Raw genomic sequence first — 57,671 nt, 5'->3', positions numbered from 1 at the left:
GTTCTTAAAATGCGTGATGATGATGCTCGGCCGCACCTTGCGAATCACGTCGCATACGCGCCAGCGGATCGCCGCGTCGTCCGGCAGCTCGCCGTCGGGGATGTCATCGAACACGATCGCTTCGCCTCCGAGCAGGTCCGCGAACGCATGCGCCTCCCGGATCTTCTGCGCCCGGTAGTCCGCCATGTCCTGGCCGGCCGGCACGCCGCGTTCGCCGGGCGTGAGCGCCAACGTCACGATGCGGTCGCCCTTCAGCGAGTGGCTCGCGAGCACGCCGCCCGCCGTCAATTCCATATCCCCTACATGGCCCCCGATGGCCAATATCGTCTGCTTGTCGCTCATTTTGTGAACTCCTTTCGCATAATCGCAAATTGACGTACCGTCGTAAAGCCGGCCTTCTCGTAGATTCGCAGCGCGGGGTTGCTGCTCCCCGTGAACAGCGACATATATTCGGCGCCGACGTCGCGCAGCGCCTCGCACAGCTTGAAGAACAGGATGCTCCCGAGCCCCCGGCCCTCATGGTCCGGATGAACGCCGATACCGGCAAAGTAGCCCCGACCGTTGTCCTGGCGCACGACCGGTCCGGCAAAGCCCGCTGCCCGGCCGTCCTGCGCCGCGGCGATCACGACGGGCACGCCGTCCGCCGCGCAGGCTGCAATCTCACGCTCCCATGCCGGGTTGCCGAGGCCGGCCAGCATCTCCGTCAGCACCGTATGCCGGGACGGATCGAACAGCTCGACCGTATAGCCGCTCTCCGCGGCCTTGACTTCCTTCGCCCTGATATCTTCAGGAATCGCGAAGTCGGTCAGCGGCATGTACATCGCGCACTGTCTCGCCCGGTCAACGTAGCCCTGATCGAGCAGAAAGGCATACAACGCGCCGTCCGCCCTTACGCCGGGCGCATTGTTGTGCTCGTGGCCCGGCGTATCCGGTATGTACCAGGGCAGGCGCATCGGGTTGAAGAACAGCACATCGGACTGCCGCTTGCCGAGCGCGCGGAAGCGCGCTTCCAGCGCCTCGAGCAGGACCGCGCGGTTCGCGTCCGAGTCGCAGTCTTCCGCCAGCACGATGCAGGTCACATACCCCGCGACCTCGCCGAGCGGCAGGTCGTCGCCCGCGCAGCCGCAGGCGAAGCCGCGAATCTCGCCGCCGTCCAGCAGCACGAACGCGCAGGCCGGATCAAAGTACCGATTCGACGTGAAGACCTCCGCGAAGCTCTCCTGCGTCATCTCCTTGTAGCCGTCGCGGACGGCCGCGTCGTTCCAGAGCGCGATGACCGCGTCTGCGTATCGTTCCTCCCATGTTCCCACCGTCAGATGCTCCATCCACCGCACCTTCTTTCCACTAAGTAGCCACTTTCAAAGCCATCCTCGGACGGAGGTTACGGGAGTCGCAGGACTCCATGTGTACACGTAGATTCACGCTTCATCTCCAGAAGTCCCGCGCCGCGCCATGTATGGATATACGTTCACACTTCATCTGCAAACGTCCCGCGGTCGCTCCATGCGCGTACGTACGTTCACAATTCACTTGCGACGGTCCTGCCGTCGCTCCATGTGTGCATGTACGTCCACACTTCACTTGAGACAGTCCCCCGGTTGCTCCATGTGTGCACGTATGCTCACACTTCATCTGCGACCGTCCCGCCACTATTCCATGCCCGCGACCAATTGTCCGTTTCGCGCTCTTTCTTGTATCGCGAACTTCATATCGTATATCCGCCGCACGTTACAGTCGCTTCGAACAAATGCACATTTGCAGTTATTTTTACGCCTCTCGATGCTCGAACTAAAATAAATGCAAAAATGCAGTTATTTTCCTCGTCGTTGCATGAATCGGATCATTTCATCGGAAATAACTGCACATTTGCAGTTAATCGCCTAATTGGAAGCCGTATCCGGAAAAATAACTGCACATTTGCTGTTATTGCCCACCGCCCCATAATCGGCACATGGCTGCAGTCGGCAAATGTCCTAATTGTCGGCGCGCGCTCAATACGAGATCTTGCCCAGCACGACCGGCCTCGAGGCGCCGGTCGCCGCCGGCAGGTTGGCCGGCTGCCGGGCCATCGCATAGTCCGCGAGCAGCGCGAACGCGACCGCCTCCTTGGCGTCGCTGCTGCCGCCGACGGCCTCCTGCGTCGCAACCTCCACGCCGCGCGACGCCATCTCGCCCGCGAGATACCGCATCAGCACGGGGTTATAGCTGCCGCCCCCGCCGACGATCATCCGGTCCGCGCAATGCCGCCCCGCGATGAACCGGTCGTACGCGTCGCCGATCGACCACGCGGTCAGCATCGTGACCGTGGCCGCCAGATCCGCGTCCGACAGGCCGAGCTCCCGGCCGCGGCGCGCGATCATGGCGACGTAGTCCGCGCCGAACCGCTCGCGGCCCGTCGACTTGGGCACCGGCATCGCGTAGTACGCGTCCTGCCGGAGCTCGTCCAGCAGCGCCTCGCACACGCTGCCCTGGCCAGCCAGCGCGCCGCCCGCATCCATCGCGAGCGCGCCTTCCGTCAAGAGACCGACAACCCCGTCGATGAGCATGTTGCCCGGGCCGGTGTCGAAGGCGTACACCGACTCCGGGCCGCAGCCCGCGGGGATGACCGTGACGTTCCCGATGCCCCCGATATTCTGCAGCAGCAGCGTCCGGTCCGGCTCCCTGTAGAGCAAATATTCAGTAAACGGGACCAGCGGCGCCCCCTGCCCGCCGACCGCGAGATCCGCGGGACGGAAGTCGGAGACGCAAGGAATGCCCGTGCGCGCGGCGATGACAGCGCCTTCGCCGATCTGCACGGTATAGCCCGCGTCGGGCGCATGATAGATCGTCTGCCCGTGCGAGCCGACGACCGATACGTCCGCCGGCGACAGACCGGCCTCGCGGATGACGGACAACGCCGCGTCCGCGTACAGCCGCCCGAGGCGGACGTTCATCGCGCCGACCCGGTCGACGGTCGCCCGCGCGGGGTCGAACAGCTCGAAGATCTCGCGGCGCACGTCCACCGGGTACGGCTTGTTCTCGAAGGCGAGCAGCCGCACGGCGACGCGGTCGTCGCCCGGCGTGCCCGCGATCTCGACGGCCGCCGCGTCGATGCCGTCCACCGACGTGCCCGACATCAGGCCGACCGCGTAGCGCTTTTCCCCGGCCATATCAGCCCTTGACCGCGCCGACGGTGACGCCCTCGAGGAAGTACCGCTGCAGGCTGAAGAACAGGATGAACATCGGCACCGCCGAGATCGTCGCGCCCGCCATCATCGGGGAGAAATACGTCGTGTTGGCGAAGCGGAAATTTTTCAGGCCGACCTGGATCGTCTGCATGTCCATCGTGTTGGTGACTAGGAACGGCCAGAAGAAGGTGTTCCAGCTGTCCATGAACGTCAGGATCGCGATGACGGCCATGACCGTCTTGGACAGCGGCATGATGATCCGGAAGAAAATCTGGAGCTGGCTGCAGCCCTCCACCTTCGCGGACTCCATGATCTCGGTCGGGATGCTGCTCATGAACTGTTTGGCGAGGAAGATGTTGTACACGGTCACGAGTCCCGGGAGGATCAGCGCGCTGTACGAATTCTCGATCTGGAAGGTGTTGACGATGAGAATGTACAGCGGGACTTGCGTCACCTGATAAGGAATCATCATCGCGGCGAGCAGGATGGAGAACAGCAGGCCTCTGCCCTTGAAGCGAAGCTTGGAGAACGCATAACCGGCCATCGTCGCGAAGAAGACATTGGTGATCGTGACCGCGCCAGCGACGATCGTCGAGTTCAGGATCCAGCGGTACGAATATTCGCTATAGTCGAAGAAAAACTTGTAAGAGTCCAGCGTGAAGCTGCTCGGCCAGAGCGAATAGCTGACGGCGCCGGCTTCGACGGGATCGCCGAACGAGGACATGACCATGAAGTAGATCGGGAACAGCGTCGCCAGCGCGAAGAGCAGGAGAAGGACGACGATCACGGCGTTGCGCGCCGTCTTGCCCGCCCGGCTGCCCGTGTGGTTGTTATATAGTGACATCTGCGGTTGCCTCCTTCCCCTAGTAATCCACGTCTTTGCCGAGGAACTTGAACTGGAACAGCGAGACCAAGGCTATGATAAGCGCCAATATCAACGATTGGGCCGCGGCTTTGCCGAATTCAAAGTACTTGAAGGCATTGTCGAAAATAAGCAGGCCGACCATCGTCGTCGCGTGGTCCGGACCGCCGCCCGTCATGAGATAGGCGTTCTGGAACACCTGGAACGATCCGATCACGGCCGTCACCAGCAGGAACAGCGTCGTCGGCTTGAGGCTGGGAATGACGATATGCCACAGCTTCTGCAGGAAGGATGCGCCGTCCAGGTCCGCCGCCTCGTAATAGCTGTCGTCAATGCCGAGCAGCGCGGCCAGATAGATGATGATGCTGGCGCCGTGACTGGACAGCCAGGCCATGATGACCAGCGAGAACATCGCCGTGGCGCTAGCGCCGAGCCAGTTCTGATTGTGCGCGCCGAACCATCCGATAAATTGGTTGAAGATACCGCCCGGCATCGGATCGAAGATCCACAGCCATACGAGCGACAGCGCGACGCCCGAGGCCACTACGGGCAGGTAATAGACGGCCTTGAATACGGCCTGCAGCTTCTTGCGCAGCGGGAGAATCATGATCGCCACGAGGAAGGACAGCAGCAGGGCGACCGGGACGGTCAGCACCGTGTACACGAGCGTATTCTTGATCGACTTCCAGAACAGATCGTCCTTGAGCGTCGCCGTATAATTGTCGAAGCCGATGTAAGTGGAGCCCAGCGGCTTATATTCCTGGAAGCTGATGATGAAGGCGCTCAAGACCGGATACGCCGTAAACATGGCATAGACGATGAGCGCGACCGCGATGAACGCGTAACCCCAGACGCCGTCTCCTTTGATCTTGCGCTTCTTGGCCGATTGTGCGGGCTGGGCCATGTGCAGGACTCCTCTCTTGCGTCCGCCTATGAAGAAGGATAGCCGCATGCGGGAATCACGCGGCTATCCGTACGCCATAGCGTATTAATCTTGGACGATGCCGTCCTCGCCGAAGGCGGCGATGGCGGCCTTCTTCACCGCGTCGTACATCTCCTGCGGCTTGATCTCGTTCGCGAGCAAGGCCTGCATTTTCGGAATGATGACCTCGTTCTCGATCTTGATCGCCTTGGCGCCCAGTTCGGCCGGGATGTCGGGACGCGCCGGCGCTGCGTGCGAGAGCATCGTTTGGACCGCGGCCTGGTTGTTCGGATCGCGCTCCATCGGCATGCTGGCCGCAGCGTCTCTGGCGCTCTTGGTGATGTGCGCGGCGAACAGGTCGTTGTTCGTCGTCGCCGCGACCTTGCCGCTGGACAGGAAGTACGCCGCCTTGGCGATGTTGGCCTTGTGCTCGGCGGTCGGCTCCTTCTTGCCGCGGAATGCGACGTAGCCGTCGACTACGGTGTAGGAGATCGGCAGCGCGCCTGCGAATGTCGGCACAGGCAGGACGATGTAATCTACCTTGATGCTGTCCTTGACCGCGCTGCCGTCCTTCGCGTCGATCTTCTCGTTGTTCTTCTTGGCGGAGTTCTCGAACGTCGCGAGGCCCTTGCCGGTGATCATCGTCTGGCCGGTCAGGAACATGTTCCAGCGCTTACCCGCGTCGACGGAGCTAAGCTCCTTCGGCATCGAGCCGTCGTCGATCAGCTGGCGGAGGTCGGTCAGCAGCTCGAGATAATTTTTGCTCGTATAAGCATACTTCATATCTTCGTTGAATGCCGCCGGCATGCCCGCGCTTTTCGCCATAATGCCCAGGTAATCCTTGGATGCGACGCCTGCCGTCGCGAAGACGAAGCCGTAACGGGAGGTCGCGTCGCCGTTCTTCACGACGCCCTTCTTGATCGCCTCGCGGAATTCCTCGTACGTCCAGCCGTCCTTCTGCACCTTTTTCCAGTCGATGCCCGCTTCCTCGAGGAACTGCTTGTTGCCGCCGAGGGCGTGGACTTCCATGTATGCCGGGAAGCCGTACAGGCCGGAGCCGTTCTTCATGTACTCGAGCGGCGTGGCGTCGTAGTCTCCGGTCATCTCGGACGTCGCGACGTCCGTCAGGTCGAGGGCCATGCCCTGCTGCACGTACTTGGCGATGCCGTCGGAGCCGATGAACGCGATGTCCGGCGGGCTGCCCGCGTTGACTTGGGTATCCAGCTTCTGGGTCATGTCCTCCCAGCTGGCCGGTTCGATCTTCAGCGTCAGGTTCGGGTACTGCGCGTTGAAGTCCTTTTCCATCTGGTCGAAATTGTCCTGGTACGTCGGCGATACGGGCGGCAGCAGCGCCGTGATCGTATCCTTGGCGCCGGCGTCGGCGGAGCCGGATGCGGCTGCCGAGGAGCCGGACGCGGCGGGGCTGGCCGCGCCGTTGTTGTTATTGTTGCCGCCGCAAGCGGTCAGCGCGGATACGGACAGCGTTGCTGCGAGCATGAGCGAGAGTGCTTTGCCTTTGTTCATCATTCGAATGCTTCCTCCTTGGGATGGCCCCTCTATCGGGCGAATGATTCCGTTGTGCTGCCGGTCATACGACTTGCTTGTGGGCGCGGATGGCCGCCTTGAGATTGCCTTCGGAACGCTCCAGGGACGCCGCCGCCTCCGAGGCCGCAAGCCCCGTCTCGATCATCATGATCGCGAGCTTGCAGCTCTGCGACGCCAGCGTCAAGTAGTCGGACGCCTTGTCGGCATCGATGCCGGTGGCGGCCTGGATGATGCGGATCGACCGGTCGCGCAGCTTGTTGTTGCTCGCCTTGAGGTCGACCATGAGATTATTGTAGGTTTTCCCCAGCTTGACCATCGTCGCCGTCGTCAGCATGTTGAGCACCAGCTTCTGCGCCGTGCCCGCCTTCAGCCGCGTGGACCCCATGATGACCTCCGGTCCGACGACCGGCGCGATGCAGATATCGCATACCTCGCCGAGCTTGGAGTTCTTGTTGTTGACGACGCCGATCGTGGCGGCGCCGAGCTGCGAGGCCTGCCGGATCGCCGCGATGACGAAGGCCGCGCTGCCGCTGGCGGAGATGCCGACGACCGCATCCTTGTCCGTGACGCCGATGCGCCCGATTAGAGCCGTTCCCTCCTCCGCGCTGTCCTCGAATCCTTCCACCGCAGTCCGCAGCGCCGTATCTCCGCCTGCAATATGCCCCTGAACGAGTTCAGGGTCGACCCCAAACGTCGGCGGACACTCGGAAGCGTCCAGTACGCCGATTCTGCCTGACGACCCGGCGCCAATGTAGAACATTCTGCCGCCGCTCTTCAGCCGCGCATGCAGAACGTCCACCGCCTTGGTGATGTTCGGAATCTCTCCCGCCACCGCGGCCGGAACGGCGGCATCCTCCCCGTTGAGGAGATGCAGCATCTGCTCTGTTGTGCACTCGTCGATCGCCCGGGTTGCCGGGTTGATCTTCTCGGTGGTTAGACCCGCAAGATATTCGTTCATGGCCATTCTCCTACCCTATTGTTTGTGAGGATCGTCCCTTTCATGGATCTGTGTATAGCCCCCTCTTGCGATTTATATTAGCGTTTACATATCAGCATCGTCAATACTTTTTGAAATAAAATTTCATTTTGAAAGTTTTAGTTGTATTTTTATTTTCAGAAAAGCAACAAAAAAGACACCACCCAGGGTGTCCGGCAGTGTCTGAAAACGGTTATCTGCGGTGCTTGCCAGCCAAAATATTGTGAGTCTTCAACAAATACTTCTTAATATTCGGATATTCCGCGCTGGCTACGCCGGCGAACAGGATGTCGATGACGGTCAGCATCGCGATGCGCGACCCCATCGCGCCGCTGCGGATGGTGACCTCGGGCGTGGAGATGCTCAGCACGATGTCGGCCTTGTCCGCCAGCTCGCTCTTGTTGAACTTGGTCAGGGCGATCGTGGTCGCGCCCGCGCGCTTGGTGATCTCCAGCGCCTCGAGGATCTCGACCGTGTCGCCGGAGTTCGACACGAAGAAGGCGACGTCTCCCTTGCCGAGCAGCGTAGCGGCCGTCAGTTGACTGTGCCCGTCCGTATAGGCGTGGCACATCTTGTTGATGCGCGAGAACTTCTGCTCGCCGTCCATGCAGACAAGCCCCGAGGCGCCGATGCCGAAGAATACGATCCGGTTCGTATCGCGCAGCGCCTGGACCGCCTTCGCGACGGCGCCGCGGTCGATGATGCTGAGGGTGTCCTCGATCGACTTCATGTTATTGTACGAGATGTTGGCGATGACGACATTGAGGTCGTCTCCCGGCTGGATATCGGTATACTCGTCCTTCTGTTCCTCGTCCATCGAGCCGAGCGAGGCGGAGATGCTCACGATGAAGCTGCGGTAGCCGCTGTAGCCCAGCGTCTTGCAGAACCGCAGCACCGACGCGTCGCTCGTCCGGCTGAACTGCGCCAGGCTCTTGATCGAGAGATGCGGGATCTCCTCCGTATTGGCGAGGATGTACTCGGCCACCATCCGCTCGACGGGCGTCAGGCTGTCCTTCATGTCGCGGATCTTGAGCAATATATTGTTCTGAATCGCCATGGTAGATACCTGCGCATTCTGTCGTATTTTAGTAAATATTACGGCCATTTTTTACAAAAAACAAGGGTGTTGCGGTTAACCGGCGATCGGCGGCTCGGTTGATGATCCGGTTGGCGGCTAGAACGGTGGCCAGGTCCATTGTTAGAAATATTATTTTGAAACAAATATATCACATTGAAATATTATTTCTATATTTTATTGTTGGAAGGTAACCCCCATGCTATAATAGCCGCAAATGAAGGGCCGAGGCTATACGCGCACTCTTAACCGAATAGGGCCCGCAGGAGGAACGTCATGAGCAAGCTGAAAATCGCGATTATCGGGTCCGGCAGCACCTACACCCCGGAGCTGATCGAAGGCATCATCAAGCGCAAAGGCGTACTGCCCGTCAGCGAGCTCGTGCTGATGGACATCGACGAGCGAAAGCTGGACGTCGTCGGCAGTCTGTGCCGGCGCATGATCGAGGCCGAGAACCTGTCCTGCCGCGTCACGCTGACGCAGGATCTCGACGAGGCGCTGCGGGACGCCGACTTCGTGCTGGCGCAGATTCGCGTCGGCAAGCTGTCCGCCCGCGTGCTGGACGAGAAGATCCCGCTCAAGTACGGCCTGATCGGCCAGGAGACCTGCGGCATCGGCGGCTTCTTCAAGGCCATGCGCACGATCCCGGTCATGCTGCAGATCGCGGAGCGGATGCAGGCGCTGTGCCCGGACGCGTGGCTGATCAACTTCTCCAATCCGGCCGGCATCATCACCGAGGCGCTGCTGAAGCATACGAATATCAAGATGCTCGGCCTGTGCAACGTTCCCTACAATATGTACAAGAGCATCCGCGAGACGCTCGCGCTGCCGGACGCCAAGATGACTTATGTCGGCCTGAACCATCTCAGCTGGATCACCGCGATCGAGCAAGACGGCAAGGACTATCTGAAGACGGCGCTCGAGCTCGGGCTCAACAGCGAGGCGATGAAGAACATCCCGTCGAGCGGCTTCAGCCGCGAGCTGGTGAACATGGTCGGCGCGATCCCTTCCTCCTACCTGGAATACTACTACTTCAAGGAAAAGAAGCTGAAGCTGCTCAAGGAGAGCGAGTTGACGCGCGGCGAAAAGTGCATCGGCATCGAGGCGGAGCTGCTGGGCATCTACGCCGACGCCGAGCTGCACGTGAAGCCGGAGCTGCTCTCCTCGCGCGGCGGCGCCAACTACTCGGAGGTGGCGATCAGCCTCGTGGACGCGATCTGGAACGATAAGCGCGAGGTGCACGTGGTGAACCTGCTCAACAAGGGCGCGCTCGGGTTCATGGAGGACGACGACGCCGTCGAGACGTCCGCGGTCATCGGCAAGGACGGCGCCGTGCCGATACCGGTGCCGGGCTTCGCGAATCGTCATATCATCGACTACATGCGGATGGTGAAGGCCTACGAGCGTGAGACGGTGGCGGCGGCGGTGAGCGGCAGCGAGGACGCGGCGATGCGCGCGCTGCTGATGAATCCGCTGGTGGGCGACTACAACACCGCGTTGGCCTGCTTCGGCGAGCTGAGGGAAGCGCACAAGGCGTATTTGCCGCAGTTTGCCTGAGGCTGCGCTGGCGGAGGATTGAGGCGGCGGAGTGGCGCGGAGCCTGGGCCGGCGGAGGTTGGGCGGCGGAGTGGTGCGCGGAGCCTGGGTTGGGTGCAATAGCGGAACTGCTATTGCGCCGCGGCGGGCCGGGTTGGGTGCGATAGCGGAACTTTTTTCCGCTATTGCGCCGCGGCGGGCCGATGGGCTGCGATAGCGGAACTTTTTTCCGCTATTGCGCCGCAGCGGGCCGGTTGGGCTGCGATAGCGGAACTTTTTTCCGCTATTGCGCCGCAGCGGGCCGGTTGGGCTGCGATAGCGGAACTTTTTTCCGCTATTGCGCCGCGGCGGGCCGGGTTGGGCTGCGATAGCGGAACTTTTTTCCGCTATATCGCTCCTGCCAAATAGAAGGTTAGTTGAATGACTGAACGAGAAGCGAGCGTGATACCCATGTACGGTGCGGAACCGGGGACCGGCTACGTGATCGGCGTCGATGGCGGCAATAGCAAGACGGACTACTTTCTGTTCGACGGCCGCGGCGGGTTCGTTAATCATATTAATGCCGGCACGTGCAGCCATGAGCGGTTCGCGAATGGTTATGCGGGCGCCTACCTCGAGATGGAGGCGCGCATCGGCGAGCTGCTCGAGCCGTGCGGCGTGACGGTGCAGGAGGTCGAGGCCGCGGCCTTCGGGCTGGCCGGCTGCGATCTGCCTTCGCAGAAGGAGGAGCTCAGCCGAATCGTCGACCGGATCGGGCTGAAGCGTTTCGCCGTAGACAACGATTCGTTCCTCGGCATCAAGGCGGGCACGGACCGCGGCTACGGCATCTGCTCCGTGAACGGCTCGGGCGCGGTCACGGGCGGCATCTCGCCCAGCGGCATGCGGCTGCAGGTCGGCGGCATCGGCAGCGAGCTGGCCGGCGATGAGGGCGGCGGCTATTACCTCGGTCGCAAGATCGTGCGTGCGGTCTACGACGCCTTCTACCGGATGGGCCCGCCGACCGCGATGGCGGATCCGGTCATGGAGCTGCTCGGCGCGCCTTCGCGCGAGCGCTTCATGGCGTACGCGGCCGAGGGCGCGTACAAGCGCACGCTCCCCAATACGGAGCTGATGCGCGTCCTGTTCGCTGCTGCCGATGCAGGAGACGCGGCGGCCCGCTCCATTCTGGAGCACTCGGCCAGGCAAATGGCGCTCTCGACGGCCGGATGTATCGATAATCTCGACTTCCCCGCGGACGAAGAGATCGAGATCGTGATGTCCGGCTCCGTCTGGATCAAGGCGGAGAGTCCGCTCATGATGCAGCGATACATGCAACATGTCGGTGAGCTGACCCGCCGTCGCTGCCGATTCATCCCGCTAACGGTTCCGCCCGCAACGGGCGCCCTACTCTGGGCGCTGGAGCTGGCGCATGGCAGGCCGGTGGACGGGGTTACGCGCAGAAAGGTACTGCAAGGCGTGGATAAAAGACTCCAATCATGATGGACGTCGGTTACGAGACCCCATAGTCGGCCCCACACAAAAAGGATGAAGCGGATCAACCCCGCTTCATCCTTTTTTCAACGCAATAAACCTTCTCAACCCTTCATCGTGCTGAGCCAATTGACGAGCGTGTTGATCTGATCGTCCGACAGCGTGCCCTTGAACGCGGGCATGCCGCCGCCGCCGTTGTGAATGCGCGACGAGATCTCGTCCGTAGACAGGCGCGCGCCGACATTCGTCAGGTTAGGACCGACGCCGCCGCTCAGATCCGCGGCATGGCAGGTGATGCATTGCGCCTTGTAGATCGTCTCCGCCCCTTCGCCGGACGTCGTCGTCGTGCCTCCCGGCGAGGCCGGGGCTTCGCTCGACGGAGGCGTAGAGGACGCATTGTTATTGTCGTTGCCGCCGCATGCGACCGTGAGGATCGCCAGCAGTGCAGCCGTCGCCGCTAGTGCCATCCATTTTTTCATGATGCATGACCTCCTTGTCTGTTTCTACCTTATCTTCTCCCTTTATACGGAAGGCATGCATGGACTTCACCTTATGGAGCCGCGACATGGAGCCGCGACACGGAGCCGCGACACGGAGCCGCGACACGGAGCCGCGACGCCTTTGCGTTCAAGCGCGCGGAATAGCCTCGGACGGATTGGACACGATAAGGACGAAGCTATGCAATTTCTGGCAAACGGCGGTGAAGGCGATTGAGTGCGAATCAAGAATGGATCGGCCATCTGACCGAGCTGCGCAAGCGGCTCATCGTCACGGGCATCTGGTTCGTCGCATCGATGGGCGCGGGGCTGTACCTCTCCCCCTCCGTCCTCCTGCTGCTCAAGTCCCGGGCGGCGGCGGGCGCGCCCATCGACTGGCACGTGTTCTCGTTCACGGACGGATTGTTCGTCTACCTGCGGTGCGCCTTCCTGCTGGCGGCGCTGCTGACGCTCCCGCTCGCGATGTACCACGCCTGGGCTTTCGTGCGGCCGGGACTTACCTCGCGGGAAGCGCGGGGCACGTTCGGCTTCGTGCCGGCTTCGTTCCTGCTATTCCTCGGCGGCCTCTCGTTCGGGTATTTTCTCGTGTTTCCCATGATGTTGCGGTTCATGCAATCGATGAACGAGAGCGTGGGGGCCGTTGAAATGTACGGGATCGAGCGTTATTTCGCGTTTCTGTTCGGCGTGTTGCTCCCGCTCGGGATCGCGTTCGAGATGCCGCTGGTCATGCTCTTCCTCACGAAGCTCGGCCTGCTGGACCCCGCGCGCATCAAGTTCGTCCGCAAGTACGCCTATGTCGGACTAGCGGTCGTCGGCTCGTGCATCTCGCCGCCGGACCTGTTCTCCCATCTGTCCGTCACCGTGCCGCTCCTGCTCCTGTTCGAGTGCAGCGCGCTCGTGGCCAACCGGCAGTTCCGCCTGCGCGCCTCGGCAGAACCCGCGCCGGGTTAACGGCGTTAACCCTAAGGCGGATTGACGGTTAACCCGCTTAAAAGGAGGTGAATCAACGATGTTCCACAATATCGGCATCTCCGGGCTGCTGATCATCTTCGCCATCGCGCTGATCGTCTTCGGTCCGGCCAAGCTCCCCCAGCTCGGCAAAGCCTTCGGGGAGACGCTCCGGGAATTCCGCAGCTCGACACGCGGCATCATCGAGGACGACAAGCACGAGCCCGCGGCCGAGCTGATCAAGGAGCGCAACCCGTCCTAACAGCCCTACGGTCAGGTCCGAGCGGGCAAGACAAAAATCCCTTTCCCACACGGCGCCTAGCCGCAGGGGAAGGGATTTTGCTTTGGAGGTTGCCGAGACCCGTTACGTCTTTACGTCTCCCGCCTCAGCTTCTTTACGATCGGCCCATAGTCGTATAAATTAGGCGTTTTGAACGCGAGCTTGCGCGTGCCCCGATCGAACGTAAAAACAAAATATTCACCCTCCTCCGCATAGTCGCGGGATATGGAATCGAGCGGAATCGTCGCGACGCTCTCCGCGTCCGCATCCCGCTGGAACATCGATTGACGCACGATCTGAAGCGTATCGGCCCCCATGCGAAACGCGCCTTTCACTTTCAGATCGTCCAGCAAGATCGTCAGCCCCTTGAACTGCTCCGCGGGCTTAGGGAAGGCGGCTTCATCCGCGCCGCCAGCTGCCCCGATCCCCCGTTCTCCCTGGGCGATCGCCCGGCTCACGCCGGCCCGCTCAGCCTCCAAAGGCGCGGCTGCGGATCGGTCCAGCAGTCTCTGCAGCAGGTGGATCACTTCCGACAGGCCGATGAACAAGACCCCTGTCGCTACCGCCGGGAGCCACCAATACAGCGCGATCTCGATCGAGAAATTGTCGTACACGTCGATTGCCAGCGAGATTCCCGTGATGAAGCCGACTGCGATAATGATAATGCCCATGACCATAACGCCCGTCGATATCGTATTTCTCACAACGCCGCCCCCAGCCTAAGCTTTTATTTCCACAATATAACATCGGACTAGAATCGGTAAAGGATTTCAATCCATCGAATCATCCGCGCCGAGAAAACCAACGCAGCAAAAAGCCCCTGCTTCCCGAGCAGGGACTTCCGCGTTCCCGGATGAGGCTTGCCATAGACCGTCTAAACCAGCATGCCGCCCTTTTGCCGGTACTTGATGATCCCTTCGGCCGTCCTGTAAGCCAACGCGCCGACGGTGCCGGTCGGGTTGTAGCCCGAGTTGTGCGGGAAGGCGCTGGCGCCGACGACGAACACGTTCTCCGCGTCCCACATCTGCGCGTACGTATTGACCGCGGACGTGTCCGGCGAAGCGCCCATGACGACGCCGCCGGTATTATGCGTCGACTGGTACATGGTGATCTCATACGGCCCGAGGCTCTTGAGCTGGTCGATATGGTTCGCGCCCATCTCCTTCATGATATCCGCGCACCGGTTCGACACGTACATCGCGAGCTGGCGGTCCTGCTCCTCGAAGTCGAACGTCAGCCGCACGAGCGGATCGCCATATGCATCCTTGTATGTAGGATCCAGGTCGAGGAAGTGATGCTGGAAGGGCATCGACGAGCCCTGCCCGCCCACGGACAGGAATCGGTTCGCGTACTTGACCGAGTTGGCCTTGAACTCCGCCCCCCAGCTCGCGGTACCGCCGGGCACCGGATTGTTCGCGATCGGGCGCATGCCGGTCTGGCTGAGGCTGATCGCAGCGCCGTGAATGAACTTCAGGTCCGAGTGGTCGAAGTTGTCCCCGTTGTAATCGTCGAGCGTCACGCCAAGCGCGCCCGCCCCCGCGAACATGTTGAACTCCTTATCCTCGAAAAAGCCTGCCGCGTTGCCCTTGGTCACCTGATACGCGTAGTTGCGGCCGATCACGCCGGTCCCGCTCGCGGGGTCGTACGGCTTGCCGAGCCCGGACATTAGAAGCAGCTTGACGTTGTTGAATACGTAGCTGGTCACGACGACGATGTCCGCCGGCTGGATGAGCTCCTCGCCCGTCGTCGAGTCCGTGTACATGACGCCGGTCGCCTTGCCGCCCTTGTGCAGGATGCGCCGCACGTTGGAGTGCGTGCGGATCTCGAACTTGCCGGTCTTGAGGGCGACGGGCAGGACGGTCACGACGGGATCGGCCTTGGCGCCGTATTCGCAGCCGAATCGCTCGCAGTAGGCGCAGTACTGGCAGGCGCCGCGGGAGATGCCGTCGGGATTCGTATAGTTCTGGGACAGGTTGGCCGACGGCATCATGTACGGATGAAGCTTGAGCTTGGACGCCGCTTCGTTGAACAGGCTCAGCGCCGGCGACTTCTTCATCGGAGGCGTCGGGTAATCCGCCGAGCGCTGGCCGCCGAGCGGGTTCGGCTCGCCGGAGATGCCGGTCAGCTTCTCGAACTTGTCGTAATAAGGCTCGAGCTCCTCGTAGGTGATGCCCCAGTCCTGAATCGTCATGCCCTCGGGAATCTTGCCTTTGCCGTAGCGCTCGATCGTCTTGGTGCGGATCTGGAAGTCGTACGGGAGAAAACGGTAGGTCTGCCCGTTCCAGTGGACGCCCGCTCCCCCGAGTCCCTCGCCCAGCAGGAACGAGCCGTACTGCCGCATCGGCAGCGCGCGGACCTTTTCCTGGCTGCGGAACGTCACCGTATCCTTGGACAGATCCTGCATCAGCTCGTAGCGAAGGGCATACCGCAGCTCGTCGTGGACCATGAAGTAATCTTCCGTCTTGCGCTCCTTGCCCCTCTCGAGGCCGACGACGTTCAAGCCGCTCTTCGTGAGCTCGGCGGCGATGATGCCGCCCGCCCAACCGACGCCGACGACGACGACGTCGGTCTTGGGCAGCGTTTTAGCCATAGGTGCTCTTGTCCTCCCCGCCCTAGTGGGCGCTTAGATGGTCTTGCAGGCTGCTCGGCGCGATGACCGCGAAGTCCTTGTCGATGACGTCGGTGTAGCTCATCTGGTTGCCCGGGTATGCGCGCATCCGCCAGCCGTTCATATCCGCGTTGCCCCCGTACAGCGGGTCGCTGTAGGCGCCTTCGAGCGTGCTGCTTCGCAGCATTTTGAAAAAGCCGCTCGCCGAGATCGTCGTCAGCTTCACTTCGTCCGACTCGAACGCCCTCAGCACCTCGTCCTGCTGCTCGGGCGCGAGCTCCGTGAAGCCCTTGGTATACTTCGTCTGGCTGTGATTCTCCATCTCGCGCAGTCCGATCTCGAACATCTCCCGCCGCTTGAGCCGGCCTTGATAGCCCTGTTCCTTCTCACCCGCGAAGAATGGAGGAGACATATACTCCCGCGAATTGAAGCCCCACTCGCCCGCCAGCTGATGGTCGATAAAAAACGGGACGCCCAGCGCGAGCGCGCCGGGACCCGCATCGTCCGCCGGGAAAATGCGCTCCGTGGCCGCCGACACGATGTTAAGCTGTTCCTGATTGAAAAACATGAGCGCGCGGTTGTAGTTTCTGGCCTCCGCAGCGCCTTCCCCGGGCGAAGCGCCGGGCGCGGTTTCCGTTTTCTTATCCCGCCGAATCAGGCTGCCGAGCGCTCCGCCCACGATCACGCCGCCGACGGCGTAGCCTGCCTGCACGAGGAACTTCCGCCGCGAAGGCTGCTCGACCTTCTGATTGTCCGATCCGCCCGTTTGATTCGGGTCAGCCATTCCATCACCTCCGTATTTAACGCTTCCGGATTTTCCAGCTTAGTTTTTTCCAAAATTAAGTCCTTATGCATTCCCGCCGATTGGCTATGCTAACTTCGACCAATCCAATATAAGGTGGAGATTCGCCATGGCAACCGCAAACGCAAAAAAGCGCCGGGCGCTCGCGATCGCCTGCGCGGCCAGCGTGCTGGCGCTGACTGCCTGCCAGAGCCATAATCTGCGCGAGCAATCGGCCAGACAGGCGGCCGACGCGCAGCAAGGCGCCGACGATATGCTGAAGCTGAGATCCGTGCAGCCGCCGCAGGTGGCCGGGCAGCCGGATCCGGCCGTCATTCCGAGCGTCGGCTGGGACAAGACCAGGACGACCAACCAGCACGGCGCGACCGGATACGGCATGGGCAGCGGCGTGCTGAGCCGGATCGGCAGCTCGGGCCTGCGCGGCCAGGGCGTATCCTCGGACCTCGAGGCCGAGCTCACCGGCGCGGGGATCGTCGGCGTGCGCGTCTTCGTCGCTGACGATACGATCATTCTCGCGGCAAACGAACGCGGCCCTACGGACGGCACATCGGATCCCCTGCAGCGCAAGCTGCTGAGCAACACGGCGGGCTCGTCCGGCAAAGGGCCCGAACCGGGCCCGCATGGCGGCTTCGGAATCAGCACCATCGACACGGAAGCGCTGGACACGCTGACTACTGCCGAGCAATGGCTGAAGAAAAGCGGGTTCGGCGAGCGTATCGTTACCGTGGCGAGCCCGGAGGCCGTCGCGACGATCGACCGCCTGCGGGCGCAGGAGGCGAACGGCGCCTCCGGCAGCCGCGATGAGGACATCGCGAAGCTGATGCGGATGGCTGCCGCGTCGAAGGACGGGAAGTAGTAAGTTGGTTGATCATGAACAGAACAGAAAAAGCGGCATCTCCGAGTTCAGGGAGTGCCGCTTTTTTATTCCTTGCATTCCGTCATAGCTTACTGGATGAGATTCCTCAGCGCTGATCGCATGTATTGGAGGAGAAATCATGGTACAACAAACATAAACGAATGATATAGCCCTAGGAGAATGTAAACATGTCCGCCAACAAACCCATCTTGATCGAAAATTACAACATTAAATGGCCGGTCCTTTTTGAGGAGCTTGCCTTCATACTAAGAAATGGCTTAGGGAACTTAATTATGGATATCGAGCATGTCAGAAGCACGTCCGTTCCAGGCCTTGCAGCAAAACCAATCATAGATTTAGACATCGTGGTGGATTCCATGACCTCGCTCCCCGAAATTACAGCTAGGCTAAGAGATCTGGGCTATTACGCCGAGGGGAATTTAGGAGTCGAAGGTAGAGAGGCTTTCGGTAGAATGGACGAGCGCGTCCCTTACAACCAAGAAAATAAACCGATGGCGGAACACCATCTGTACGTTTGCGATCGGAAGAGTGAAGCATATAGAAACCATATCGCTTTTCGAAATGCGTTAAGACAGGATCGCCATCTCGCCGATCAATATTCCCTGCTTAAAAGAGAGCTGGCAGTGGTTCATATGGACAATCGACAAGCCTATACCGAGGGGAAAACGCAGTTTGTAAACAAGGTGATTAATGGCTGATGCTAAGTTTTTAGTGCGGCAATACGCGACGAAATGGTGCAGGCATGCGTGCTGATGCGGCTTCCGTCAGCGTTTCTTTGCGTTGATAAGAGCTTTTGCGAAGAAGTGACATCCGTCCGCGTTACTTTGTGGTGATATGAGGCTATTGCGAAGAAGTGACACCCGTCAGCGTTACTTTACGTTGATATCGAGGCAATCGCGTTGATGTGGCTTCCGCCAGCGTTACTTTTCGTTGATATCGAGGCCATCACGTTGATGTGGCTACCGTCAGCGTTACTTTGCGTTGATACGAGGCTTTTGCGAAGAAGTGACACCCGTCAGCGTTACTTTGCCGTGAAATAAGGCTATTGCGAAGAAGTGACATCCGTCAGCGCTACTTTGCGCGCTTTACTTTGCGGCGTCGCATTGTTAACAAGGCTAATCATTCCCGACTTCCTTCTGCGCGGCGCTGTCCGTCAACACCTCGGCGCCCCAGAGGATGAGCAGCGGTAGGATGGCGAACGCTCGGAGCCACGTGTCGGCCACGCCTATGAGGGATAGGGATATCGGCAGGCAAGCAGCCGCCGAGGCGAGGATGAACGCGTGCGCCGCCGCATGCCGGCGCCGATGCAGCGTGTCCGCGAAGACGGCCGCGGCCCCCGCCGCCGCGCAAGCGTACATGAGGACAAGGCCGGGCCACCAGTCGGGCACCGCGAAGCAGCCATAGCAAGCCGACAATAGGAGCAGATATAATCCGCGCCTCCGTACAGTACCCGCCAAGCGGGAGAGCATGCTGCCCGGGACGTACGCCCCGGCGGCCAGCAGGAGCATGGCGATCAGCGCCGCGGTGACGCCGCCGTCGTCTGCGAGACTCTCCGTCGGCGCGCCAAGGGGAAGCAGCGTCAGCAGTGCGCCCAGGCAGAGGCCGCTTGCGGCTATGACGGCCGCAGCATCCGCCGCAATGCGCGTCTCGCGCGCCTTGAAGTGCATCGCGTTCCCTCCCCTTTTTCTTGAGACGGTCCTATAACTGCTTACCGCATGCGTCTACTTGCTCGCGAGCAACGCCTCGTACTGCCCGGCGTCCATCAGTCCGCCTACCGCCTCCGCGGGGTCGCCTTCCACCTCGACTTCGATGATCCAGCCCTCGCCGTACGGATCGGCGTTGACCTTCTCGGGCGCCGTCAGGAGTTCGTCGTTCACGCGGACGACCTTGCCGTCGACCGGGCTGAACAGGTCCGACACCGTCTTGACCGATTCGATCGTCCCCATAGGCTGGTTCGCCGCCAGCGCGTCGCCGACGCCCGGCAGCTCGACGAAGACGATGTCGCCCAGCAGGCTTTGCGCATAATCTGTAATGCCGACCCGGATGACGCCCCCTGTCGCTTGCGCCCATTCGTGCTCTTCGGTATAGCCCAGTCCCGCCTTAATCTCGCTCATCTTCGCCATCCCTCTCGTCTATGGTCGCGCCGCTGCCCGCCGATCGGCAAAAAAGGACAGAGCAACGGCATGCTGCCGTATACTCTGTCCCGGGTACCTGAGAGATTAGACGGAATTGCCGTTCCGCCCTTACCCCTTTGGTGGCTGTTCGCACTCTCCAGAGGCGCGTCGGATGGCGGTACTTTTACCTGAGAGTTTGATCCGTCGGCCGGCCGGCCCAGGACTTGCTCCTTCGGTGCCGCGCCAGCGAGGCGTCGGTCTCTCCCTACCATCTTCATCCGCAATTATAAGATTTGACACGGATAGCTTAATTCAAGCAAGCCTTTTATGTCAATATACCTTACGCACTGTTACAAATTTCGACATAATGTGATGTTTTAGAATCTATAGTTGACATGGCTTGCGGGGCTGGGTTATTAATAAAGTATTCACGGCTCAAATTGAATATGCGGATGATGGCAACGGGAGAGATCGCCCCGCAATCCGGGCGGCGCCGAAGGAGTAACCCCCTAGCAGGGAGAATCTCTCAGGCAAAAGGACCTTTGCCGGACGCGACTCTGGAGAGAACGCGGAGGGAACGGAAGACAGCAAGGACGCATCCCTCGCGTCACCCACGGGGCAATCCGACGGCCGAAGCGCCGGCGGTTCAACTCTCAGGTACAAGGGACAGAGGCAGACAAGAGACGCGCCAGCCTACCGGCTGCGGACGACGGATCTATTTGCCTTTGTCCCTTTTTTTGCCGTCCGGCGAGGCGCGCGGAAGACGGCGACACCGCCATATCGGAGGAGCGTGCCAAAATGAGCGATGAATTAAAAAGAACGCCGCTGTATCCGCTCTACGAAAGTCTGCCCGGCGTCCGCCTCGTCGACTTCGGGGGATGGGAGCTCCCCGTGCAATTCGCGGGCATCCAACGCGAGCACGAGGCGGTCCGGACGCGCGCAGGCCTGTTCGACGTCTCGCACATGGGCGAGTTCATGGTTTCCGGGCCGTTCGCCGAGGCGTTCCTGCAGCGGATCACGACGAACGATGTCTCGAAGCTGGCCGACGGACAGGCGCAGTATACGCTGATGTGCGACGCATCTGGCGGCGTCGTGGACGATCTGCTCGTCTACCGCCTGACCGCCGGCATGTACATGACCGTCGTCAACGCATCCAATATCGCCAAAGACTACGATTGGATGCGCGAGCACCTGCTCGACGACACGGTCGTCGCCGATGTCTCGGGCGAGACCGCGCTGCTCGCGCTACAAGGGCCGAGCGTGGCCGCCATCCTCGACGCGGCCGCGGGAACCGCGCTTGCCGGGCGGCTGGCGCCCTTTCACTTCCTGGCCGACGTCCCGCTGGGCGGCGCGTCCTGTCTCGTCTCCCGTACCGGGTACACCGGGGAGGACGGCTTCGAGCTCTACGCCCCGGCCGCCCAAGCGCCTGCTTTATGGCGGCTGCTGCTCGAAGCCGGCGCGCCGTTCGGCCTCGAGCCCGCGGGTCTCGGCGCCCGCGACACGCTTCGCTTCGAGGCGCGGCTGCCGCTGTACGGCCAGGAGCTGTCGGCCGGCATCACGCCGCTCGAAGCCGGCCTCGGCTACTTCGTCAAGCTGGACAAAGGCGACTTCATCGGCCGCGACGCGCTGCTCGCGCAGAAGTCGGCCGGCGTGCCGCGCAAGCTGGTCGGCATCGAGACGCTCGATCGCGGCATCCCGCGTCACGGCTACGCGGTCTACGACGGCGATAGGCAGATCGGCAAGGTGACGTCCGGCACCCAGTCGCCCACGCTGAAGCGCAGTCTCGGCCTTGCGCTTGTCGAGGCCGACTATGCGAAGCCGGACACGGCGTTCGACTTGGACATCCGCGGCAAGCGCGTGCGCGCCAAGGTCGTGCCGACCCCCTTTTACAAGAGACGCCCCCCGGATCGGACATAATCCATCCCTATCCCAACCCGCAGAGGAGTGAACAAGATGACTTATACGCATCGCTATCTGCCGCTGACGGAGCAGGACCGCGAGGAGATGCTGGAGACGATCGGCGTCGCGTCCGTCGAGGATCTGTTCTCGGACATTCCGCAGCAGGTGCGCTATCAGGGCACGCTGCCCCTGTCCGGACCGCTGGACGAGATGTCGCTGCTGACCCATATGAGGGAGCTGGCCGACCGCAACGCGGACACGGATCGCTATGTCAGCTTCCTCGGCGCCGGCATCTACGACCACCACGTACCCGTCGTCATCAACCACATGATCTCCAGATCCGAGTTTTACACGGCCTATACGCCCTACCAGCCCGAGATCAGCCAGGGCGAGCTGCAGGCGATCTTCGAGTTCCAATCCTACATCTGCGAGCTCACCGGCATGGCCGTCGCCAACGCCAGCATGTACGACGGCGCGACCGCGCTCGCCGAAGCAGGATCGCTGGCTGCCGGCGCGACGAAGCGCAGGCAGCTCGTCGTCTCGCGCGCCGTACATCCGGAGTCGCGCGAGATGCTGCGCACGATGGCGCGCGGCGCCGATCTGGAGATCGTCGAGATCGGCTATGCGGACGGCGCGACGGACCTGGATCGGCTCCGCGATGCCGTCTCGCCGGGGACGGCGGCGGTGCTCTTGCAGTCGCCGAACTTTTTCGGCTGCGTCGAGGACCTGGCGCAGGCGGCGCACATCGCGCACGGCGCCGGCGCCCTGCTGGTCGCCAGCGCGAACCCGCTGTCGCTGGGCCTGCTCGAGGCGCCCGGCAAGCTCGGCGCCGACATCGTCGTCGGCGACGCGCAGCCGCTCGGCATATCCGCTTCGCTGGGCGGGCCGACATGCGGCTTCTTCGCGGTCGCCGAGCCGCTCATGCGGCGCATGCCCGGACGGATCGTCGGGCAGACCAAGGACATCGACGGCAAGCGCGGCTTCGTGCTGACGCTGCAGGCGCGGGAGCAGCATATCCGGCGCGAGAAGGCGACCTCCAACATCTGCTCCAACCAGGCGCTGCTCGCGCTCAGCGCGTCGATCTACCTGTCCGTTATGGGCAAGACGGGCTTCCGGGAGACCGCCGACCTCAATCTCCAGAAGGCGCATTACGCCGCGGGCCGGTTGACCGAAGCCGAAGGTTGGGAGCTCGCTTTCTCCGCGCCCTTTTTCAACGAATTCGTCCTCAGACTGCCGGATGGCACGACGGCCCAGGAACTGAACGGCAAGCTGCTCGCGGAGGGCTTCCTCGGCGGCTACGATCTCGGCGGCGCCTATCCCGAGCTCGCGGGGCATATGCTCGTCGCCGTCACCGAGAAGCGAACGAAGGAACAGATCGACCGGTTCGCCCAACGATTGGAGGCATGCACCCGATGACGACGATCAAGGAAAAAGCGCTGATCTTCGAGCTAAGCAAGCCCGGACGGGTCGCCTGTTCGCTGCCCGCCTGCGACGTCCCCCGGCGCGATCCCGCGGACCTGGTCCCCTCCGCCATGCTGCGCGAGGCGCCCGCCGCGCTGCCCGAGGTCTACGAGGTGGACGTCGTCCGCCACTATACCGAGCTGTCCCGGCGCAACTTCGGCGTGGACAACGGCTTTTACCCGCTCGGCTCCTGCACGATGAAGTACAATCCCAAGATCAACGAGGACACCGCCCGCTTCGCAGGCTTCGCCAAGATCCATCCCTATCAGCCGGAGGACAGCATCCAAGGCGCGCTGGCGCTCATGCACACGCTGCAAAGCGATCTGGCCGCGCTGACCGGCATGGACCAGGTGACGCTGCAGCCGGCAGCCGGCGCCCACGGCGAATGGACCGGACTCATGATGATCCGGGCCTATCACGAGGCGCGCGGCGAGAAGCGAACCAAGGTCATCGTGCCGGACTCCTCGCACGGCACCAATCCGGCCAGCGCGACGCTCGCCGGGCTCGAGACGGTGACGATCGCATCGAACGCGGAGGGCATGGTCGATCTGGACGCGCTGCGCGCCGCCGTCGGCGCCGATACCGCCGCGCTCATGCTGACCAATCCGAGCACGCTCGGCCTGTTCGAGCGGCAGATCGTCGAGATCGCCGCCATCGTGCACGAGGCGGGCGGCCTCCTCTACTACGACGGGGCCAACTCCAACGCGATCATGGGCATCGCGCGGCCCGGCGACATGGGCTTCGACGTCGTGCATCTCAATCTGCACAAGACGATGAGCACGCCGCATGGCGGCGGCGGTCCCGGCGCCGGCCCCGTCGGCGTGAAGCGCCTGCTGATTCCTTACCTGCCGAAGCCTGTCGTCGGCCGCCGGGAGGACGGCACTTACTTCTTCGACTACGACCGCCCGTCGTCCATCGGCAGGGTCAAAGCCTTTTACGGCAACTTCGGCATCCTCGTCCGCGCCTACACGTACATCCGCAGCTACGGGCCCGAGGGGCTCCGCGCGGTCTCGGAGAATGCCGTGCTGAACGCCAACTATATGATGCACCGTCTGGCGCCGCACTTCGAGCTCCCTTATCCAGGCGTCTGCAAGCACGAGTTCGTCATGTCCGGCCGCGGCCTGAAGGCGTACGGCGTACGGACGCTCGACGTGGCGAAGCGGCTGCTGGACTTCGGCTACCACCCGCCGACCATCTACTTCCCGCTTAACGTGGAGGAGTGCATCATGATCGAGCCGACGGAGACGGAGAGCAAGGAGACGATGGACGGCTTCATCGACACGATGATCCGGATCGCCGAGGAGGCCCGGACGAATCCGGAACTGGTCCTGAACGCCCCGTACGACACCGTCGTGCGGCGCATGGACGAGACGCAGGCGGCGCGCAAGCCCGTGCTGAACTGCGCCTGCAGCTGAGAGACCGCGCCGGGCATCGATTGTTTCCGGTTGAGACTGTTTTGACAAGGAGAGTAGCGTCGAAGCACGATTTGTTTCTCGTTGAGACTTCTTCGGCAAGGGGAGCCGCGTCGAAGCACGATTTGTCTCTCGTTGAGACTTCTTTGGCAAGGGGAGCCGCGTCGAAGCACGATTTGTTTCCTGTTGAGACTTCTTCGGCAAGGGGAGCCGCGTGGAAGCTTCGGTTTATTTCCGGTTGAGACTTCTTTCGCCCGGAGAGCTGCGATCAATGAAAAAGCCGCCAGGGCAAATGCACCCTGACGGCTTTTCGATTAAGATACGCCCGGAAAACTGCCGTCGCCGCCCGCGCCGGCGGAGGCGCCCGCCGCCGATGCTTCGGCGCCCGTCTCCATATAGATCTGCCGCAGCACGTCGATGCCGTCGAAGAGGAACCACTCTTCCATAATCTTGCCGGCCTTCACCTTGTAGTGATTCACGCCGAAGATCTCGATCGGCTTGCCGCTTGGCTTGCCGAAGTAGCCCATGCCCTCGTGCGTGCCCTGAATGCGCCAGCGCACCGCGACGTCCCAGTCCAGATCCGAGCCGCGCCGGTTGCAGGTGATCCGGTCGATATGCGTCTTGCCGTTCGGGATCGAGGCGAAGAAGCTGATGAACATGCCCTTGATCTCCTGCGAGCCCACGAGATCGCGATTGCAGACGTAGTGGATGACGGCGCTAGGATCATAAAATTCCTTTACATAGTTAAACGATCTGCGCTCCCAGACCCGGTTGATCATCTCCAGCATGAAGTCGCCGATCTCGAATTCGTCGAACTGCCGCTGGTAAGGCGCCGGAGGCAAGCCGATCTCCGCGGTCTCCGGGAACCCGAAGTGCAGCGGCGCGGTCAGCGTCTTCGTGCCCTTCGCCAGCCCCTTGGCGATCTCGACCGGATCGAGGCCCAGCTGCTGTACCATATGGAACGTATCCATCACGAGCCATTCCTCGTAAATTTTGTTGTTCAGGACCATACAGTCGGCCGTCGTGCGGAATACGACCTTCTTGTTCGTAGCCGGTCCGTACAGACTGTCTCCGATATTCGTGCCCATCGACTTGCCTCGGTGCGAGGTGAAGAACCCTTCCTTGTCGTCTCCGGACCAGATCACGCTCCACCCCAGCCCTTTGCGATCGGGAAATGCGTGCAGCGTCTGCAGCGTGCCCGACACGACCTCGTTCACCCCGTGGCTGTTGAGCAGCCCCTTGTGCACGGATACGTTGTGGCTGTAAGTTTCGTAGATGAGGCCGATATCTTTTTCCTTCCAAATTTGACGCGTGATCTTGACGATGTAATCGACGATGTTGTTGTAGGCAGGATCGAAGCCGGCCATGCTCTGCTTGCGCTGCTTGTCTTCGGGAATATGGATGTAATCGTAATCGTCGTTCGCGTCGATCATGTTCACGTCTTCGGCATCGGCATAGAACACGTTACTCTGCTTAATCCGACGAGGCGGCGCGGCAGGCGCGGCCCGGGACGCGGAGGCGATCCGTCCGGCTCCGTTCTTCGGCTGCTCGACGGATGCGGATTCGGCCGATTTAACTTCGCTGCTGTTCGTTTCCATGAGAATTGCCACCTTTTCGTTTGTATGCATTCATCGTAGAGGAGATCAAATTCGCTTAAGCCGGCTCTCCCGCTCGGCATAAAATCCGGGAAGCGCCGCCTGTTCGTAGGCATAAGCCACGTGCAGCGCCGTCTCTTCGCAGTGGCGCGCGGCGGCGATCTGCAGCCCGGCCGGCAGCCCCTCCGGCGTCAGCCCGCACGGGACCGACAACGCGGGATGTCCGGTCACGTTGTACAGGCAGGTGAAGCGGATCATGCATTCGTGGACCGATTCCGACACCCCGTCCGGGAACAATACCTCCTCCTGTCCGAGCAGCGTCGGCGCCGCCGGCATGGTGGGCGTGACGATCGCGTCGACGTCGCCGAACAGCGCGTCCAGGCCGCTTGTCATCTCGGCGCGCAGGCGCATGGCGTCCATATACTCATGCGCCAGCGCGGCGCGGCTGCGGGCGAACGTGTCCGCCGCGCCGTCGCCATACAGCGCCAGCGAGGCGGCGATGCGCTCGCGATGCACGTAGCCGACCTCCGGCGTGGCGATGCCTACGGCCACGTCGATCGCCCGATCGGCCAGCGGCAGCTCGACGTCGACCAGCACCGCGCCGAGCTCGGCGAGCGCCGCCAACGCCTCGTCGAACAGCGCCCGTACGGCAGGCTCGATTCGCCGGTACACGAGTCCGCGCGGCACGCCGATCCGCATGCCGCGGATGTCCGCACGGCACGCGCGCGCATAGGACCGCCCGGCTGCCGCCTCGAGCAGCAGCGCGACATCCGCGACGCTGCCGGCGATCGGCCCGACGTGGTCGAGCGTCCACGACAGCGTCTCGACGCCGTCCGCCGGGATCAGGCCATGCGTCGGCTTCAGGCCGACGACGCCGCAGCAGGACGACGGCACGCGGATCGAGCCCGCCGTATCCGTGCCGATCGAGCCAAGGCAGAAGCCCGCGGCGACCGAGGCCGCCGAGCCGCTGCTCGAGCCGCCGGCCATATAGCGCACGTCCCACGGGTTGCGCACGGCGCCGTAGAACGGATTGTCCGACGTAATGCCGAACGCGTACTCGTACAGGTTGGCCTTGCCTACCGCTACCGCCCCGGCCGCCTCCAACCGATCCACGACGGCCGCGTTGCGCGACGGGACACGTTCCCGGTCGATATGCGAGCCATTGGTGGTCCGGATGCCGGCCGTGTCGACGTTATCCTTGTAGGTGACGGGCACGCCGAGCAGCGCGCCGCCCCCGTCGCCGGACGCCAGCCGCGCCCCCGCCGCTTGCGCCTGCCGCCGGGCCGATTGGCCGGTTACGGTAATGACGGAGCGGTAAGCGCCGTCCGCCGTCTCGATCCGCGTCAAGCAATCTTCTGCAATCTCCTCCGGCGAGACCCACCCCTGCCGATAGGCTTCCTGCAGTTCTTTAATGGTCCTGTACGGCCCCACGGTATCCCTCTCCTTCCGAGCCGCCGGAGCGGCTCGCATCTCCGGGATGCGATTCGCTCCGGCGGCGATACAACAGCCATCCGGTCATGAGCGCGCCGAGCACGGACAGAACGCCCCACGCCGCGAATCCCGCAGCCTCCGAGACGCCGTCGACCAGCAGGCCAAGCAGCAGCGGGCCGGCGAACACGCCGACCGAATACATGCTCTGAAAAAAGCCCATGCGCATCGTCTTCTCCTGCGGGCGGGCGGACTCCAGCACGATCGACATCAAAACCGTGAATGCCATCCCGTACGCGATGCCCGCGACGGCCTGCAGCGCGAACAGCATGGGCAGCCCCTTGGCTGCAGCCATCGCTACGATGGCCGCGCCCTGGAGCGCAAAGCCCAGCACGCCCGTCCGGCCCAGACCCAGGCGGCGGTACAGCCACGGACAGAGCGCCGTGGACAGCCCGAACAGAATCAGATGCGTGTTGGCCAGCCAGCTGATCGCGATCGGATCCGCGCCGAGCCGGGCCGCCATCAGCGGCGTGAACGTATCCCGCGTCCCGTACATCGTCATCTGGACGACGATGCCGAGAAGCGAGATCGCCCACAGCCGCGCATCGGCGAATTGCGCCGACAGCGCGCGTCTATCCAGGCTCGCCCGCGCGCGTCCCGGCGTCCCGTCGTCCTTGAGGAACGCGGTCAGTGCAAGGGCAAGCAGGGCGGCGAACACCGCGACCAGAAATCCGGCCGAGTAGCCGAACGCGTGAATGACGAGTCCGCCGATCGTCGAGCCGGCAAGGGAGCCGAGCGGCGAGGCGACCGAGATGACCGCCATCGCCCTCGCGCCGTCCCGGGCCGCGAAGTAGGAAGCGAACATCACGGTATAGATCACCCAGACCGAGCCGGCCAGGCCGTTGCTCAGCTTGCCGGCGAACAGCGTCGCGGCGCCCGGCGCCAGATAGGCGATCGTCCAGCTGACGGCCGTCAGCGCGAAGCCCGCCTGAATGAACTGCCGTCGCCGCGACAGGAATCCCGAGACGATGCCGACCGGCAGCCTCGCGACCATCGAGGCGAGCCCCGTGATCCCCACCATGCTGCCGATCAGCACGGCCGGTATGCCGAGATCCGCCGCATACGAGGATACAAAAGGATCAAAAGAAGTAATGCTGATAAAAAACAGCACGCTTATCGCGAAAAACAACGCCGCCTCCGCGGTCCAACGCCTGTCTGCCATGATTGCCGTTCCTTCCCGCCGCCGGGCGATTAGCCAGGCCGCCCGCCCCGCCTGATCTCCGCGCGCGCGCGTACGTACTCGCTCGGCGTGACGCCCTCCGCCCGCTTGAACACCTTAATGAAGTATTTATCGTTCTGATAGCCGACGAAATCCGCGATCTCGTACACCTTCAGATGCGGATTCTCGAGCAGCTCCTTCGCCTTCTCGATGCGCACTTGGGTCACATAATCGGTGATGGTCAGCCCGAATTCCTGCCTGAACTTGCGCGAGATATATTCCCGGCTCAGGTAAAATCGTTCGGCGATCTCCTGGAGCGTGACCTCGCGCTTGTAATTCTGCCGCAGATAGGACTCGATCTCCCGGATGCTGTTTTTCTCCTTCTTGTACTTCACGTCGTGCAGCAGCCGGATCAGCTCGTGGAACTGCCTCCGCTTCTCGTCGCGGAACCGGCGCATGGAGAAGCTGCCGTCCTCGTCCCAGTACCCGTCGCCGCCGCCCAGCGCGCGGGTGTCGCGAATATCGTATTCCTGCAGCCAGCGCGCCTGCAGCAGCCGGTACTGGCTCTCCCAGTTGTGCAGCTGCTCGAAGGTCATGCCGCCCGACGCCCTGACGGTCTCCAGCATGCGATCGAGCAGCCGGTCCGCGCCCTCCGCGCTGCCGCTCTGCAGCGCCAGCGTCAGATCCTGCGCATAATCGACCAGGTGCAGCACCGGGCGCGACTCGACAACGTCGTGGCGGACCACGGCTCTCGCCTTGAACGCGCTCTGCAGGTCGCACCGCATCAGGGCCTCCAGCGCCGATTCATAGGCGTCCGCCGTCTGGCGCGCCTCCTTGCCTATGGCGACCAGCAGCTTCATCCGCGTCGCCTGCCAGATCCCGGCATGCAGCCGCTTGGCCAGCGCATCCGCGTCCTTGAGGTTCCAGGCCAGGACCGCCAGCTCGTCCGGCTTGGCCGTATGGCGGAAGGCGACGCCTTCGCCGCGCTGCAGGACTTCGCCGCACACGGGCAGCAGCGCCGCGAACGCGCGCTCCGTATCGCCCTCGGCCTTCATGGTCGCATAAGCGCGCACGGAGATCAGGAAGACCGTGAACAGGTCGCGCCCCGGCACCGCGCCGAACTCGCGCGCGAGCCTCTCGGCCGCCTCGGGCGCAGGCGACCTGCCGAGCAAACCGGACAGCACCCGGTCCCAGTACAGCGGCTTCGCGGCATTCGCGATTCTGTCGTTTTCGAACGCCGACCTGCGGCTGACCGCCTCCCGATGCCAAGCCTCCACCGCCCTGCCGAGCGTCTCGTTCAGGACGTCGGCTTCCATCGGCTTGAGAATATAGTCGAAGCTCCCGTAGAAGATGGCATTGCGCATGTAGTGAAAGTCGTCGTACGCGCTGATGACGATGGTCTTGCTGCCCTCGGCATGCTCGCGCAGCCACTCCAGCAGCCCGATGCCGTCCAGATTCGGCATATTCATATCCGTGAATATAATCTCCGGCCCGTGCGCCTCGATCAGCTTCTTCGCTTCCTCGCCGTCTCTCGCCTCCAGCACCTCGCCGATACCGAAGCGCTCCCAGTCCGCCAGCAAGCGCAGGACGCCTCTTACATGCTTTTCGTCGTCGATTATGATGGCTTTCATTGCCCTTCACCCTCCGCCGCATTCTCGATAGGAAGCCGGATCGTCACCCGCAATCCGCCCGTCTCGCCCTCCGCAAGCCGCAGGCTGGCGCGGGAGCCGTAATACAGCCGCAGCCGGAAGTACACGCTGCGAAGACCGATATTCGCCTCTTCCCCGTGCCGGCCCCGCCGATCCTCATGGAGCTGCGCGTACAGCTCCCGCAGCCGGTCGGGTTCGATCCCGCGCCCGTTGTCGGCGACGACGAGCACGAGTTCTCCCCCTTCCCGCCGGCCGTCGACGCGAAGCATGCCGACCTTGCCTCCGCTTAGATCCATGCCGTGCTTGAAGTAGTTCTCGATGATCGGCTGCAGCAGCATCTTGGGCACAGGGAGGTTCAGGACCGCGGCGTCGACGTCGATGGCGTATTCGAATTCGTCGTCGAACCGCTCTTTATGAAGCAGGAGGAACGCCTCGGCGTTGTTGATCTCCCGGATAAGCGCCACCTTGTCCTCGTCCGTGTTCATGCTGTAGCGCATGATCTTGGACAGGTTGGTCACGAGCGCGTACACCTGCGCCCCGTGATTTTTCAGCGCGAGCGCCCCGATCGACTGCAGCGCGTTGTGCAGGAAGTGCGGATTGATCTGGGACTGCAGCACCTTCAGCTGGTTCGCCTTGTTCTCGATCTCCAGCTTGTATTCCCGGTCGATCAGATGATTGAGCCGGCCGACCATCTGCCGGAAGCTCTCGCCGAGCACGCCGATCTCGTCGTGGCCCAGCGATTCGAAGCCGACCTGCATCTTGCCCTTCTCGATGCGGCGGATGTTGTCCAGCAGAATGCGCAGCGGAGAGGTCAGACGAAAAGAGAAAAACAGCGCGGCCAGCATCGCCAACGCGATGCCGACGAAGCCTATGGCGATGTTGATCTGCGTGATGCGGAAGCCCTGCCTGTACAGATTCTCATAAGGAATGCTCTTCATCAGAATCCATCCGCCGTCCGTCTTGGCGATCCGCTCGTAGAGGACGATCCCGCGGAAGCCGCCTCCGTCCCACTCGAGCGTGCCGCTGTCCCCCGGCAGCCCGCGAATCCGCTCGACCAGCTCCGGGTCCTCGTAGCCGGCATCCGAGCTGAATACCGGCTCCCCTTCTGAAGTCAGAATGGAGAAATACTCCTGCCCGGGCGTGTACAGCTTCTCGCTGATGCTCCTCACCATGGCAGGCCCGACCTCGATCGAGAAATAGGCGAGCAGATTGGTCGAAGGCGCGTCGGTCAAGGAACGGAGGATCGTAAAAGCCGTACCGGAGACGCCGCCTTCCTGAACCGCGCCGGGCACGGTCTCGATATATACGTGATTGGGACTCTCGTCCACCTTCGCGTACTCCGCCAGCTGCGCATCGGTGATCGCGGAGAAGCCGACCCGGCTTTTCGACACGAGGATGTTGCGCTTGTCCTTCAGTAGAGCGATCCGGACCAGCCGGATATTCTCGTTGGCGTACAGCACCTGCGTCAGCTCGTCCCGCACCGTCCAGAACGTCTCGTAGTCGTTCTCGCGGTCGGCCGTCCGCAGATAGTTGATAAAGGCAGGGTCGCTGTAAAACGACAGCGTGATATCCATCAGTTCGTTCATATAGCTCTCCAGATGCACGCTGCCGAGACTCATCAGGTTCACGTTCTCCTGCAGGAATTGATCCTTCAACGAGTCGCGCGTATACAAGTAAGTGAAGAGTACGGAAGAAGCGAACGGCAGAACGCTGATAAGGAGCAGGAGGATGATGAATTTGTTCCGCAGGCTTGTCCGGATCAACGGGATTCTCCTATCTTCGTCTCGTCGTAGTTGAATTCCAGTATATAAGAGTTCCCCTTCGCCCGACAGGCCCGCCGAGGCCGAAGAAGGAATGCCCGGGGCATCCCTTCTCGCGCTCGCGCTCGTATGATTACTTCAGGATGTTCCAGGACTCCTGCATCTTGTTTAGCACTTCGTCCCACTTGATCTTGCCCGCGGCATATTCCTGCAGCGCGGCGGCGAACTCCTTGTTCGCGCCGTCCGGCCAGCTCGTCCAGATCATCGGGATCGCCTTGCCCGCCTTGGAGAAGGCGACGATGTCCTGGCTGAGCGGGGACAGCTTATCCGTCGGAATGTTGTCGAACGCCGGGATGAAGCCGAACTGCTCGGTCATGTACCGCTGGCCGGCCTCCGAGGATACCATCCAGTCAAGAAACGACTTGGCGGCATCGACATGCGCCGAATCCTTGTTGACCGCCCAGTTGTTCGGCACGCCCGCCACGATGCGGTCGGAGCCGGCTTCGTCGTTTACAGGCATCGGCAGAATGCCGACGTTCAGGTTCGGATCGATGTCGCCGATCATGCTCTCGACCCAGTTGCCTTGCTGCAGCATCGCGGCCTTGCCGGAGGCGAAGAGCGTCACTTGCGTGTTGTAGTCGGTCGTGAGCGGGTTGTCGTTGCTGTACTTGATCGTCGTATCCATCAGGTTCTGGAACTGCTTGAAGATCTCGTTGGACGGGATCGTCGCCGCGCCGTCGTTCAGCTGCTGGATGAAGCCGGCCGGGTCGGCTTGCTGACCGAAGGCGACGTTCGTGAAGTGGCTGCCGATGATCCACCATTCGGAGAAACCGTTCGCGAACGGCGTGATGCCCGCGTCCTTCAGCTTCTGCGCGGCCGCCTGCAGTCCCGTCAGCGTCGTCGGCAGCTCGGTGATGCCCGCTTTGGCGAACAGGTCCTTGTTATAGAGGTAGCCGTAGCCCTCCATGTTCATCGGCATGCCGTACAGCTTGCCGTCGGCGTCCTTCATGCCGTCTCCGGTGCCGGGCAGCAGGTGGCTGACCCAAGGCTGGTCGGACAGGTCGGCCAGATGCTCCTTCCACAGCTGCATCTCTTTGGCGCCGCCATTATTGAAGATGTCGGGGCCCTCGCCGGCCGCGAACTTCGCCTTGAGCGCGTCCATATATCCGGTGCCCCCGCCGACCGTCTCGGCTTCGACCTTGATATTCGGATTCGCAGCCTCGAATTCTTTGACCATAGCTTCGAACTTGTCCGCGATCTCGACCTTCAGCTGGAACACCTTGATCGTAACGGGCTCGCCGCCGGCAGCCGGGCTAGCGCTGGCACTCGTGCTGGCGCTCGCGCTGCCCGAAGCTGCGGGCGAAGCATGGTTCGCATTGTCGTCGGAACTTCCGCAAGCCGATACCGCCATCGCCAGTCCTACCATCGATACGCCCAACATTCCAATCCGCTTCATCTCTCTACCGACCTCCTGATAGTGGGTTGCTCAAGCTATATATGATTCTTTCGGTCGCAGGCGGCCGCCAGAATAATACCACGATTGCGCGGGGACTTACTGCCGGTCCTTATTTGCCCGAGCCGGCCGCGATGCCTTTGACGATATGCTTTTGCAGCAGAAGCGAGAAGACGACGATGGGCAGCGTGCCGATGACCAGACCCGCCAGGCCGAGATCCCACTGCTTGTTGTACTGGGCGAACAGGGCGCTCATCGCGACCGGAATCGTATGCAGGTCGGCGTCTTGCAGCATCAGGCGCGGCAGCAGATAGTCGTTCCAGATCCATAGCGTATTGAGGATCACGACCGTCACGACGATCGGCTTAAGCAGCGGGAACACGATCCGCCAGAATACGCCGAACGGCGAGCAGCCGTCTACGCCTGCGGACTCCTCTACCTCCCTCGGCACTGACTTGATGAAGCCGTGGAAGAGGAACATCGTCATCGACACCCCGAAGCCGAAGTAGATGAACACGAGCCCCGGGATGCTGTTCACGAGATTCAGCGACGCGCTCAGCTTGACTAGCGGGATCATGATCGTCTGGAACGGGATGACCATGGCCGCGACGAACAAGACGAACAATACGCGGCTGACCTTGCCCGGCGTCCGGGCGAGCATCCAGCCGGCCATCGAGCTGATGACGATCAGCCCGACGTTGGCCAGGACGGTGACGAGAAGCGAATTCATGAACGCCCGCGGGAAGTGGAGCAGCTTCCAGACACGCTGGAAGTTGTCCCAGATCACGTCCTTGGGGAACGAGGCGGCATCGAGCAGGATGTTCGCGTTGCTCTTCACCGCGTTAATCAACACGAAGTAAAAGGGCACCATGAACAGCAGCGCGATGACGACGGCGACGATCTCCAGGGCGAACGTGCGGGAGGTGTATTTGTTGTCCAATTACGTTTCCACCTCCCGCCGCTTGGAGACCAGAACCTGCGCGAGCGTCACGAGCGCCACGACCACGAAGAAGATCAGGGCCTTGGCCGAGCCGATACCGTAGTGATTGTTGGTGAATGCTTCGGAATAGATGTTCATCGCCACCGACAGCGTCGAGTTGAACGGACCGCCGCCCGTGAGCGAGTAGTTCAGATCGTAAATCTTGAACGCATGCGACATCGAGAGGAACAGACAGATCGTGAACGCCGGCGCGATCAGCGGCAGGACGATCTTGCGCATCGTCGTCCAGCGGCTCGCGCCGTCGATCCGGGACGCCTCGAGGAGCGAGTTGTCCACGCCCTGCAGCGCAGCGACGTAGATGATCATCAGGTAACCGCTCTGCTGCCAGGCGAAGACGATGACGATGGCCCAGAAGGCCGTATTGGCGTCGCCGAGCCAGGGAAGCTCGAAGAACGGGATATGCGTCGCGCTGCCGACGGCCGCGAACCCTTTGACGAAGATGAACTGCCAGATGAAGCCGAGCAGCAGGCCGCCGATGACGTTGGGCATGAAGAAGACCGTGCGGAGCGCGTTCTTCGACTTGAGCGCCCCGTTGATCATCAGCGCCAGCCCGAGACCGATGACGTTGCTCGCCAGGACGGCGACGACCGTGAACTTGGCGGTGAACAGGAAGGAATCCGCGAACTTGCTGTCGTTCGTAAGGATTCGCTTGAAGTTATCGAGTCCTACCCAGTCGACGGCGGAGCTGACGCCGTTCCAGGAGGTAAAGGAATAGTAGATCCCCACTGCGAACGGGATCAACTGGATCAGCAGGAAACAGAGTACCGCGGGTCCGACGAAGGCCGTAAATACAAGCCATTTGCTCAGCTTCGCTTTGCGGACTTTGGAGGCGCGAGGCTGGCCGTCGGCTTGGGCGCGCGCCGCGGGCCCGTCGTTTGTCTTTTTTCGATTGGTTTCCGCAAAAGCGTCTATGGCGCCACACCTCCGATCTGTGTTGTGATGATTGCTTCTGCTTCCAATTATATAAGGGGCCACTTGCACTGAATATCAACGCTATTGACGGAATTGGTGCACGTAATTGACTTTATGTGTTATTAAAATTAACATCACATCGACTTTGGCGCTACGACCTTATATTGACAGCGGTTACGACAATGACCTGCATGTCACCTAAGCTCGCGCTCTCTTCAGGAACGCCCCGGGGAATACCGCCCCGCCGCACATCGATGAGAACGATGTCGGCAGGACGGCAGGACGGCCGGGACCGCTTAGAACTGCGCGACCTCGAGGACCGCTTCGGGCTTGGCGTCAAGCTCGCCGGTCAGACGGATATTGGCCGAGCGGAGATGGCCGATCAAGCCCTCGCGATACGACTGCCTTACGCAATGCGGTGCCAGACGTTCTACGCCTTCCTGAGCGACGCGCTGGTAGGTCACGACCTTGAGGAAGGTGCCGACCCATACGCCGCCGGTATACTTGGCCGCGCGGCTCGTCGGCAGGATGTGGTTGGTGCCGCACACCTTGTCCGCGAAAACGACCGTGGCTTCTTCGCCGAGGAACAGCGAGCCGTAGTTCGTGAACTTGTCGCGGTGCAGATAGGCGTCCTTGATCTGGATGTGCAGATGCTCCGATGCCAGATCGTTGGCCTCTGCGATGGCTTCCTCGAGCGTGTCGGTCACGATGACGCGGCCGCGCTTCTCCCAGGACGCGCGGGCCGTCGCGGCCGTCGGCAGCGTCTCGAGCTGGCGCTCGATCTCGGCCATGACGGCCTCGGCCAGCGGGCGGCTCGTGGATACGAGGATCGCCTGCGTGTGCACGTCATGCTCCGACTGCGCGAGCAGATCGGCAGCGACGTACGCCGGCTTCGCCGTCTCGTCGGCGACGACGAGCACCTCGCTCGGCCCCGCCAGCAGGTCGATGCCGACCGTGCCGTGCACCTGGCGCTTCGCCTCGGTGACGAAGCGGTTGCCCGGGCCGGTGATCTTGTTCACCGGCTTGATGCTCTCGGTGCCGTAGGCCAGCGCCGCGATCGCCTGCGCGCCGCCGACGGCGAAGATCTCGTCCGCGCCGGACTGGTGCGCCGCGAGCAGAACGGCCGGGTGGATGCGGCCGTCCTTCATCGGCGGCGTGCAGACGCGGATCTGCGACACACCGGCGATCTTGGCCGGGATGATCGCCATCTGCGCGGAGGAGAGGAGCGGGTACCGGCCGCCGGGGACGTAGGCGCCGACGGCTTCGATCGGGATGACGCGCTGGCCGAGGAATACGCCCGGGATCATCTCCTGCTCGAACTCGGTCAGCGTGCGGCGCTGCGCCTCGGCGAACGCCTTGATGCGCTCGATGGAGAACGCCATATCCTCCAGCAGCGTGAGGGGCAGCTGCTTGCGCGCCGCCTCGATGTCCGCTTCCGTCGCCTTGAGCGTATCGAGCTCGACGTTGTCGAACTGCTTCAGGAACGCCTTCAGCGCGGCGTCCCCTTCTCGTTGCACCCGGTCGATGATAGAGGCGACCGTACCTTCCAGCTGTCCCTTTTCCATCGGCGTCATCGGTTCCTGCTCTTTTACGATCTCGATCATTGCTGCTCCTTCTTTCCATGAGAGGTTGGGCTGCGTGTATCCTAATTATAGAGAGACCCCTCGCATGAAAACAGAAACGGGATTGACGAAAACGGTATACTCCGTTGATTCGTGTTAATTTTGATGACATATCCGCTGGACACCGCGACGCCCCCTGGTGTATCGTCGAAGCTGCTTGAGACTCGGCCGGACAGGAACGGCGGTCCTCCCCCCGCTCTTTCTTCCGGCCGAGCCCTATCCTATTAAAACGTCTGGCAGGTGGCGCATCGTGTCCTTTAACAGTATGGTCATTCGTCTGGAACTCGCCCACGACCGGGTTCACTTCGGCGCGGTCGCTTCGGTCATCGGCAACGCGGGCGGCGACATCACGTCGATCGACGTCATCCGGTCGGGCGACGGCCATTCCGTGCGCGATATCACCGTCGCGGCCGCGGACCACTCTCACGAAGCGATCGCGGAGGCGCTCCGCGGCCTCGACGGCATCCGCATCGTCAATCTGTCGGACCGTACCTTCCTCGCGCATCTCGGCGGCAAGATCTCGATCCAGCCGAGCATGCCGATCAAGAACAGGGACGATCTGTCCCGCGTCTACACCCCCGGCGTCGCACGGGTATGCTCGGCCATTCACGAAGATATCGGAAAAGCGTATACGCTCACCATCAAACGCAACACGGTCGCCGTCGTGACGGACGGGTCCGCCGTGCTGGGGCTGGGCAATATCGGCCCGCACGCGGCGGCGCCCGTCATGGAGGGCAAGGCGATGCTGTTCAAGCAGCTCGCCGGCGTCGACGCCTTCCCCATCTGTCTGGACACGCAGGACACGGAGGAGATCGTCCGCGCCGTTCGTCAGATCAGCCCGATCTTCGGCGGCATCAATCTCGAGGATATCAGCTCGCCCCGCTGCTTCGAGATCGAGCGGCGGCTGGCCGAGGAGTTGGATATCCCGGTGTTCCACGACGACCAGCACGGGACGGCGATCGTCGTGACCGCGGGACTGCTCAATGCCCTCAAGGTCGTCGGGAAGCCGATCGGCGGCATCCGCGTCGTCGTGAACGGCATCGGGGCTGCCGGCGTATCGATCTGCAAAATGCTGCTCGCGGCCGGCGTGTCGGCGCTCGTTCCGGTGGACCGGGGCGGCGCGATCGTGCGCGGCCGGCGCTACGATCATCCGGAGTGGGACTGGCTCGCCCGGCAGCCTCAAGTCCAGGCGCAGGAGGGCGGACTGAAGGAAGTCATCCGCGGCGCGGACGTATTTATCGGCGTATCCAGGGGGCGCATCCTCGGCGAGGAAGAGGTCAAGAGCATGGCGAACGACCGGATCGTATTCGCCATGGCCAACCCGGTGCCGGAGATCGATCCCGAGCTGGCCCATCCGCATGTCCGCGTATTCGCGACGGGCAGAAGCGACTACCCGAACCAGATCAACAACGTGCTGGTATTCCCGGGCATGTTCCGGGGCGCGCTGGATTGCCGCGCCTCCGCCGTCAACGAGGAGATGAAGATGGCCGCCGCGCGCGCCATCTCCGAAGTCGTGACGGACGGCGAGCTAAGCGAGACCTACATCATCCCGAGCATCTTCAACGAGCAGGTCGTCGCGAACGTCCGCAAGGCCGTGATCGCCGCCGCCATCCGTACGGGCGTCGCGAGGCGCGTTCCCGCGGACTTCGGCGCCTAGTCGCTTAGATGCTAAGACGTACGCAAAAAGACCGTTCCGGGCCCATCGAGAGTGATCCTCTCCATCGGTGCCTAGAACGGCTTTTTCGTCGTGATCCGGTTTATTCGGTCTCTGAATTCCGCAGCTCGCGCCCTTCCTGACCTGCGCCCTCCTGCCGGTACTCCGAGGGCGTGCAGCCGGCCTTCTTGCGGAACACCTGCGAGAAGTGGCGCACGTCGGGATAGCCGACCCGCTCGGCGATGTCGCCGATCTTGAGCTCGGAGTCGCGGAGCAGCTCCATCGCGCGCGAGAGACGCAGATGGGTGACGTATTCCTTGAAGCCGGTGCCGGTCTTCTGCTTGAACAGTTGGCTGAAGTAGACCGGGTTCAGGTAAACGATCGACGCCACCTTCTCCAGGCTGATCTCCGCGCCGAAGTGCGAATGGATATATTGCACCGCGACCTCGATCGCCTTTTCCCCGCCGCTCGCATAGTGGTCGTACACCTGCGCGGCCGGCGAGTTCCGCATGCGGCGGACCTCCTCCGGCACCGCCGTCAGATGCTCGATCCGTCCAGAAGACAGCACCTGGAACGGGGTCTTGAGATACCGCTTGAGGTGAGTGCGCAGCTTGTCGACGAGCAGGCCGAGGCCCGCCTCCTCCCGCAGCGTCACGAGTCCCAGCAGGCTGCGCACGTCGATGCTGGCGACGAAGCCCTTGCCGGCCGTCTCCATCAGCTCGGTCAGCACGTTCTCGACGATGAAGTGCTCGAGCCGCGTGTCCGCGTCGCTCTCGAGCCGCACCATGACGAGATTAAAGTACGGATGGTTCTCGGTGAACGGCGCGAGGTCGATGCCGCCGAGATCGAGACCGGACGCCCAGCGCGCGAATACGCCTTCCCGGAGGAAGCGAAGGTTGCGCTTCGTCAGGTCGGCTTCTTTGTTGCGTTCGCTCTCCTCCGCGACCTCCCGCTCCAGCTCCTCGATCAGCCGGATCAGCGAGTCCTTGCCGATCGGCTTGAGCAGATAGTCGCGCGCGCCGAGCCGCACGGCCTCCTGGGCGTAGGAGAACTCCGAGTAGGCGGAGATGACGACCCACTTGACCTGCGGCTGCCTGCGCCGGGAGAACGCCATCAGCTCGAGGCCGGTCATGCCCGGCATGAGAACGTCGGTCAGCACCAGATCCACGGCCTTGGCCCGCAGCAGCTCCACGGCCTCCTCCGGGTTCGCCGCGAGCAAGACGCGATGCGCGGGGAACTGCCGGGAGATCGTCCGCTCGATGCCGCTGCGGATCACCTCTTCGTCGTCGACGACGAGTATATTCATGGGGCAGCCCCCTCTCCACCGGGTTTGGGAAATGAAGCGACGATCCGCGTGCCCTGACCGCGTTCGCTATGAATCCGCAGGCCGTAGCCGTCTCCGTACATCAGGACGATGCGGCGATGGACGTTGGCGAGACCGATGCCCCTGCGTCCGACCGCGTCCTCCTGCCGCGCCGCCGTCTCCGGCGCATCGGCCAGCGCCAGGCGCAGACGCGCGAGCGTCTCCTCGTCCATGCCGACGCCGTTGTCCTGCACGACGACGTCGAGCCCGCACGCCGTCTCCTCCGAGTAGATCCGGAGCATGCCGGGCCTGTTCAACGGCTCGAGGCCGTACTTTACTGCATTTTCGACGATCGGCTGCAGGATCATCTTGGGCACCTGGGCGCCGAGCCAGCGCTCCTCCACCTCGATCTCCGTATGCACGCGGCCGCCTAGCCGCGTCTCGATGATCGTCAGATAATGGCGCAGCTGCTCCAGCTCCAGGCGCAGCGGCGCTCGCGAAGCCTCTTCCCAGTCGCTGCTGTACCGGAAGATCCGGGACAATGCCAGGATAATCCGGCCGAGCCGGTCGTTCTCCCGCTCGTCGAGCATCCAGTAGATCATGTCGAGCGTGTTAAACAGGAAGTGCGGGTTGACCTGGGATTGCAGCGCTTGAAGCTGCGCGTTTTTCTCGCTGATCGAGGACAGCTTCTCCCGCTCGATCAAGTCGTCCATCTGATGAACCATGCGGTTAAAGGAGCCGACGAGCACGTTCAGCTCCTGATACGAATGGACGCGCACCCGCCCCTGGAAGTTCCCGAGCTCGACCTGCTTCATCTGCTGGATCAGCCGCTTGAACGGCGACGAGAACGAGCGCGACACGAGCGTCGCAAGCGCCGTGGCGGCCACGACGAGCAGGATGATGACGGTAAGCAGGAATCGCTGCGTCTGCTTCAGCTCGAGCTTGAGATCGCGCTTCGGCGTCACGCCGATGACGGTCCAGTCGGCCGTGCCTATCCGGGCGGCCGTGAGCAGCGCGTCCTGGCGGTCGCGGACGGCGACCTCCCCTTTCTTCAGGTTGCCCGGCCAATCGGCGGGCAATGCCTCCGTCTCGGCCGATTCATCCTCCGGCTTGGTGCGGACGATGACATGCCCGGCGGCGTCGCGGATCACGACGCTGCTGCCCGGCCCGATGCTGGCGTTGGACAGCGCGGCGAGGATCGGATCCTCCTCGGTCTCGATCAGCACGTAGCCGACCGACTTCATCGTGCTGAGCTCGAACAGCTGGCGGCCGAACGCGAATACCGGGCTGTCGATCCCGCCGCTCATCGGCGCCTGCGGATAGACGCCCAGCCAGCGCATGTCTCCCTTGGACTTCTGCAGCTCGGCGAACCATTCCGTCCGCGCGAAGCCGCGGGTCGAGGTGCCTACGGACCGGTCGAAGCTGTATACCTTGCCTTGGCTGGCGATGACGTGGATGCCGACGATGTCGCTGCGCGAATAGAAGATCGCGCCCAGGATATCGGTGATCTGCCGTTCCCGGTTGACGGAGGTCACCGCAGGCGAGCCTGCGGGCGTCTTCTGCTGCAGCAGCTGCATGAGTTCGTTGTTGCTGTTGAGCGACTTGGTGACGCTGTCGTATCCCTTCAGCATCAGTTCGAACAGGCCGACCGTCTGCGATATGTTTTTTTCCGCGATCACGCCGACCTTGTCCCTGATCTGCTCGGTCGCCCGCTGGTAATAGACCAGACTGACGACGAGCAAGAGCCCGAGCATGCTGAACAGGAAGATCAGGAACAGGCGGCCGTGGATGGATTGGAATCGTCTCATCCCATCATCTTAACCTTTAACGGCGCCCGCTACCATGCCCTTCGTGATCTTCTCGGCCAGCAGGAAGTACACGAGGATGACGGGCAGCGCCCCGAGCACGAGGAACGCGCCGATCGCCCCGTAGTTGACCGAGTACTGGCTGACGAAGCTGTACACCCCGAACGGCAGCGTCTTGAGCGCCTCCTTGGAGATGAACGTGGCGGCCAGGATATACTCGTTCCACACGTTGATGAAGGTCAGGATGCACACCGTCATGATCGGCGGAATCGATACCGGCAGGATGATGCTGCGGAAGATGCGGAATACGCCCGCCCCGTCGATGATCGCCGATTCTTCGATCTCGTGCGGAATGGTGCGCAGGAACCCGCTCATGATGAAGACCGCGATCGGAATCTGGAACGCGATGTAGGGCAGGATCATCGCCCAGCGCGTGTTCAGGACGTGGATGTTCTTGAAGATCAGCATCAGCGGCAGCAGCGTGCTCTGCAGCGGGATCATGAGGCCCATCAGGAAGATCAGCATCACGATCTGGCCGTACTTCCAACGGAACCGCGTGATCGCGAACGCCGCGAGCGAGGCGAGCAGGATAACGAAGACCATCGTAACGGAGGTCACGATCACGCTGTTGAGCAGGTAGTGCCAGTAACGGCCGCCCGCGAGCGCGTTCGAATAGTTGCTCCACTGGACCGAAGCCGGCAGGGCGAAGAAGCTGCCCGACAGAATCTCCTCGTTGGTCTTGAGCGAATAGATAAGCAGCCACAGCAGCGGATAGAGCTGCGTGACGAGCAGGATGCCGAAGAAACCGAACACGATCGTCTTCTTGAGGGAGAACGCGCGCCGCTTGGTCTGGACGGCGGGCTCCCGGACGGCGATGCTGGCGGATTGGCTCATGGGGTGTGCGCCCCCTTTCTTATAATTGCGGGCACGAATGAATCGCGGCATGAATGATTAACGGCATAACGTTAATGAGTGACGACATGAATCAGTTGTAGCGCTTCTCGATGCGGTTGAAGGCAAGGTTGATGACGACCGTGGCCGCCAAGCAGACGACGACGAGGAAGCAAGCGATGGCGCTGCCGTAGCCGTACTTCTGGGACAGGATCGAGATGTTGTACATATGGCTGGCCAGGACGTCCGTCGCATGCGCCGGTCCGCCGGCCGTCGTGACCATGATCAGGTCGAACGATTGCAGCGATCCGATGAATGAGAGCACGACTGAGATCTTGAAGATCGGCACGATCATCGGCAGGGTAATATATCGGTCGGCCTTGAAGCCCTCGGCCCCGTCGATCTTGGCGGCCTCGTAGATATCGGCCGGAATGTTCTGTATCCCGGTGAACTGAATGAGAATGTGGTAACCCAGATACTGCCACAGTCCGATGACGATGATGGCGTAGATCGCCACCTTCGGCTCCGACAGCCAGGCGTGGGTCCAGGAATCGAGTCCGAGCTTGATGAGAATCTGATTGATCATGCCGCCCTGCGAAGCCGGGTTGTAGATCGTCTTCCACAGCTGCCCGATGACGGCGACGGAGAGGATGACAGGCATAAAGTAACTCGATACGAGAAAATTAGGCTTGCGCACATAGCGGCTGATGAGGATTGCGACGAACAGGGCGATCGGCAGCTGCACCAGCATGGAGAAGCCGGCCAGCATGAACGTCCGCCTGACGGACGGCCAGAATACCGAGTCGTTCGTGAACATGCGATGGAAGTTGTCGAATCCGACGTGCTTGGCGACGCCGATTCCGTTCCAATTCAAGGTCGCGTTGTAAAAGGATACGACGATCGGCGCGAATACGAGGCCGACGTACAGCAGCAGACAGGGCAGCACGAACGCCGCGATCGTCCAGCGGGATACCTTCAGTACATTCAAGGCTGACGCCTCCTTAAGCGGTCCGAACGATACGTAAGACAGAGGGAGGCGCCAGGCGTCCCCCTCCGTACCGTACGTTCAAGGCCGATTATTCTTTGTTGTCTTCGTAAGCTTGCTGGTGTTCCTTGCCGACCGCGGCTGCGTCCTTCTTGGAGACGAACAGGTTCTGAATGCTGGACAGATGCGCCTGGGAGGTAGCCGGGTTCATCGTGTTGTCGAAGGAGATGTCGCCGCCGGCGACGTCCTTGAACATCGCGAGCACTTCCATCGCCATGTCGGAGTAGCCTGCCGCCTTGAAGTCGCCGTCCACCTTCTGAGCCACGCCTACGGCACCCTTGACCGCGAACGCTTCCTTCGGATAGTTGGTCATGAAGTAGTTCAGGAAGTCGAGCGTCTCGGGCAGGTGCTTGCTGTTCTTGGAGACCGCGAAGCCGCTGCCCGGCGCCAGCATGAACTGGTTCGGGTCGCCCTTGCCGCCGACCGTCGGGAACTTGAACACGCCGACGTTGCCGTCTTTGTTCGCGTCGGATACTTCAATGCCGCCCGTCGCCCAGCTGCCCATGTAGTACATCGCGGCTTTGCCGGTCTTGAACAGGTTCTCGCCCGCGTTGTAATCGAAGGACGTCGCGCCTTCTTGGAATGCGCCCGCTTGAACGAGCTGCTCGAACGCGTCGACCGCGCCCGTGAACGCCGGATCTTCGAACGTCTTCTTGCCGTCGACCACGTCCTGCAGGAAGCCGGGGCCGCCGTTCGTGCGGAGCAGGACGTTCATGAACAGGAACGAGCCGGTCCAGGTGTCCTTCTCGCCGATCGCCATCGGCTGGATGCCCTTTTCCTTCAGCTTCTTGACGTCCGCGATGAGGTCCTCGAACGTAGCCGGCGGCGCCTCGATGCCCGCTTGCTTGAACAGCGCCTTGTTGTAGTAGAGCAGGCCGATGTTGTTGCCGTCAGGCAGCGCGTACAGATTGCCGTCGAAGGTGTAGTAGTCCAGAATGCCGGATTGGAACGAGTCCTTCAGGCCGTTCTTCTCGACCATCTCGTTGAGCGGCGCGAACAGGCCGGCGTCGACGTAAGGCTTCATCTGCGCGGACGGGTTCACGATCGTGATGTCCGGCACCTCGTTGGAGGCGGCTTGCGTCTTCAGCTTTTGCTTCTGCTGGTCGGTGTTCAGCGAGTCGAGCTCGATGTGGACGTTCGGGTGGTCGGTCTCGTACTGCTTCACGATCTTGTGCAGCATGTTGTATTTCGGATCCGTCGGGTCGGGATAGATGTTCTGGAACGTGATCGTTACTTTCTCGCCGCTTGCGGCGCTGGAGGAGGCAGGAGCGCTGGCCGAAGCCGAGGCAGGCGCGGATGCGGATGCGGACTCCGTTGCCGCCGCGTCGCCGTTGCCGTTGTTGCCGTTGTTGGAAGAGCCGCAGGCGGCCAAGCTGACGGCGAGGAAGCCCGCCATCGCGGTGCCAGCCACTTTTTTGCCGGTCGTAATCATGTTCAAATCCCCCTTGACTTGTTATAGCCTCATTATGATGGGAGATGTAATCGCCTACAATGCGCATACTTAGGGGGAGATGTTTGTTTTTTTAAGGTGGGGAGGCGCGCGGCAGGCGGCGCATTGCTGAAGGCGGGTTTGTTTCTATCTGAGACTTCTGCGGCGGTGCGGCGAGGTTGGGAGGCGAGTTTGTTCCTATCTGAGACTTCTTTGGCGGTGCAGCGAGGTTGGAAGGCAGGTTTGTTCCTATCCAAGACTTCTTTGGCGGTGCAGCAAGGTCGGGAGTCGGGTTTGTTCCTATCCAAGACTTCTGCGGCGATACAGTGAGGTCGGGCGGTGGGTTTGTTCCTATCTGAGACTTCTGCGGCGATGCAGCAAGGTCGGGAGGCGAGTTTGTTTCTACCTGGGACTTCTGCGGCGATGCGGCGAGGCCGGGCGGCGGGTTTGTTCCTATTTGAGACTTCTGCGGCGATTCGGCGAGGTCGGGCAGTGGGTGTTCTAGGTGAGCGAAGGCCGTGCAACGCAAAAATCTCCCTTCCCGCAACAAGCGGTTCAGGAGATTCTCGTTTGCCGGCGCTTGCTTCAGCGCTGCCGCCGCACCGGTATCCAGATCTCGCTGCGGTAATCGGGCTTGCTCGTATCCTTACCCTCGTTCCACAGCAGCTCGGGACCTGGAGCTAGCTCGTAGCTCGACGAGGGGAACCATTCCGCATAGATGCGGCCCCATACCGACTGCAGCGCCGACGGGAATGCGCCGACCGCCTCGAACACCGCCCATTCCGACGCGGCTACCTCGAGCGCCGCCAGATGCGGAGGGCACGCCTGCGTCGTGGCCGCGCCGATGTACTGGTCGAGCTGGCCGTGTTCCTCTCTGCCCTCGGCGAAGTTGACCGATGCGCTGATCAATCCGCCCGGCTCGATGTCGGACAGCGCCTTCAGCTCCGCGATCCGCTCCGCCGTGAGGCTGCTCCACATCTCCGCGATATGCGGATTGACGCCTTCGTAGATCAGCGGCACTCTTTTCATGATGCCCACGATGCGAAACGCTTCCTTTTCCACCAACCGATAATTCATCTCGTCGCCTCCCTCGATCGTAAGCCGGAAGGTCATCCGGGGATAAGCCTTGAGCGGCTGCCCGAGACGGCGGGCCTCGGAGGGCGTCAAGCCGTGCAGCCCCTGAAACGCACGGGCGAACGCATCCGGCGAGCCGTAACCGTACTTCACGGCGATATCGATGATCCGCGCCTCGCTGCCGATCAGCTCGAAGGCCGCCAGCGTCAGGCGCCTGCGCCGCACGTATTCCGTCAGCGATACGCCCGCGAGCGAGGCGAACATGCGCCGGAAGTGGTGTTCGCCGCAGCACGCGAGCCGGGCCGCCTCTCCGATATCGGGCTCTTCCTCTTCGACCAAATGCGCCTCCACGTAGGACAACGCGTCGTTCAACCGCTCCAGTCCGTTCATGCGGATGACCTCCCTTCGCCATTAAGGTTAACAGGATCGGCCGCGGGCGGTCCGACTTTTCCCGATCGGATAAGGACGGGTCGGGCGAACAGCCTCAGCCTTGTTCCTTGACGATCTTGGCCGGGTTGTTGATCTTGTACGGAATCGGATGCTTCGCGAGCTTCTTGGCCACGAGCTTGGCCTCGAACGAGAGCTTGTCCCCCTCGGCCAGCTCCAGCTTCTTGAGCGTGGCGCTGTGGCTCGACCAGGCTTCGCCGAGCTCCGCGCCCGAATCTGCGATGACCACCTCGTCGTAGATGATGACCTCGTCGTCGTTGTCCGCAAAGTGGTTCGGTACCGTCGTGAATTCCTTGACGACCGCGGTCACCTTGACCTTTTCCTCCGGCAGCTGCACCTTCTTCGACTTGGACGCCGAGGCTCTGGGCTTCGCAAGCGCGGCTGCGGCCGGAAGCTCGACAGGCGGCCAATCGGCAGGCGGCTCTGAGATATCGACCGCGTCCGTACGTTCCTGCGGCGGCGCAGCGGGTATGGAAGCCGCGACCCGAGCGGTCTCGGACGGATTCGGAGCCGCCTCCGAAAACAACGCGGACTCGAGCTCCGGCCCAGCCTCCGCGCCCGCCGGCAAGGCGCCGGCTTCATCCGGATCCGCGACCGAAGCAAAGCGCTGGCCGAAGTTCGCCGCCTGCATTTCCTTGAGATAAGAATGGTGAATGCAATGCTTCTGCTTGTTCGCGAATTGGATCACCGCGCTCATATGGTCCACGTAACCGACGATCTCGCAGGCTTCCTTCAACCCGTAACCCTTGTAGTAGAATGTCTTGGACTTGGTCGCCTTCTCCGACAGCAGATCCCATTCCTTGCACTTCTCCAACCGCTCCGACTCGTCCGCGAACGCGACATAACCCGCCGGCTCAATGACAAATGCGTACACCGTCTCATCCCGCCTTTTCCCGGACATCGTTGCCCGATTGCCCTTTGTACAAGTATTGATGCTATCTCCCATTATAAATCGCTTCGGCGAAATAAACACGGACGGCGGCGAATCCGTCCAAAGACGCGTCACCTCCGGCCGCGCGCCCACATAAGTTGGTGCAAAAGCGAAGGGGGCGTTTTCATTGACCGGAGGAAAGGGCTCGATCGCCCTGCCCCAGGATGCCGCCTCGCATCCGGCGTCGAACGTGGAATGGTGGTACTGCTTCGCCTTGCTGACGGGGAGCCGCGGCGGGCGTTACGCCGTCATGGCCTCTTTCTTCCGCGTCGGGGAACTCCTGGCTCCCAAGGGACATTACGTTATCCACTCGCTCATCCGGCTGGACCGGGACGGATTCGAGAGCCACTCCGAGCTCGACCGGACGCTTGCGTTCCAAATGGCGGGCCTGTACCTGCCTGCATACCTGCTGAAAAATCCATCCGACCGGCATACCTGGGAGACCTATCGCAGGCTGCTCTCCAACGATCTGCCGCCGCCTCACCGCTACATGCAGGCCTCCGCCGTTCAAGCCGCCCCGACCAGGCTGACCTACGGGCGCAATACGATGACCTTCCGCGACGACAGCCGTGCCGGATTCGAGCTGCAGCTGACCTCCGAGGCGGCGCACTTAAGACTGAATTATGTCCCGCGGAAGCCTGTCTCCATCATCGACGAGGCGGGCGAGCTCAACGGCCTGCGCTATTACTCGTCGACGCGCAACCTGGCGTACGGGGAATTGCACGCGGAAGGCCGTACCGAGACGCTGCGCGGGGAGGGCTGGTTCGATCATCAGTGGGGACGCAGCTACGGCCTGCTGAACGGGGACGGGTGGGATTGGTTCGGACTGCAGCTGGACGACGGACGCGAGCTGCTCGTGAGCAGATTGCGGCGGGAAAAGGCCGCTGCGGCAGTCCCCGGCGAGCCGGGCGCCGCGGCCAAGCTGATCCTGCCGGACGGCTCGGTGCTGACGTCGGAGCGCGTCCTGCTCCGGCCCGCACGAATCTGGCATAGCGAAGCCACGGGAGCCGACTATCCCGTGGCTTGGGATCTATTATTGCCGGACTACGCCATGGAGCTGCGGATTGCGGCGCTCATGGACCGGCAGGAGATGCCGGTCCTCGGACCGCTGCGGGCGATCTGGGAGGGGGTCGTCTCCGTTCGGGGCGAAGCGCGTCCGGCGGACGGGACCGCAACGGGCATCGCCGGCTACGGCTTCATGGAGCTGGTCGGTTATCCGCGGTCCGTACGGGCGGGGCCGGCGCCCCTCGGTTAACGCTCGTAGCCGGTCGAGTCCGACAGCCGCTGGGATACGTCCGCGATGTGCTCGAAGGCTCTGCTGAACTCCTCCATCCCCGCCGAGGCGCCGCGGGACTCCCTCGCGATCTCGCCGATCGTGCCGTCCATCGCGCGGATGCTCTCCTCCATCGACCGGAAATGCTCGGTAATCTGCCCTACGGCAGCCTTGCTGTACTCGCCCAGCTTGCGAATCTCCGTCGAGACGACGCCGAAACCGAGCCCATGCTCGCCGGCGCGGGCGGCCTCGAGCGCGGCGTTCAGACCGAGCAGCTGACTCTGCTCCGCGATCTCCTTCACCGAAGCGAGCACCGCCCCCGCCTTCTTGAGCCGCTCGAGCAGCAGCACGGACTCCGCTGCCTGCTCGGCCAGCCGCTCGGCGATGTGGGCGCCCGCCGCCGTAATCTCCTCCCCGGTCGCAGACATCTCCTGGATGACGCCCGACAGGTCGGCGGCGCCGGCGCGCAGCGTGTCGAGACGCGTATTCGGCACGATGAAGCCGATCGCGCCGACCACCGCTCCGTCCTCCCGGATCGGACTGGCTATCGACAGGTAGGCGGTGCCGAACCGCGAGGCGTCCCGCTCTTCCGCGACCCGTTCGCCCAGTTCCAGCGATTTGAGGAGGACCGTCCCCTGCAGGGACGATATCGGCGTGCCGACCGGAATCTCGGAAGGATAGAACGAAGCCTTTTCAAAATGGACGACCTGGGACCGGTCGATCACGATCACGACGGGCTCGTCGGTGTAGCATTGCTTGTAAACGGGGATCGCGGCTAGAACGTGCTCCAGCATCGTCGGCATCGGGGCATGACTCCTTATGTAAGAGAATATAAGCAGTATGTCGACAGGGCCGCGCCGGAAAAATAGAGCAATCGAAAAGAAATGCGCCAAGCCTCTTTATGCTATGGTAAAATCGAGCAACAAAACGAAGCGGCCGTACGTTTACCTCATGGAAATACGACCGGTCCGAAAACGAACCCGCTATCCTTAAGGAGTGTATGAATCTATGAATTCGGCATCCAATGCCGCCCCGGGCAAGCCGGCCAGCCTGCTGTCGAGCCGCTTCCTGCAGACCATCCTGTTGTCCAACGTCCTGCTGCAGATCGGCATCTGGGTCCGCAACTTCGCGATCCTGCTGTTCGTCGCGGCCAAGACGGACAACGATCCCTACGCGATCTCGCTCATCAGCGTGGCCGAGTTCGCTCCGATCTTCGTCTTCTCGTTCATCGGCGGCACCTTCGCCGACCGCTGGCGGCCGAAGCGCACCATGGTATGGTGCGACCTGCTGTCCGCCGTCTCGGTGTTCGTCGTACTGCTCAGCATTCACTTCGGCTCGTGGCAGTCGGTCTATCTCGTGACCTTCATCTCGGCCATCCTGTCCCAGTTCTCCCAGCCGTCCGGCATGCGCCTGTTCAAGCAGCACGTGCCCGAGGCGCAGATGCAGCAAGGCATGGCGATCTTCCAGTCGCTGATGGCGATCTTCATGGTGCTCGGACCGATGCTCGGCACGTTCGCTTACAGCCGCTTCGGGCTGGAGTCGTCCGTCGCGGTCATGGGCGTCGCGTTCCTGCTGTCCGCCATCGTCCTCGTCCGGCTGCCGGCAGACCTTCCGCAAGAGCGCGATGCGGCGAAGAGCCATTTCCGCCAGGAATTCGTCGAGGGTTTCAGCTACGTCTGGCATAGTCCCGTGCTTCGCATGCTGGGACTGGCCTTCATCCTCGCGGGCCTCGCGGTGGGCACCGCCCAGGCGCTCAACCTGTTCGTCGTCACCGAACGGCTCGGCAAGCCGGAGGACTTCCTCCAGTACATGCTCATGGTCAGCGGCGGCGCCATGCTCATCGGCGGCGGCCTCGTCGCCGCGTTCGCGCAGAAGGTGCCGCCGCAGGCGCTGCTCGCCACGGGCATGTTCTTCGGCGCGGTGTGCACCGTGATCGTCGGCTACTCTACGAGCGTGCCGCTGACGCTGGTCGTTCAGTTCGTCAACGGTCTCGTCTTCCCTTGCATCCACATCGGCATCAGCACGATGATCCTGAAGTGGTCCAAGCCGACCATCATCGGCCGCGTCAACGGCGTGCTGAGCCCGATGTTCACCGGCATGATGGTTATCTCGATGTCGGCGGCCGGATCGCTCAAGGCTTCGTTCCCGCTCGAGGCCATCTTCGCGGCCGCCGGCCTGCTGTTCCTGATCGGGACGTTCGCCATGCTGGCGATCGTCAGGCAGCGCCCGCCGGTGCACGCAACCGAGGGACTCGCGCAGACGAGCGCCTGAGAGGCTTGAAGGCGCGCGGTAGCTGTTACCACGGGCGATCGCGTCGCCGCTGCGACAGGCCGCTAACGCGGCATCCGGTCCGTGTCTCGGCGACCGAATAGCCGCCGCAGCTCGCGCCTGTGCGTGACCGCCAGCAGCAGCAGATTCGCGAGCGCGAGCGCGGCGACCGGCGCGGGGAACGACCGCGCGGACAGATAGACGAATAGCAGCAGCATCCCCAGCACGACCTGGAGGGCGTCCGCTTCGGCGGACGTCCTCTTTTTGATTCGCGTGAGACGGCTGCCCGCAAGCAGTACGGCGAGGATCAGCGCATACGCCAGCGCGCCCTCGAAGGCGAATCCGCACCAGACGCCGAATGTCGTCGCGATCGCTTTGCCGCCCCTTCCCCGCAGGAACGGGGAGAATGCATGCCCCAGCACGGGCATCAGCGACGCAGCGGCGACGCCGTAGCCCGACAGCTTGTCGGCGGCGAGCAGGCAGGCGACGGGCGCGCAGCCCTTGGCGAAATCCAGCGCGATGCCGGCGATGCCGTATACGTAGCCCGCCGACCGCCACAGGTTCAGGGCGCCGGGATTGCCGTCTCCGACGTCGCGCAGGTTCCGCCGGGCCGCTAGTCCGAGCCAGTAGGAGAACATGAGCGAGCCGCACAGGAACAAGGCGGCCGACCAGAGCAGGAGCGTCACTTGGCCCCGCCTTTGACGCCGATTTTTCTGCCTTTCCAGGAGACATGCCCGACGAACAGGACGCGATAGGAGGAATACAGCATGATATAGAGGAAAAAGGCCGTGCTGAGCAGATGAACCGCCGGCAGCCACGGACCGAATCGTCCCGTATGGCGGGCAAAATAGTAGATCTGCAGCGTGTACAGCAAATAGCCGGCCGCCCACGCGGGCGCCCACGCGGAATGAAGCACGAACGGCGCGGCCTCGGCGCAGATCAGGCCGACGAGCCACAGCGCAACGAGCAGCACCGTCGGTTTGCTCAGCTTGCCCGTGCTTTGCACCGCACCTTTGCCGAAGCCCTGCACCTCGCTGCGGATGCCGCCCGGATACATGCGGAACGACACCAGGGCGCGACCGATGAAGTTCGCGACCGGCACGCCGGCCTCGGCAAATCTGGCGCCGAGCGTCAGATCGTCCAGCAGCTCCGACTTCACGCCTTCATGCCCTTTCGCCCGTTCGTAATCCGCCCGCGTCGTCAAGATGCAGGAGCCGTACAGCCCCTTCCGCGGATTCGTCCGCTCGAACGGCGACGTAAAGGCAAAGAGACCCAGCAGGTTCGGAACCAGCGCGAGCCGCTCGTAAAACTTCTCCGTATAATGGTACGGCACGACCGAGACGGCCCCGCCGACCTGCGCCCGCGCTTCGATCAGCGCGCCTAGCGCGTCCGGCGCCAGCCTCACGTCCGCGTCGAGAAACGCGATCAGATCGCCCGTCGACCGCAGATACCCGTTCCACACCGCCCAATTCTTGCCCGTCCACCCCTCCGGCAGCGGCAACCCTCCGATCAGCGTCGCGCCGAAGCTCCGGGCGATCGGGCCTGTCCGGTCCGTAGAGCCGTCGTCCACGACGATGATCTCGTATGGGCGATAGCGCTGGGCCTGGAGAGACGACAACAGATGCGGCAGGTTCGCTTCCTCGTTCCTGGCAGGGATGACGACCGACAGCCTGGATGCGCCCGCAGTCTGCCGCGACGAACGGGGCACCGTATTCCTGCGAAAAAGGATAAAGCCGGCCGCGCACGCCGACACCATGAACGCCAGCAACCCCCACATGCCCATCCCGCCCTTTCGCCCCGATGATACGGCCGAAAGCCGTTAACTCATCCTATTAGAGCCCGCGGAAAAACATGATCGGAGGCCTACGATTGGAACGGGACAGTGATTGGAACGGGCATTGAGACAGGGCAGAATGATCCGCTTCAGATTGGCGGTCGAGATTTGCGCTTCTCTTTCTTGGGAGAGAGGGTGTAGCTGAAGCTGATCAGGAAGTCGATGCCAAGCACGAACGACCACAGCCGGATGACCCGGACGAGCTGCTCCGTGCTGCCCGAGTCGTCGACCAGATAGATCATGCCCGCCAGACACAAGCACCCGATCGCCCAAGCCAACAGGTGCTTGAACCAGCCGAGGCGCTCCTGCCGCGCGTGCTCGCTGCCGTATCTCGCCTTGGGGGCCGGCGCTCCGCCCCCCGCGAACCGGTGGGCGAAGCGGGCGTCCGCCCACCGGATCATCGCGTGGCCGAAAGCGATCGAGACGCCGATATAGACCGCGGCGAGCCCGTGCGCGAAGGTAGCCTCGGCCCCCTGTCTCAAGTGGACGACCGTGACTGCGAGCAGCACGATGTCCACGACCGGGGTCGACAGGAGCAGCGCGGAACCGGTTCTTTTCCATTTGATCAAATAACGGCATGCCAGCCCCGCCAGGATGAGTACCCAGAACGCGATCTCGCAGCCAATGATGACGCCGATCATCGCAGCAGCCCCTTTTACCATACAGTCGTATTAATTAAGCCTGATTATAACAGCTATTTTTAATAATACAATCGTATTATAATAAGGGCATGCCTAAAATCGTCGACCACGAAAAACGAAAAGAACATATCGCCGAAGCCGTGTGGCGCCTTGTGCGGAGAGAAGGCATCGAAGGCGCGTCCGTACGGCGGGTCGCGGAGGAGGCCGGCCTGACGCTGGGCGCGCTGCGGCACTACTTCGACGCCCAGAACGATCTGCTCGCCTACGCGATGCGCCTGCTCATCCGGCGGGTCGGCGCGCGGATCGACGGACTCGCCCTCACGGGACAAGCGCGCGCGGACATGGAGCTGATCATCGCGCAGCTCGCGCCGCTGGACCAAGAACGTCTCGCGGAGGCCGAGGTCTGGCTGGCGTTCGCGGGCAAGGCGGTGTCCGATCCCGCGATCCGCGCGCTCAGCCAGGAGGCCCACGAGGCGCTGTACGACGGCTTCAAGCGCATGATCGCCGCCTTGTCCGAGCGGGGCCTCGCCCGGCCGGGCATCGACACGGAGCTCGAAGCGCGCCTGCTGCACGCGCTCGTCGACGGCCTGGTCGTCCACTACACGACCTATGCGGAGCACCTGGATCCCGCAGGCCTCATGCGGATCGTGTCCTCTCACCTGGACGGTCTGTTCAGGGCGGATTAGCTGGTAGCGGAGCTGGTGCAAGCTGGTAGCGGGGCGGGTGTCGACGCGGGAGGAAGCGGTCGCGGCCGGTGTCGGCGCGGAAGGCGGGCTGCGGCTGGCGTGTCGCGGCGGCGGGTGTCTCTTGCTTGAGCGTCAGCGGGGCGATCCGGCGGCGCGAGCACGTTGCATCTCCTTCGCAGCCTGATCCACCCGTCAGCGCCCCGCGATCCCGCGGCAGCGGCTGGCCGCTTCGCCTACAGCGATCTCCTCCGGCTGCGGCCAAGAGCGTTCCGCATACTCTACGACGCCCTCGGCCGCGCGCTTGCCTACGACGATGCGATGCGGAATGCCGAACAGGTCGGCATCCTTCAGCTTGACGCCCAGACGCTCCTCCCGGTCGTCGAGCAGCGTCTCGATCCCTTCCGCGGTCAGCGTCCGGTAGATTTCCTCAGCGAGCGCCATCTGCGCCGCGTCCTTCCACGACACGGGCACGATATGCACCCGGAAGGGGGCGACCTCGGCCGGCCAGCGCAAGCCGCGCTCGTCATAATGCTGCTCCGCGATGGCCGACAACATCCGCGAGACGCCGATTCCGTAGCAGCCCATGACGATCGACGCCATGGCACCGTTCGCGTCTGCGAATGCGGCATTCAGCGGCAGGCTATACTTCGTCCCCAGCTTGAATACATGGCCGATCTCGATACCTCTGCGGATCCCGAGCTTCCCGTCCGCGCATCTCGGACAGGGATCGCCCTCGGCCGCGTTCCTCAGATCTGCTACGCGGCTAAGCGCGAAGTCCCGACCGGGCACGACTCCGCGCAGATGGCGATCCGCGGCGTTCGCTCCGGCGACTCCGCTCGCCATTTCTGCAGCCGCCCGGTCGACGTATATCGGAATGTCCAATCCGATCGGACCGATAAAACCGACCGGCGCCGAGGCGACGGCCGCGACCGTCCCGGCATCCGCCATTTCCAACGTTTTTGCATGCAATGCCTGCCTAATCTTGATCTCGTTGGCCTCGTGATCTCCGCGAATTACGATCGCTACCGCCTCGCCGTCCGCAATCATGACAAGCGTCTTCAGGATGTCGTCCGTCCGAACGCCCAGCGCCGCGGATAGCTGCTCGACCGTACGCGCGCCAGGCGTGTGAACGAGCTCAGCGGGCACCCTTGCGGCATCGGCTCGTTCGCCTCCCGCGCCGGACTCCCGCATCCCGATCTCAGCCTTCTCCAAGTTAGCCGCATAACCGCAGCTCGCGCACCAGGCGATCGTATCCTCGCCGATATCGGCCGGCGCCATAAATTCGTGCGAGTCGCCTTCGCCGCCGATCGCGCCAGCATCCGCTTCGACGGCCAGGACGTCCAAACCGCAACGGGCGAAAATTTGTTCATACGCCCCATATATCGCTCGGTAAGTCCGATCCAGACCTTCGTCGTCGGCGTCGAACGAATAGGCGTCCATCATCATAAATTCCCGGCTGCGCAACAGCCCGAACCGGGGACGCCGCTCGTCGCGGACCTTCGTCTGAATCTGGTACAACGTCTTGGGAAGCTGCCGATAGGAACGGACCTCGTCCGCGATCAGCGCCGTAATGACCTCCTCATGCGTCGGCCCGAGCACGAAGTCGCGGTCGTGCCTGTCCTTGAACCGTACCAGCTCCGGGCCATAGACGTCGTACCTTCCGGTAGCTCTCCATAGCTCCGCGGGTTGCAGGACGGGCATCAGCATCTCCTGGGCGCCCGCGCGGTCCAGTTCTTCGCGGACGACGGCCGAGATCTTGCGAAGCACGCGCCAGCCGAGCGGCAGATAATTATAAATTCCCGAGGCCAACGGACGGACGAAGCCCGCGCGCAGCATGAGACGATGGCTGGCTGCCTCCGCATCCGAGGGAACGTCTCTCATCGTCGGCGCCAGCAAGCTGGATTGATACATGTTCCGATACCTCCTTCAGCGTATAAAAAAGAACGCACTCGTCAGGGACGAATGCGTTCGCGGTACCACCCTAATTCGACCGAATCGGCGCGGCCGATCGATCCTTCTCGGATAACGGGGCATGCCCCGGCAGCGCATTGCCTCGCTGCGGCTCGCAAGGCGGGGAGCGTCCGTTCGGTCGGGGAACCTCGCAGCCAAGGGTTCCTTCTCTGTGCCGCCGAACGCGGACGTCATATCCTTGTATCTTCGCCGTTGTTTCTGATAAATGTGAATTGTCAAATAATTTACGCCTAGCGAGAGGAAATGTCAAGTTCCTCCGCCGCTCACTCCGGCCGCACCGCCTCCACGCCTCCCAGATAAGGGCGCAGCGCCAGCGGCACGTACACCGAGCCGTCCTCCCGCTGGTGATTCTCCAGCAGCGGGATCAAGATGCGCGGCGCGGCGACCGCCGTGTTGTTGAGCGTATGCGCGTAGCGCAGCGTCCCGTCGGCGTCCAGGTAGCGAATGCCTGCCCGGCGCGCCTGGAAATCCAGCACGTTCGACGACGAATGCGTCTCCCCGTAAGCCCCGCGGCTCGGCATCCATGTCTCGATGTCGTACTGCTTGTGCGTCTTCTGCGACATGTCGCCGACGCAGACCGCCACGACGCGGTACGGCAGCTCGAGCAGCCGCAGAATCTCCTCGGCATTGGCCGTGATTTCCCCCAGCAACGCATCCGAGACTGCCGCGTCGCCCCTGCAGAGGACGACCTGCTCGACCTTGGCGAACTGATGAACCCGGTACAGCCCGTGCACGTCGCGGCCAGCCGAGCCGACCTCGCTGCGGAAGCAGGGCGTCGCCGCCGCGAGGCGGATCGGCTCATCCAACGCCACGGTCTCGCCGGCATAATACGAGACGAGGCCGACCTCCGACGTGCCGATCAGATACTTGTCTCCTTCGGCGAGCGCGAAGGTCTGATCTCTGCCCGTGGGGAAAAAACCGGTGTTCGTGAACGCCACGCCGCGCATCATCGCTGGCAGCTCGAGCGGTGTGAAGCCGCGCCGCTCCAGCACGTCCATGGCCAGCTGCTGCACGGCGCGGTGCAAGCGGCTGCCGACGCCCTTCAGCACGTAGCTGCGCGTCCCCGCGAGCTTCACCCCGCGAGCGAGGTCGAGCATGCCGAGACGCTCCCCGAGCTGTATGTGATCAAGCGCTTCGAATGCGAATGCCGGCACCTCTCCTACGCGCCGAAGCTCGACATTGTCGGCGTCCGAACGCCCGTCCGGCGTGTCCGCCGACACCGGATTCGGGACCAGCTCGAGCAGCGTCCGCCATGCGGCCGCAGTCTCGGCCAGCCTCGCCTCGAGCGCCGCGAGCTCGGCGTTCATCTCCCGCATACGCTGCTTCGCTT

General features: G+C 62.5%; 49 protein-coding genes and 3 riboswitches (2 of these 52 cut by a window edge). Of the genes, 13 read left to right on the top strand and 36 right to left on the bottom strand.

Translation table 11 applies throughout. From position 1 onward, the window contains the following. The 8 genes from PQG80_RS12535 to PQG80_RS12500 form a co-directional block, all read right to left on the bottom strand. On the bottom strand, positions 1–342 hold the beginning of the coding sequence (locus tag PQG80_RS12535; RefSeq protein WP_271751691.1) for a PIG-L deacetylase family protein. Its footprint begins 363 nt before the window's first position; the window shows 342 of its 705 coding nt (coding positions 1–342); its start codon is at positions 340–342; its stop codon lies off the left edge, out of view. Next, the gene (locus PQG80_RS12530) at positions 339–1,325 is read right to left on the bottom strand and encodes a GNAT family N-acetyltransferase (protein WP_271751689.1); all 987 of its coding nucleotides are present in this window, start codon (positions 1,323–1,325) and stop codon (positions 339–341) included. The genes PQG80_RS12535 and PQG80_RS12530 overlap by 4 nt, the downstream gene beginning before the upstream one ends. A gap of 666 nt (positions 1,326–1,991) precedes the next feature. Then, positions 1,992–3,149, bottom strand: a complete 1,158-nt coding sequence (locus PQG80_RS12525) for an anhydro-N-acetylmuramic acid kinase (RefSeq protein ID WP_271751687.1) — start codon at positions 3,147–3,149, stop codon at positions 1,992–1,994. Position 3,150: 1 nt separating this feature from the next. Further along, positions 3,151–4,011 carry a carbohydrate ABC transporter permease gene (locus PQG80_RS12520; RefSeq protein WP_271751685.1) on the bottom strand — a complete coding sequence of 287 codons (861 nt, stop codon included), beginning with the start codon at positions 4,009–4,011 and terminating at the stop codon, positions 3,151–3,153. A gap of 19 nt (positions 4,012–4,030) precedes the next feature. Continuing rightward, a complete protein-coding gene (locus PQG80_RS12515) occupies positions 4,031–4,933 on the bottom strand; it encodes a carbohydrate ABC transporter permease (RefSeq protein WP_271751684.1) in 903 nt (300 codons plus the stop codon). Positions 4,934–5,017: 84 nt separating this feature from the next. Continuing rightward, the gene (locus PQG80_RS12510) at positions 5,018–6,478 is read right to left on the bottom strand and encodes an ABC transporter substrate-binding protein (protein WP_271751682.1); all 1,461 of its coding nucleotides are present in this window, start codon (positions 6,476–6,478) and stop codon (positions 5,018–5,020) included. Positions 6,479–6,539: 61 nt separating this feature from the next. After that, on the bottom strand, positions 6,540–7,454 hold the full coding sequence (murQ, locus tag PQG80_RS12505; RefSeq protein WP_271751681.1) for an N-acetylmuramic acid 6-phosphate etherase: 915 nt from the start codon (positions 7,452–7,454) through the stop codon (positions 6,540–6,542). 211 nt (positions 7,455–7,665) lie between these two features. Beyond that, positions 7,666–8,529 (bottom strand): MurR/RpiR family transcriptional regulator, encoded by an 864-nt coding sequence (locus PQG80_RS12500; protein ID WP_271751679.1) that lies wholly within the window; start codon positions 8,527–8,529, stop codon positions 7,666–7,668. 294 nt (positions 8,530–8,823) lie between these two features. Here PQG80_RS12500 and PQG80_RS12495 point away from each other — a divergent pair, with 294 nt between their 5' ends. Beyond that, a complete protein-coding gene (locus tag PQG80_RS12495) occupies positions 8,824–10,104 on the top strand; it encodes a 6-phospho-beta-glucosidase (RefSeq protein ID WP_271751678.1) in 1,281 nt (426 codons plus the stop codon). A gap of 399 nt (positions 10,105–10,503) precedes the next feature. Continuing rightward, positions 10,504–11,562: an N-acetylglucosamine kinase gene (locus PQG80_RS12490; protein ID WP_271751676.1), complete on the top strand. Its 1,059-nt coding sequence runs from the start codon at positions 10,504–10,506 to the stop codon at positions 11,560–11,562. A gap of 95 nt (positions 11,563–11,657) precedes the next feature. Here the strand turns inward: PQG80_RS12490 and PQG80_RS12485 are convergent, their stop codons facing one another. Next, positions 11,658–12,032 carry a c-type cytochrome gene (locus PQG80_RS12485; RefSeq protein WP_271751674.1) on the bottom strand — a complete coding sequence of 125 codons (375 nt, stop codon included), beginning with the start codon at positions 12,030–12,032 and terminating at the stop codon, positions 11,658–11,660. Positions 12,033–12,263: 231 nt separating this feature from the next. Here PQG80_RS12485 and tatC point away from each other — a divergent pair, with 231 nt between their 5' ends. Then, a complete protein-coding gene (gene tatC, locus PQG80_RS12480; RefSeq protein WP_271751673.1) occupies positions 12,264–13,001 on the top strand; it encodes a twin-arginine translocase subunit TatC in 738 nt (245 codons plus the stop codon). A 58-nt stretch (positions 13,002–13,059) separates the two neighbouring features. Next, entirely contained in the window at positions 13,060–13,260 is a 201-nt protein-coding gene (locus tag PQG80_RS12475; protein WP_271751671.1) for a twin-arginine translocase TatA/TatE family subunit, read from the top strand. Positions 13,261–13,370: 110 nt separating this feature from the next. Here PQG80_RS12475 and PQG80_RS12470 read toward each other — a convergent pair whose 3' ends face one another. The 3 genes from PQG80_RS12470 to PQG80_RS12460 form a co-directional block, all read right to left on the bottom strand. Then, entirely contained in the window at positions 13,371–13,982 is a 612-nt protein-coding gene (locus tag PQG80_RS12470) for a hypothetical protein (protein ID WP_271751670.1), read from the bottom strand. A 170-nt stretch (positions 13,983–14,152) separates the two neighbouring features. Further along, entirely contained in the window at positions 14,153–15,868 is a 1,716-nt protein-coding gene (locus PQG80_RS12465; protein WP_271751669.1) for a GMC family oxidoreductase, read from the bottom strand. A gap of 22 nt (positions 15,869–15,890) precedes the next feature. Then, positions 15,891–16,670 (bottom strand): gluconate 2-dehydrogenase subunit 3 family protein, encoded by a 780-nt coding sequence (locus PQG80_RS12460; protein WP_271751668.1) that lies wholly within the window; start codon positions 16,668–16,670, stop codon positions 15,891–15,893. A 127-nt stretch (positions 16,671–16,797) separates the two neighbouring features. Between PQG80_RS12460 and PQG80_RS12455 the strand changes: the two genes are divergently transcribed. Both PQG80_RS12455 and PQG80_RS12450 read left to right on the top strand, forming a co-directional pair. Next, positions 16,798–17,544: a hypothetical protein gene (locus PQG80_RS12455; protein ID WP_271751667.1), complete on the top strand. Its 747-nt coding sequence runs from the start codon at positions 16,798–16,800 to the stop codon at positions 17,542–17,544. A gap of 188 nt (positions 17,545–17,732) precedes the next feature. Further along, complete coding sequence (locus tag PQG80_RS12450; protein WP_271751666.1) at positions 17,733–18,263, top strand: GrpB family protein; 531 nt, start codon at positions 17,733–17,735, stop codon at positions 18,261–18,263. Positions 18,264–18,680: 417 nt separating this feature from the next. On the opposite strand, the gene PQG80_RS12445 is transcribed toward PQG80_RS12450, so the two are convergent. Together PQG80_RS12445 and gcvH are read right to left on the bottom strand one after the other, a co-directional pair. Then, the gene (locus tag PQG80_RS12445; protein WP_271751665.1) at positions 18,681–19,232 is read right to left on the bottom strand and encodes a hypothetical protein; all 552 of its coding nucleotides are present in this window, start codon (positions 19,230–19,232) and stop codon (positions 18,681–18,683) included. A 54-nt stretch (positions 19,233–19,286) separates the two neighbouring features. Then, positions 19,287–19,679 (bottom strand): glycine cleavage system protein GcvH, encoded by a 393-nt coding sequence (gene gcvH / locus PQG80_RS12440; RefSeq protein WP_271751664.1) that lies wholly within the window; start codon positions 19,677–19,679, stop codon positions 19,287–19,289. Between the two features lie 82 nt (positions 19,680–19,761). After that, positions 19,762–19,842, bottom strand: a riboswitch (glycine riboswitch). Positions 19,843–19,845: 3 nt separating this feature from the next. Then, positions 19,846–19,957, bottom strand: a riboswitch (glycine riboswitch). A 174-nt stretch (positions 19,958–20,131) separates the two neighbouring features. Further along, positions 20,132–20,231, top strand: a riboswitch (glycine riboswitch). A 246-nt stretch (positions 20,232–20,477) separates the two neighbouring features. Here gcvH and gcvT point away from each other — a divergent pair. Genes gcvT through gcvPB form a run of 3 tightly spaced genes read left to right on the top strand, consistent with a single transcriptional unit; the run spans position 20,478 to position 24,454 of the window. Then, positions 20,478–21,596, top strand: coding sequence for a glycine cleavage system aminomethyltransferase GcvT (gcvT, locus tag PQG80_RS12435; RefSeq protein ID WP_271751663.1), 1,119 nt, complete (start codon positions 20,478–20,480; stop codon positions 21,594–21,596). 36 nt (positions 21,597–21,632) lie between these two features. Then, positions 21,633–22,994, top strand: coding sequence for an aminomethyl-transferring glycine dehydrogenase subunit GcvPA (gcvPA, locus tag PQG80_RS12430; RefSeq protein ID WP_271751662.1), 1,362 nt, complete (start codon positions 21,633–21,635; stop codon positions 22,992–22,994). Next, entirely contained in the window at positions 22,991–24,454 is a 1,464-nt protein-coding gene (gene gcvPB / locus PQG80_RS12425) for an aminomethyl-transferring glycine dehydrogenase subunit GcvPB (protein ID WP_271751661.1), read from the top strand. The genes gcvPA and gcvPB overlap by 4 nt, the downstream gene beginning before the upstream one ends. Before the next feature lie 311 nt (positions 24,455–24,765). Here the strand turns inward: gcvPB and PQG80_RS12420 are convergent, their stop codons facing one another. From PQG80_RS12420 to hisD, 9 genes are all read right to left on the bottom strand, one after another. Next, complete coding sequence (locus PQG80_RS12420) at positions 24,766–26,049, bottom strand: ester cyclase (RefSeq protein ID WP_271751660.1); 1,284 nt, start codon at positions 26,047–26,049, stop codon at positions 24,766–24,768. Between the two features lie 45 nt (positions 26,050–26,094). Further along, complete coding sequence (locus tag PQG80_RS12415) at positions 26,095–27,477, bottom strand: amidase (protein WP_271751659.1); 1,383 nt, start codon at positions 27,475–27,477, stop codon at positions 26,095–26,097. Then, a complete protein-coding gene (locus PQG80_RS12410; protein ID WP_271751658.1) occupies positions 27,455–28,696 on the bottom strand; it encodes an MFS transporter in 1,242 nt (413 codons plus the stop codon). Before PQG80_RS12410 ends, PQG80_RS12415 begins: the two co-directional genes overlap by 23 nt. A 29-nt stretch (positions 28,697–28,725) precedes the next feature. Next, positions 28,726–30,324, bottom strand: a complete 1,599-nt coding sequence (locus PQG80_RS12405; RefSeq protein WP_271751657.1) for a response regulator — start codon at positions 30,322–30,324, stop codon at positions 28,726–28,728. Continuing rightward, positions 30,321–32,105, bottom strand: a complete 1,785-nt coding sequence (locus PQG80_RS12400; protein ID WP_271751656.1) for a sensor histidine kinase — start codon at positions 32,103–32,105, stop codon at positions 30,321–30,323. Before PQG80_RS12400 ends, PQG80_RS12405 begins: the two co-directional genes overlap by 4 nt. A gap of 130 nt (positions 32,106–32,235) precedes the next feature. Next, a complete protein-coding gene (locus PQG80_RS12395) occupies positions 32,236–33,558 on the bottom strand; it encodes an ABC transporter substrate-binding protein (RefSeq protein ID WP_271751655.1) in 1,323 nt (440 codons plus the stop codon). A gap of 109 nt (positions 33,559–33,667) precedes the next feature. Next, positions 33,668–34,495: a carbohydrate ABC transporter permease gene (locus PQG80_RS12390; protein ID WP_271751654.1), complete on the bottom strand. Its 828-nt coding sequence runs from the start codon at positions 34,493–34,495 to the stop codon at positions 33,668–33,670. Beyond that, on the bottom strand, positions 34,496–35,362 hold the full coding sequence (locus PQG80_RS12385) for a carbohydrate ABC transporter permease (RefSeq protein WP_271751751.1): 867 nt from the start codon (positions 35,360–35,362) through the stop codon (positions 34,496–34,498). It abuts the gene before it with no gap. 401 nt (positions 35,363–35,763) lie between these two features. Beyond that, positions 35,764–37,071: a histidinol dehydrogenase gene (gene hisD, locus PQG80_RS12380; RefSeq protein WP_271751653.1), complete on the bottom strand. Its 1,308-nt coding sequence runs from the start codon at positions 37,069–37,071 to the stop codon at positions 35,764–35,766. 268 nt (positions 37,072–37,339) lie between these two features. Between hisD and PQG80_RS12375 the strand changes: the two genes are divergently transcribed. Next, positions 37,340–38,746 carry an NAD-dependent malic enzyme gene (locus PQG80_RS12375; protein ID WP_271751652.1) on the top strand — a complete coding sequence of 469 codons (1,407 nt, stop codon included), beginning with the start codon at positions 37,340–37,342 and terminating at the stop codon, positions 38,744–38,746. Between the two features lie 100 nt (positions 38,747–38,846). Here the strand turns inward: PQG80_RS12375 and PQG80_RS12370 are convergent, their stop codons facing one another. The 7 genes from PQG80_RS12370 to PQG80_RS12340 form a co-directional block, all read right to left on the bottom strand. Next, entirely contained in the window at positions 38,847–40,049 is a 1,203-nt protein-coding gene (locus PQG80_RS12370; RefSeq protein ID WP_271751651.1) for a response regulator, read from the bottom strand. Then, complete coding sequence (locus PQG80_RS12365) at positions 40,046–41,854, bottom strand: cache domain-containing sensor histidine kinase (RefSeq protein ID WP_271751650.1); 1,809 nt, start codon at positions 41,852–41,854, stop codon at positions 40,046–40,048. The genes PQG80_RS12370 and PQG80_RS12365 overlap by 4 nt, the downstream gene beginning before the upstream one ends. A 9-nt stretch (positions 41,855–41,863) precedes the next feature. Beyond that, on the bottom strand, positions 41,864–42,745 hold the full coding sequence (locus tag PQG80_RS12360) for a carbohydrate ABC transporter permease (RefSeq protein WP_271751649.1): 882 nt from the start codon (positions 42,743–42,745) through the stop codon (positions 41,864–41,866). A gap of 91 nt (positions 42,746–42,836) precedes the next feature. Then, entirely contained in the window at positions 42,837–43,730 is an 894-nt protein-coding gene (locus PQG80_RS12355; protein WP_271751648.1) for a carbohydrate ABC transporter permease, read from the bottom strand. An 88-nt stretch (positions 43,731–43,818) separates the two neighbouring features. Then, positions 43,819–45,219: an extracellular solute-binding protein gene (locus PQG80_RS12350; protein WP_271751647.1), complete on the bottom strand. Its 1,401-nt coding sequence runs from the start codon at positions 45,217–45,219 to the stop codon at positions 43,819–43,821. A gap of 582 nt (positions 45,220–45,801) precedes the next feature. Beyond that, positions 45,802–46,680 (bottom strand): AraC family transcriptional regulator, encoded by an 879-nt coding sequence (locus tag PQG80_RS12345; protein ID WP_271751646.1) that lies wholly within the window; start codon positions 46,678–46,680, stop codon positions 45,802–45,804. Between the two features lie 94 nt (positions 46,681–46,774). Continuing rightward, positions 46,775–47,611, bottom strand: coding sequence for a hypothetical protein (locus PQG80_RS12340; protein ID WP_271751645.1), 837 nt, complete (start codon positions 47,609–47,611; stop codon positions 46,775–46,777). Between the two features lie 184 nt (positions 47,612–47,795). Here PQG80_RS12340 and PQG80_RS12335 point away from each other — a divergent pair, with 184 nt between their 5' ends. Beyond that, positions 47,796–48,923 (top strand): lipocalin-like domain-containing protein, encoded by a 1,128-nt coding sequence (locus PQG80_RS12335; protein WP_271751644.1) that lies wholly within the window; start codon positions 47,796–47,798, stop codon positions 48,921–48,923. Here PQG80_RS12335 and PQG80_RS12330 read toward each other — a convergent pair. Continuing rightward, positions 48,920–49,744, bottom strand: coding sequence for a methyl-accepting chemotaxis protein (locus tag PQG80_RS12330; RefSeq protein WP_271751643.1), 825 nt, complete (start codon positions 49,742–49,744; stop codon positions 48,920–48,922). The two genes, PQG80_RS12335 and PQG80_RS12330, sit on opposite strands and share 4 nt — an antisense overlap. A 205-nt stretch (positions 49,745–49,949) precedes the next feature. On the opposite strand from PQG80_RS12330, the gene PQG80_RS12325 reads away from it, so the two are divergent. Next, entirely contained in the window at positions 49,950–51,212 is a 1,263-nt protein-coding gene (locus tag PQG80_RS12325; RefSeq protein ID WP_271751642.1) for an MFS transporter, read from the top strand. Between the two features lie 62 nt (positions 51,213–51,274). Here PQG80_RS12325 and PQG80_RS12320 read toward each other — a convergent pair whose 3' ends face one another. From PQG80_RS12320 to PQG80_RS12310, 3 genes are all read right to left on the bottom strand, one after another. Continuing rightward, a complete protein-coding gene (locus PQG80_RS12320; protein WP_271751641.1) occupies positions 51,275–51,895 on the bottom strand; it encodes a glycerol-3-phosphate acyltransferase in 621 nt (206 codons plus the stop codon). Further along, entirely contained in the window at positions 51,892–52,986 is a 1,095-nt protein-coding gene (locus PQG80_RS12315) for a glycosyltransferase family 2 protein (RefSeq protein ID WP_271751640.1), read from the bottom strand. Before PQG80_RS12315 ends, PQG80_RS12320 begins: the two co-directional genes overlap by 4 nt. 146 nt (positions 52,987–53,132) lie before the next feature. Next, positions 53,133–53,684 carry a hypothetical protein gene (locus tag PQG80_RS12310; RefSeq protein ID WP_271751639.1) on the bottom strand — a complete coding sequence of 184 codons (552 nt, stop codon included), beginning with the start codon at positions 53,682–53,684 and terminating at the stop codon, positions 53,133–53,135. Between the two features lie 89 nt (positions 53,685–53,773). Here PQG80_RS12310 and PQG80_RS12305 point away from each other — a divergent pair, with 89 nt between their 5' ends. Further along, the gene (locus PQG80_RS12305; protein WP_271751638.1) at positions 53,774–54,370 is read left to right on the top strand and encodes a TetR/AcrR family transcriptional regulator; all 597 of its coding nucleotides are present in this window, start codon (positions 53,774–53,776) and stop codon (positions 54,368–54,370) included. 192 nt (positions 54,371–54,562) lie between these two features. Here PQG80_RS12305 and PQG80_RS12300 read toward each other — a convergent pair whose 3' ends face one another. Together PQG80_RS12300 and serS are read right to left on the bottom strand one after the other, a co-directional pair. Further along, positions 54,563–56,281: a proline--tRNA ligase gene (locus tag PQG80_RS12300; protein ID WP_271751637.1), complete on the bottom strand. Its 1,719-nt coding sequence runs from the start codon at positions 56,279–56,281 to the stop codon at positions 54,563–54,565. A 323-nt stretch (positions 56,282–56,604) separates the two neighbouring features. Next, positions 56,605–57,671, bottom strand: partial view of a serine--tRNA ligase gene (serS, locus tag PQG80_RS12295; RefSeq protein WP_271751636.1) — the 3' portion only. 283 nt of this gene lie beyond the right edge of the window; only the last 1,067 of its 1,350 coding nucleotides appear in the window; the start codon falls outside the window, past its right edge; its stop codon occupies positions 56,605–56,607.

Source organism: Cohnella rhizoplanae, assembly GCF_948329515.1.
Classification (GTDB): domain Bacteria; phylum Bacillota; class Bacilli; order Paenibacillales; family Paenibacillaceae; genus Cohnella; species Cohnella rhizoplanae.
The sequence above is the reverse complement of the archived record's forward strand: the minus strand, read 5'-3'. Positions and strand labels throughout refer to the sequence as shown.

What these genes read in the sequence shown, in the direction of transcription:
- PQG80_RS12530 (WP_271751689.1), bottom strand. Translation starts at nt 1,325, where the DNA reads ATGGAGCATCTGACGGTGGGAACATGGGAGGAACGATACGCAGACGCG.
- PQG80_RS12525 (WP_271751687.1), bottom strand. Translation starts at nt 3,149, where the DNA reads ATGGCCGGGGAAAAGCGCTACGCGGTCGGCCTGATGTCGGGCACGTCG.
- PQG80_RS12520 (WP_271751685.1), bottom strand. Translation starts at nt 4,011, where the DNA reads ATGTCACTATATAACAACCACACGGGCAGCCGGGCGGGCAAGACGGCG.
- PQG80_RS12515 (WP_271751684.1), bottom strand. Translation starts at nt 4,933, where the DNA reads ATGGCCCAGCCCGCACAATCGGCCAAGAAGCGCAAGATCAAAGGAGAC.
- PQG80_RS12510 (WP_271751682.1), bottom strand. Translation starts at nt 6,478, where the DNA reads ATGATGAACAAAGGCAAAGCACTCTCGCTCATGCTCGCAGCAACGCTG.
- murQ (WP_271751681.1), bottom strand. Translation starts at nt 7,454, where the DNA reads ATGAACGAATATCTTGCGGGTCTAACCACCGAGAAGATCAACCCGGCA.
- PQG80_RS12500 (WP_271751679.1), bottom strand. Translation starts at nt 8,529, where the DNA reads ATGGCGATTCAGAACAATATATTGCTCAAGATCCGCGACATGAAGGAC.
- PQG80_RS12495 (WP_271751678.1), top strand. Translation starts at nt 8,824, where the DNA reads ATGAGCAAGCTGAAAATCGCGATTATCGGGTCCGGCAGCACCTACACC.
- PQG80_RS12490 (WP_271751676.1), top strand. Translation starts at nt 10,504, where the DNA reads ATGACTGAACGAGAAGCGAGCGTGATACCCATGTACGGTGCGGAACCG.
- PQG80_RS12485 (WP_271751674.1), bottom strand. Translation starts at nt 12,032, where the DNA reads ATGAAAAAATGGATGGCACTAGCGGCGACGGCTGCACTGCTGGCGATC.
- PQG80_RS12475 (WP_271751671.1), top strand. Translation starts at nt 13,060, where the DNA reads ATGTTCCACAATATCGGCATCTCCGGGCTGCTGATCATCTTCGCCATC.
- PQG80_RS12465 (WP_271751669.1), bottom strand. Translation starts at nt 15,868, where the DNA reads ATGGCTAAAACGCTGCCCAAGACCGACGTCGTCGTCGTCGGCGTCGGT.
- PQG80_RS12460 (WP_271751668.1), bottom strand. Translation starts at nt 16,670, where the DNA reads ATGGCTGACCCGAATCAAACGGGCGGATCGGACAATCAGAAGGTCGAG.
- PQG80_RS12455 (WP_271751667.1), top strand. Translation starts at nt 16,798, where the DNA reads ATGGCAACCGCAAACGCAAAAAAGCGCCGGGCGCTCGCGATCGCCTGC.
- PQG80_RS12450 (WP_271751666.1), top strand. Translation starts at nt 17,733, where the DNA reads ATGTCCGCCAACAAACCCATCTTGATCGAAAATTACAACATTAAATGG.
- PQG80_RS12445 (WP_271751665.1), bottom strand. Translation starts at nt 19,232, where the DNA reads ATGCACTTCAAGGCGCGCGAGACGCGCATTGCGGCGGATGCTGCGGCC.
- gcvH (WP_271751664.1), bottom strand. Translation starts at nt 19,679, where the DNA reads ATGAGCGAGATTAAGGCGGGACTGGGCTATACCGAAGAGCACGAATGG.
- gcvT (WP_271751663.1), top strand. Translation starts at nt 20,478, where the DNA reads ATGAGCGATGAATTAAAAAGAACGCCGCTGTATCCGCTCTACGAAAGT.
- gcvPA (WP_271751662.1), top strand. Translation starts at nt 21,633, where the DNA reads ATGACTTATACGCATCGCTATCTGCCGCTGACGGAGCAGGACCGCGAG.
- gcvPB (WP_271751661.1), top strand. Translation starts at nt 22,991, where the DNA reads ATGACGACGATCAAGGAAAAAGCGCTGATCTTCGAGCTAAGCAAGCCC.
- PQG80_RS12420 (WP_271751660.1), bottom strand. Translation starts at nt 26,049, where the DNA reads ATGGAAACGAACAGCAGCGAAGTTAAATCGGCCGAATCCGCATCCGTC.
- PQG80_RS12410 (WP_271751658.1), bottom strand. Translation starts at nt 28,696, where the DNA reads ATGGCAGACAGGCGTTGGACCGCGGAGGCGGCGTTGTTTTTCGCGATA.
- PQG80_RS12405 (WP_271751657.1), bottom strand. Translation starts at nt 30,324, where the DNA reads ATGAAAGCCATCATAATCGACGACGAAAAGCATGTAAGAGGCGTCCTG.
- PQG80_RS12395 (WP_271751655.1), bottom strand. Translation starts at nt 33,558, where the DNA reads ATGAAGCGGATTGGAATGTTGGGCGTATCGATGGTAGGACTGGCGATG.
- hisD (WP_271751653.1), bottom strand. Translation starts at nt 37,071, where the DNA reads ATGATCGAGATCGTAAAAGAGCAGGAACCGATGACGCCGATGGAAAAG.
- PQG80_RS12370 (WP_271751651.1), bottom strand. Translation starts at nt 40,049, where the DNA reads ATGAATATACTCGTCGTCGACGACGAAGAGGTGATCCGCAGCGGCATC.
- PQG80_RS12365 (WP_271751650.1), bottom strand. Translation starts at nt 41,854, where the DNA reads ATGAGACGATTCCAATCCATCCACGGCCGCCTGTTCCTGATCTTCCTG.
- PQG80_RS12360 (WP_271751649.1), bottom strand. Translation starts at nt 42,745, where the DNA reads ATGAGCCAATCCGCCAGCATCGCCGTCCGGGAGCCCGCCGTCCAGACC.
- PQG80_RS12350 (WP_271751647.1), bottom strand. Translation starts at nt 45,219, where the DNA reads ATGATTACGACCGGCAAAAAAGTGGCTGGCACCGCGATGGCGGGCTTC.
- PQG80_RS12345 (WP_271751646.1), bottom strand. Translation starts at nt 46,680, where the DNA reads ATGAACGGACTGGAGCGGTTGAACGACGCGTTGTCCTACGTGGAGGCG.
- PQG80_RS12330 (WP_271751643.1), bottom strand. Translation starts at nt 49,744, where the DNA reads ATGCCGACGATGCTGGAGCACGTTCTAGCCGCGATCCCCGTTTACAAG.
- PQG80_RS12325 (WP_271751642.1), top strand. Translation starts at nt 49,950, where the DNA reads ATGAATTCGGCATCCAATGCCGCCCCGGGCAAGCCGGCCAGCCTGCTG.
- PQG80_RS12315 (WP_271751640.1), bottom strand. Translation starts at nt 52,986, where the DNA reads ATGTGGGGGTTGCTGGCGTTCATGGTGTCGGCGTGCGCGGCCGGCTTT.
- PQG80_RS12310 (WP_271751639.1), bottom strand. Translation starts at nt 53,684, where the DNA reads ATGATCGGCGTCATCATTGGCTGCGAGATCGCGTTCTGGGTACTCATC.
- PQG80_RS12305 (WP_271751638.1), top strand. Translation starts at nt 53,774, where the DNA reads ATGCCTAAAATCGTCGACCACGAAAAACGAAAAGAACATATCGCCGAA.
- PQG80_RS12300 (WP_271751637.1), bottom strand. Translation starts at nt 56,281, where the DNA reads ATGTATCAATCCAGCTTGCTGGCGCCGACGATGAGAGACGTTCCCTCG.